At 41.5% G+C, this 57,671-nt stretch carries 49 protein-coding genes (1 of these 49 running past the window's edge); 15 read left to right on the forward strand and 34 right to left on the reverse strand.

The window, feature by feature from the left end; translation table 11 throughout:
* Window positions 1-1,825: AsmA family protein (locus ACJAT7_RS01490; RefSeq protein ID WP_415225021.1), on the forward strand; the 1,825-nt coding region annotated here is incomplete at its 5' end.
* A 55-nt stretch (window positions 1,826-1,880) separates the two neighbouring features.
* On the opposite strand, the gene ACJAT7_RS01495 is transcribed toward ACJAT7_RS01490, so the two are convergent.
* Window positions 1,881-2,855, reverse strand: a complete 975-nt coding sequence (locus ACJAT7_RS01495) for a TDT family transporter (RefSeq protein ID WP_415225022.1) — start codon at window positions 2,853-2,855, stop codon at window positions 1,881-1,883.
* 126 nt (window positions 2,856-2,981) lie between these two features.
* Between ACJAT7_RS01495 and ACJAT7_RS01500 the strand changes: the two genes are divergently transcribed.
* Window positions 2,982-3,884, forward strand: coding sequence for a LysR family transcriptional regulator (locus ACJAT7_RS01500; protein WP_415225023.1), 903 nt, complete (start codon window positions 2,982-2,984; stop codon window positions 3,882-3,884).
* 106 nt (window positions 3,885-3,990) lie between these two features.
* Here ACJAT7_RS01500 and aroC read toward each other — a convergent pair whose 3' ends face one another.
* The gene (gene aroC / locus ACJAT7_RS01505; RefSeq protein ID WP_415225024.1) at window positions 3,991-5,079 is read right to left on the reverse strand and encodes a chorismate synthase; all 1,089 of its coding nucleotides are present in this window, start codon (window positions 5,077-5,079) and stop codon (window positions 3,991-3,993) included.
* Between the two features lie 65 nt (window positions 5,080-5,144).
* The gene (prmB, locus tag ACJAT7_RS01510; RefSeq protein ID WP_415225025.1) at window positions 5,145-6,056 is read right to left on the reverse strand and encodes a 50S ribosomal protein L3 N(5)-glutamine methyltransferase; all 912 of its coding nucleotides are present in this window, start codon (window positions 6,054-6,056) and stop codon (window positions 5,145-5,147) included.
* Window positions 6,057-6,111: 55 nt separating this feature from the next.
* On the opposite strand from prmB, the gene smrB reads away from it, so the two are divergent.
* Both smrB and glgC read left to right on the forward strand, forming a co-directional pair.
* Entirely contained in the window at window positions 6,112-6,657 is a 546-nt protein-coding gene (gene smrB, locus ACJAT7_RS01515; protein WP_415225026.1) for an endonuclease SmrB, read from the forward strand.
* A 488-nt stretch (window positions 6,658-7,145) separates the two neighbouring features.
* Window positions 7,146-8,438, forward strand: a complete 1,293-nt coding sequence (gene glgC / locus ACJAT7_RS01520; protein WP_415225027.1) for a glucose-1-phosphate adenylyltransferase — start codon at window positions 7,146-7,148, stop codon at window positions 8,436-8,438.
* Between the two features lie 170 nt (window positions 8,439-8,608).
* Here the strand turns inward: glgC and ACJAT7_RS01525 are convergent, their stop codons facing one another.
* Together ACJAT7_RS01525 and ACJAT7_RS01530 are read right to left on the reverse strand one after the other, a co-directional pair.
* On the reverse strand, window positions 8,609-9,766 hold the full coding sequence (locus tag ACJAT7_RS01525) for an iron-containing alcohol dehydrogenase (RefSeq protein WP_415225028.1): 1,158 nt from the start codon (window positions 9,764-9,766) through the stop codon (window positions 8,609-8,611).
* 27 nt (window positions 9,767-9,793) lie between these two features.
* Complete coding sequence (locus tag ACJAT7_RS01530; RefSeq protein ID WP_415225029.1) at window positions 9,794-10,483, reverse strand: type 1 glutamine amidotransferase domain-containing protein; 690 nt, start codon at window positions 10,481-10,483, stop codon at window positions 9,794-9,796.
* A gap of 147 nt (window positions 10,484-10,630) precedes the next feature.
* On the opposite strand from ACJAT7_RS01530, the gene ACJAT7_RS01535 reads away from it, so the two are divergent.
* Window positions 10,631-11,539 carry a LysR family transcriptional regulator gene (locus tag ACJAT7_RS01535; protein WP_415225030.1) on the forward strand — a complete coding sequence of 303 codons (909 nt, stop codon included), beginning with the start codon at window positions 10,631-10,633 and terminating at the stop codon, window positions 11,537-11,539.
* Between the two features lie 57 nt (window positions 11,540-11,596).
* On the opposite strand, the gene ACJAT7_RS01540 is transcribed toward ACJAT7_RS01535, so the two are convergent.
* The 17 genes from ACJAT7_RS01540 to mraZ form a co-directional block, all read right to left on the reverse strand.
* Window positions 11,597-14,008 (reverse strand): DNA polymerase II, encoded by a 2,412-nt coding sequence (locus ACJAT7_RS01540; RefSeq protein WP_415225031.1) that lies wholly within the window; start codon window positions 14,006-14,008, stop codon window positions 11,597-11,599.
* 405 nt (window positions 14,009-14,413) lie between these two features.
* Window positions 14,414-15,340 (reverse strand): UDP-3-O-acyl-N-acetylglucosamine deacetylase, encoded by a 927-nt coding sequence (lpxC, locus tag ACJAT7_RS01545; protein ID WP_415225032.1) that lies wholly within the window; start codon window positions 15,338-15,340, stop codon window positions 14,414-14,416.
* Window positions 15,341-15,425: 85 nt separating this feature from the next.
* On the reverse strand, window positions 15,426-16,616 hold the full coding sequence (ftsZ, locus tag ACJAT7_RS01550) for a cell division protein FtsZ (protein ID WP_415225033.1): 1,191 nt from the start codon (window positions 16,614-16,616) through the stop codon (window positions 15,426-15,428).
* A gap of 36 nt (window positions 16,617-16,652) precedes the next feature.
* Window positions 16,653-17,897, reverse strand: a complete 1,245-nt coding sequence (gene ftsA, locus ACJAT7_RS01555) for a cell division protein FtsA (RefSeq protein ID WP_415225034.1) — start codon at window positions 17,895-17,897, stop codon at window positions 16,653-16,655.
* A 52-nt stretch (window positions 17,898-17,949) separates the two neighbouring features.
* On the reverse strand, window positions 17,950-18,690 hold the full coding sequence (locus ACJAT7_RS01560; RefSeq protein ID WP_415225035.1) for a cell division protein FtsQ/DivIB: 741 nt from the start codon (window positions 18,688-18,690) through the stop codon (window positions 17,950-17,952).
* A 4-nt stretch (window positions 18,691-18,694) separates the two neighbouring features.
* Window positions 18,695-19,615 (reverse strand): D-alanine--D-alanine ligase, encoded by a 921-nt coding sequence (locus ACJAT7_RS01565; RefSeq protein WP_415225036.1) that lies wholly within the window; start codon window positions 19,613-19,615, stop codon window positions 18,695-18,697.
* Window positions 19,615-21,075 (reverse strand): UDP-N-acetylmuramate--L-alanine ligase, encoded by a 1,461-nt coding sequence (murC, locus tag ACJAT7_RS01570; protein WP_415225037.1) that lies wholly within the window; start codon window positions 21,073-21,075, stop codon window positions 19,615-19,617. The genes ACJAT7_RS01565 and murC overlap by 1 nt, the downstream gene beginning before the upstream one ends.
* A gap of 29 nt (window positions 21,076-21,104) precedes the next feature.
* Window positions 21,105-22,172 (reverse strand): undecaprenyldiphospho-muramoylpentapeptide beta-N-acetylglucosaminyltransferase, encoded by a 1,068-nt coding sequence (gene murG, locus ACJAT7_RS01575; RefSeq protein ID WP_415225038.1) that lies wholly within the window; start codon window positions 22,170-22,172, stop codon window positions 21,105-21,107.
* A complete protein-coding gene (ftsW, locus tag ACJAT7_RS01580) occupies window positions 22,159-23,367 on the reverse strand; it encodes a putative lipid II flippase FtsW (protein ID WP_415225039.1) in 1,209 nt (402 codons plus the stop codon). The genes murG and ftsW overlap by 14 nt, the downstream gene beginning before the upstream one ends.
* Window positions 23,364-24,704 (reverse strand): UDP-N-acetylmuramoyl-L-alanine--D-glutamate ligase, encoded by a 1,341-nt coding sequence (gene murD, locus ACJAT7_RS01585; protein WP_415225040.1) that lies wholly within the window; start codon window positions 24,702-24,704, stop codon window positions 23,364-23,366. Before murD ends, ftsW begins: the two co-directional genes overlap by 4 nt.
* Window position 24,705: 1 nt before the next feature.
* Window positions 24,706-25,788: a phospho-N-acetylmuramoyl-pentapeptide-transferase gene (mraY, locus tag ACJAT7_RS01590; RefSeq protein ID WP_415225041.1), complete on the reverse strand. Its 1,083-nt coding sequence runs from the start codon at window positions 25,786-25,788 to the stop codon at window positions 24,706-24,708.
* Between the two features lie 25 nt (window positions 25,789-25,813).
* Window positions 25,814-27,238: a UDP-N-acetylmuramoyl-tripeptide--D-alanyl-D-alanine ligase gene (locus ACJAT7_RS01595; RefSeq protein WP_415225042.1), complete on the reverse strand. Its 1,425-nt coding sequence runs from the start codon at window positions 27,236-27,238 to the stop codon at window positions 25,814-25,816.
* On the reverse strand, window positions 27,235-28,755 hold the full coding sequence (gene murE, locus ACJAT7_RS01600; protein WP_415225043.1) for a UDP-N-acetylmuramoyl-L-alanyl-D-glutamate--2,6-diaminopimelate ligase: 1,521 nt from the start codon (window positions 28,753-28,755) through the stop codon (window positions 27,235-27,237). The genes ACJAT7_RS01595 and murE overlap by 4 nt, the downstream gene beginning before the upstream one ends.
* A 2-nt stretch (window positions 28,756-28,757) precedes the next feature.
* A complete protein-coding gene (locus ACJAT7_RS01605; RefSeq protein WP_415225044.1) occupies window positions 28,758-30,590 on the reverse strand; it encodes a peptidoglycan D,D-transpeptidase FtsI family protein in 1,833 nt (610 codons plus the stop codon).
* Window positions 30,587-30,901 carry a cell division protein FtsL gene (gene ftsL / locus ACJAT7_RS01610; RefSeq protein ID WP_415225045.1) on the reverse strand — a complete coding sequence of 105 codons (315 nt, stop codon included), beginning with the start codon at window positions 30,899-30,901 and terminating at the stop codon, window positions 30,587-30,589. Before ftsL ends, ACJAT7_RS01605 begins: the two co-directional genes overlap by 4 nt.
* A 1-nt stretch (window position 30,902) precedes the next feature.
* Window positions 30,903-31,850: a 16S rRNA (cytosine(1402)-N(4))-methyltransferase RsmH gene (gene rsmH / locus ACJAT7_RS01615; protein ID WP_415225046.1), complete on the reverse strand. Its 948-nt coding sequence runs from the start codon at window positions 31,848-31,850 to the stop codon at window positions 30,903-30,905.
* Window positions 31,850-32,308, reverse strand: a complete 459-nt coding sequence (gene mraZ / locus ACJAT7_RS01620) for a division/cell wall cluster transcriptional repressor MraZ (protein WP_415225047.1) — start codon at window positions 32,306-32,308, stop codon at window positions 31,850-31,852. Before mraZ ends, rsmH begins: the two co-directional genes overlap by 1 nt.
* A 305-nt stretch (window positions 32,309-32,613) precedes the next feature.
* Between mraZ and rsfS the strand changes: the two genes are divergently transcribed.
* Genes rsfS through ACJAT7_RS01645 form a run of 5 tightly spaced genes read left to right on the forward strand, consistent with a single transcriptional unit; the run spans window position 32,614 to window position 37,185 of the window.
* The gene (rsfS, locus tag ACJAT7_RS01625; RefSeq protein WP_415225048.1) at window positions 32,614-32,940 is read left to right on the forward strand and encodes a ribosome silencing factor; all 327 of its coding nucleotides are present in this window, start codon (window positions 32,614-32,616) and stop codon (window positions 32,938-32,940) included.
* The gene (rlmH, locus tag ACJAT7_RS01630) at window positions 32,940-33,410 is read left to right on the forward strand and encodes a 23S rRNA (pseudouridine(1915)-N(3))-methyltransferase RlmH (protein ID WP_415225049.1); all 471 of its coding nucleotides are present in this window, start codon (window positions 32,940-32,942) and stop codon (window positions 33,408-33,410) included. Before rsfS ends, rlmH begins: the two co-directional genes overlap by 1 nt.
* 3 nt (window positions 33,411-33,413) lie before the next feature.
* The gene (mrdA, locus tag ACJAT7_RS01635) at window positions 33,414-35,300 is read left to right on the forward strand and encodes a penicillin-binding protein 2 (RefSeq protein WP_415225050.1); all 1,887 of its coding nucleotides are present in this window, start codon (window positions 33,414-33,416) and stop codon (window positions 35,298-35,300) included.
* Window positions 35,301-35,302: 2 nt separating this feature from the next.
* Window positions 35,303-36,403, forward strand: coding sequence for a rod shape-determining protein RodA (gene rodA, locus ACJAT7_RS01640; protein WP_415225051.1), 1,101 nt, complete (start codon window positions 35,303-35,305; stop codon window positions 36,401-36,403).
* Between the two features lie 8 nt (window positions 36,404-36,411).
* Complete coding sequence (locus ACJAT7_RS01645) at window positions 36,412-37,185, forward strand: septal ring lytic transglycosylase RlpA family protein (RefSeq protein ID WP_415225052.1); 774 nt, start codon at window positions 36,412-36,414, stop codon at window positions 37,183-37,185.
* A gap of 234 nt (window positions 37,186-37,419) precedes the next feature.
* On the opposite strand, the gene pmbA is transcribed toward ACJAT7_RS01645, so the two are convergent.
* Window positions 37,420-38,745, reverse strand: coding sequence for a metalloprotease PmbA (gene pmbA / locus ACJAT7_RS01650; RefSeq protein WP_415225053.1), 1,326 nt, complete (start codon window positions 38,743-38,745; stop codon window positions 37,420-37,422).
* Between the two features lie 171 nt (window positions 38,746-38,916).
* Here pmbA and yjgA point away from each other — a divergent pair, with 171 nt between their 5' ends.
* Complete coding sequence (yjgA, locus tag ACJAT7_RS01655; protein WP_415225054.1) at window positions 38,917-39,423, forward strand: ribosome biogenesis factor YjgA; 507 nt, start codon at window positions 38,917-38,919, stop codon at window positions 39,421-39,423.
* Window positions 39,424-39,711: 288 nt separating this feature from the next.
* Here the strand turns inward: yjgA and ACJAT7_RS01660 are convergent, their stop codons facing one another.
* Window positions 39,712-40,404: a YoaK family protein gene (locus ACJAT7_RS01660; protein WP_415225055.1), complete on the reverse strand. Its 693-nt coding sequence runs from the start codon at window positions 40,402-40,404 to the stop codon at window positions 39,712-39,714.
* A gap of 321 nt (window positions 40,405-40,725) precedes the next feature.
* Between ACJAT7_RS01660 and ACJAT7_RS01665 the strand changes: the two genes are divergently transcribed.
* Together ACJAT7_RS01665 and ACJAT7_RS01670 are read left to right on the forward strand one after the other, a co-directional pair.
* The gene (locus tag ACJAT7_RS01665; RefSeq protein WP_415225056.1) at window positions 40,726-41,097 is read left to right on the forward strand and encodes a DUF2750 domain-containing protein; all 372 of its coding nucleotides are present in this window, start codon (window positions 40,726-40,728) and stop codon (window positions 41,095-41,097) included.
* 405 nt (window positions 41,098-41,502) lie between these two features.
* The gene (locus ACJAT7_RS01670; RefSeq protein WP_415225057.1) at window positions 41,503-41,970 is read left to right on the forward strand and encodes a pullulanase-associated domain-containing protein; all 468 of its coding nucleotides are present in this window, start codon (window positions 41,503-41,505) and stop codon (window positions 41,968-41,970) included.
* A gap of 194 nt (window positions 41,971-42,164) precedes the next feature.
* Here ACJAT7_RS01670 and tldD read toward each other — a convergent pair whose 3' ends face one another.
* The 10 genes from tldD to ACJAT7_RS01720 form a co-directional block, all read right to left on the reverse strand.
* A complete protein-coding gene (tldD, locus tag ACJAT7_RS01675) occupies window positions 42,165-43,610 on the reverse strand; it encodes a metalloprotease TldD (RefSeq protein WP_415225058.1) in 1,446 nt (481 codons plus the stop codon).
* Between the two features lie 39 nt (window positions 43,611-43,649).
* Window positions 43,650-44,489, reverse strand: a complete 840-nt coding sequence (locus ACJAT7_RS01680) for a carbon-nitrogen hydrolase family protein (RefSeq protein WP_415225059.1) — start codon at window positions 44,487-44,489, stop codon at window positions 43,650-43,652.
* A complete protein-coding gene (locus ACJAT7_RS01685) occupies window positions 44,479-48,390 on the reverse strand; it encodes a YhdP family protein (protein ID WP_415225060.1) in 3,912 nt (1,303 codons plus the stop codon). Before ACJAT7_RS01685 ends, ACJAT7_RS01680 begins: the two co-directional genes overlap by 11 nt.
* 12 nt (window positions 48,391-48,402) lie before the next feature.
* Window positions 48,403-49,875, reverse strand: a complete 1,473-nt coding sequence (rng, locus tag ACJAT7_RS01690) for a ribonuclease G (protein WP_415225061.1) — start codon at window positions 49,873-49,875, stop codon at window positions 48,403-48,405.
* A gap of 3 nt (window positions 49,876-49,878) precedes the next feature.
* Window positions 49,879-50,439, reverse strand: a complete 561-nt coding sequence (locus ACJAT7_RS01695) for a Maf family protein (RefSeq protein ID WP_415225062.1) — start codon at window positions 50,437-50,439, stop codon at window positions 49,879-49,881.
* A 2-nt stretch (window positions 50,440-50,441) separates the two neighbouring features.
* Window positions 50,442-50,924: a rod shape-determining protein MreD gene (mreD, locus tag ACJAT7_RS01700; RefSeq protein ID WP_415225063.1), complete on the reverse strand. Its 483-nt coding sequence runs from the start codon at window positions 50,922-50,924 to the stop codon at window positions 50,442-50,444.
* Entirely contained in the window at window positions 50,908-51,789 is an 882-nt protein-coding gene (gene mreC, locus ACJAT7_RS01705; protein WP_415225064.1) for a rod shape-determining protein MreC, read from the reverse strand. Before mreC ends, mreD begins: the two co-directional genes overlap by 17 nt.
* A 71-nt stretch (window positions 51,790-51,860) precedes the next feature.
* On the reverse strand, window positions 51,861-52,904 hold the full coding sequence (locus tag ACJAT7_RS01710; RefSeq protein ID WP_415225065.1) for a rod shape-determining protein: 1,044 nt from the start codon (window positions 52,902-52,904) through the stop codon (window positions 51,861-51,863).
* Window positions 52,905-53,260: 356 nt separating this feature from the next.
* A complete protein-coding gene (locus ACJAT7_RS01715; protein WP_415225066.1) occupies window positions 53,261-53,737 on the reverse strand; it encodes a hypothetical protein in 477 nt (158 codons plus the stop codon).
* Between the two features lie 34 nt (window positions 53,738-53,771).
* A complete protein-coding gene (locus ACJAT7_RS01720) occupies window positions 53,772-56,000 on the reverse strand; it encodes an LruC domain-containing protein (protein ID WP_415225067.1) in 2,229 nt (742 codons plus the stop codon).
* Window positions 56,001-56,457: 457 nt separating this feature from the next.
* On the opposite strand from ACJAT7_RS01720, the gene ACJAT7_RS01725 reads away from it, so the two are divergent.
* Together ACJAT7_RS01725 and ACJAT7_RS01730 are read left to right on the forward strand one after the other, a co-directional pair.
* On the forward strand, window positions 56,458-57,468 hold the full coding sequence (locus ACJAT7_RS01725) for a glycosyltransferase (protein WP_415225068.1): 1,011 nt from the start codon (window positions 56,458-56,460) through the stop codon (window positions 57,466-57,468).
* 193 nt (window positions 57,469-57,661) lie between these two features.
* On the forward strand, window positions 57,662-57,671 hold the beginning of the coding sequence (locus tag ACJAT7_RS01730; protein ID WP_415225069.1) for a glycosyltransferase family 4 protein. It continues 1,238 nt past the right edge of the window; only the first 10 of its 1,248 coding nucleotides appear in the window; it begins with the start codon at window positions 57,662-57,664; its stop codon lies beyond the right edge, outside the window.

The following is a 57,671-nucleotide window of genomic DNA, read 5'->3' on the forward strand; positions in this document are numbered from 1 at the left end:
ATCAATTAATCGGGATCTGTTGATTAACGGCGATATTGGATGGACATTATATCCTCAACTTGGTTTTAGCAGCGGTGAAATTGAATTAAATAATCTCGATGGTTTTAACCGCAACCATTTAGCTAAGATAGAAAATGCTTCGATCGCCATAGAGGTGTTGCCACTATTTAAAGGTGAAATTAAGATTGGCGAGCTCACGCTAAATGGATTAGTTTTAAACTTGATAACCAATAAAGACGGCACCTCTAATCTTGATAATATGTTTCCTAAAAAAGCGCCGGTAGAGGCTGAAGTAACTAAGCAAGAAAAGGATATAAACGACGAACTTAAAAACCAAAAAAATGGTTTTTTTGCCATAAATAAAGCACAGCTAGCAGGCGTAAATATTACAAATTCGGTCATTGAAGTACAAGATTTAAGAGCGGGTTCAGCAAACAAGGTAAATATCAATCATATTCATCTTGGCAAATTTGCATTAGACAAAGAAACTGATCTGTCTGTTTCAACAGCGCTATCAGCAGCACAAATGTCTGCTCAGATTGAATTACAAGCAAAATTAATTGTTGCAGCCGATTTTTCATCAATACAGCTTAATAAACTCAACTTGCAAACAATATTAACAGGCACAGATATACCCAATGGTAAGATTGTAAGCTCAGTTCAAAGTAATGTTTTTTATAATCTAAATACGGCTAAAGCCGAACTTAATGCGCTACTTTTAGAAGTTGATAAAATCCAATTAAAAGGCGTTGTTTCTGTACAAACCGCAGCTAAAACCAAAGTTCGCTTTACCTTGCAGGGGAATGAATGGGATCTGAAGCCTTATCTCCCTGAAGATAAAAAGGCCGCTAAAAAAACAGAAACTAGTGCAAAAAGTAGTGAAGTTAAAGCGGTCAGCGAGCAAGATCCTGACTTAAGTTTTTTAAATAGCTTAGATATTCAAGGAACATTAGCCATTGCAGGTCTTAAAGCTTCAGGTTTAACCCTTGGAAAAATCGACACTGTGATTGAGGTAAGCAACGGCAAAGCACGAATCAAACCACTAACCGTACAATTATACCAAGGCTTATTAACCGTAAACGGTTGGGTTGATGATGCCAAAGGTTTAAATAAATACCAGCTTACAAGCACTCTAAAAAATGTACAAATCCGGCCATTACTTACCGATGCAGCCCAGATTGATTTGCTGAGCGGTACAACCGCACTTAACTTTTCAGCAGCAGGTAAAGGGTTGACGGCCAGTAAAATAAAATCGGGGTTAGTGGGCGAGGGTGATTTTGCGTTACTCGATGGTGAATTATACGGCGTTAATATTCCACAAGAGATCCGCGCATTAAAAGCAAAATTGACCGGTAAGCCAACACCGACCGAAGCCAATATTAAGAAAACAGATTTTGCTTCCTTAACAGGTAAATTCATTATAAAAAAAGGCGTGGTCGATAATAACAAATTATTGATGCTATCACCTGTTATGCGTCTCGACGGTGCGGGTCTCGCTGATATTTTGCATGAATCGTTAAATTACAAATTAAGTGTCACACCTTTATCGAAAAGCGATGCTGAAACAGAGCTGTACGACCTCAAAGGCGTAACAATACCGCTTCTGATTAACGGGTCTTTTAGCGATCCTAAATTTGCTTTAGACATGGATGGCGCGTTAAAAGAAGAGCTTAAAATGAAAACCAAGCAACTCCAAGAAAAAGCTAAGAGCGAATTAAAAAAACAGCAGGAAAAACTACAAGATAAATCGCAACAAGAGCTAAAACAAGAAGGTAAAGAGTTGGAAGGCAAAATGAAAAAAGAGCTTGGCAAACTTTTTGGCTGATACCATACCTATTGGCAGCTATATAAAAAGCCCTAATACATTTTTTATTAGGGCTTTACTGTGTAAAAACCTTTGGTGCCGTTAAAAAATAGCGCATATAACGCAGACTCACATAGATAACCATAGCGGTTGCAATCAGTAACTCCAGATAGGCTAATTGTTCGACAATAGAGCTAAGCTGCATATTACCCTCTTTCAATAGAAACTGACTTGTTTTAAACAGCGCTGTAGCGCCAACAACCAAGGGAAAAGTAAAGGCTGAATAAGCAGGCGTAAAAGGCAGCCGTAACAGTTTGCTAAATGAAAAATAGGCAAATAAAGTCATGGTAACTGCAAGTGGTACAAGTATTGCGATCATTAAATAACTTGGTTGCTCGGTGATCTCAAAGTACCCCGCCAATAATAAACTTGCAGGCGTCGCCAATATGACCAAAATTGGCTTTTCATGGTCACAAAGTTTTTCACCAAACAGTAACCGATATAAGACAACTGGCAGCAGCAATGCATAACAGATCAGACCAAATTTTAATATCAGATTAGCCAGCGGATGACTGATGCCGCCAGGGTACATAATCAGAGCGATAACCAGACCGATCGGTGGAATAAACCAACTTGGTAAAATATGTTCAAACCTAAAGTTCTTACTTCGGTAAAAGATAAAGATGACCAAAAAACACAGATGTATGATAATCGCCAGCAAACTGATGATTTTTCCAAGCTGCAATGAATAAATGGCTATATTATTAGCAACGACCATCATAGCCATTGCAAGAGTCGGGGCAACACCACCACCGACATGATCGGCTAAATCTTGTTTTAAAATAGCGGGATTAAATATAAATTTAAACAATAGAGGCAAGAGGATACAACTCGCCACTATCGCAGCAAACATCTGCCCGGAGCCATTCAACTCGGATCTGTTTTCCCAACACAAACCTAAACTGGCGATACCTAATGCAAGACCCGCCAACGCACTGGGAATATTAGATAAACATTTATTAATGGTGTTAAATTTACTGATAACGTTCACAACTTATTCGTATTATTAAAGTGAGCAGTATATAAAAACATTCGCGCTAAAAATAGTTTAAAGTATCTCAGTCACCGCTAAATGAAACTTACCTCTAACTTGCTGAACATTAAGAAGAGACATATTGTGAATATCACCTTAAAACAATTACAGGTTTTTATTTGTATAACCCAAGAGAAAACCCTCACCGCTGCCGCTAAAAAACTATTTATCACAAAACCAGCGGTGAGTATGGGGCTTGCAGAGCTTGAAAAACAGCTTGGCCAAAAACTGTTTGAGCGTAAAAACAACCGCCTGTTAATTAACGATTGGGGTAAGCAATTACTGCCACTCGCAGATGAACAGATTGAAAGGGGTAAAACAATAACACGCTTGTTTGAACAGCAAAGCAGTCTGTCCGGAAAACTCAGAATAGGCGCCAGTAATACAATTGGTAACCATGTTGTTCCATCACTGCTATCTGATTTCAGATCCACCACAAAGCATCTCAAACAATCCCTGCTAATTGACAACAGCACCACCATCTGCGAACAATTAAAAGAGTATGAACTTGATATAGGTTTAGTCGAAGCTTATGTTTTTGATGATCAATTACACTCAACCCGTTGGTTACAAGATGAAATGGTGGTGGTCTGCAATAGCGCCCATTCTCTCGCTAAAAAGAAAGAGTTAAATTTAAGTGATTTAGAAAATCAGCAGTGGATTTTACGAGAAATCGGCTCGGGGACGCGCGATTTTTTTATCAAACATATCGGCGAGAAGCTAACCCTTTACTCTATCTCTTTAGAACTAAAAACTACCGAGGCGATCATTAATTGCACCTCTGTTGGCTTAGGCATTACCTGTATCTCCAGATTGGCGGCGCGTCATGCACTCAATGATAAGCGTTTAGTTGAACTGCATCTTTCTGCCGAGCTTGAACTTGATATGTCACGTGATTATTGGCTGGTTTGCCATAAAGAAAAATATCAAAGTCCGCTATTAAAGCAGTTTATGCAGTTTTCTTCAGATTGGCAGTTACCGTTTTAAAAACATAAAAAAACACGTCTGCTCAATGAAAAACAGACGTGCTTTTTATCAATAACTTAACCCTCTAAAATTCCAGCTTAATAAGGTGCTGCAATAACAGAAAAAGCTATTTTATAAAGGGAGTATTAGTTGTTACATGTAAATTCTGCGCGCGATGACGGAGCAGATGATCAAGCAAAGTAATCGCCATTTGTGCCTCTGCAATGGGCACTGCACGGATACCGACACAGGGATCATGTCGCCCCTTGGTGATCATCTCTGTTGCTTCGCCATCAACGGTAATAGTCCGACCGGGAATAGTTAAACTTGACGTTGGTTTTAATGCGATATGCGCAATAATATCCTGCCCTGTTGAAATGCCGCCTAAAACCCCTCCCGCATGGTTTGATAAAAAACCATCCGGTGTCATCTCATCACGGTGTTCAGTGCCTTTTTGATTAGCAACAGCAAAACCATCACCAATCTCCACCCCTTTCACCGCATTAATACTCATTAATGAGTGCGCAAGCTCCGCATCTAAGCGATCAAATACAGGTTCACCTAAACCAACAGGCACACCAGAGGCGACAACCGATACTTTCGCACCAATTGAGTTGCCCTCTTTAATCAAATCACGCATATAGAGTTCAAGCTGCGCGAGTTTTGACGCATCAGGAAAGAAAAACGGATTGTTTTCCACTTCATCCCAATCAATTGAATCGGGAGTTATATTCCCTAACTGACTTAAATAGCCGCGAATTTCAATGCCGAATTGTTCTTTTAAATATTTTTTAGCAATCGCTCCCGCAGCCACACGCATCGCAGTTTCTCGTGCCGACGAGCGACCACCGCCACGATAATCACGATGCCCATATTTTTGATGATAAGTATAATCGGCATGACCGGGGCGAAACAGATCTTTAATCGCCGAGTAGTCTTTCGACCGCTGGTCCGTATTTTCTATCAGTAAACCAATACTACAACCAGTTGTTTTTCCTTCAAAAACACCTGATAAAATTTTAACTTGGTCGCCCTCTTGGCGCATCGTTGTATAACGAGACTGCCCTGGACGACGCCTGTCTAAATCGTGTTGCAGATCTGCTTCACAAATTTCTAAATTAGGTGGAATACCATCAACAATGCAGCCTAATGCCGCTCCATGACTTTCGCCAAAAGTGGTCACTCTAAAAAGTTGACCGATACTGCTTCCTGCCATAATTTTTCCCGCTTTAACTAATTAACGTTACCAACTAGGGACAGATCGACCTCCCCTATCATTGACTAAATTTCAATATTATCAAGTTGTGCTTTACTTAAAACAAATACGCCATGACCACCATTATCAAATTCTACCCATTCAAATGGAATCTCTGGATACGCTTGTTGCAAATGAATTTGTGAATTGCCCACTTCAACAAATAACAGGCCATTTTCATTGAGCATATCACCGGCCTGATTTAACATTTTCCGCACCAGATCTAAACCGTCAGAACCAGATGCTAACCCCAGCTCCGGTTCATGTTTAAATTCTTCCGGTAAGTTTGCCATATCCTCGGCATCAACATAAGGCGGATTTGAAACAATCAGATCGTATTTTTCATTTTCTACACCTGAAAAGAGATCCGATAACATTGGAGTAACTTGCTGCTCTAACCCGTGTCCTTGAATATTAATTTCCGCCACTTCCAATGCATCATCGGAAATATCAACAGCATCAACTTCAGCGTCAGGAAAAGCATAGGCGCAAGCAATCGCAATACAACCACTACCAGTACATAAATCTAAAATCCGTTGCGGTGATTCTTTTAGCCAAGGTGCAAAGCGTGATTCGATTAATTCAGCAAAGGGGGAGCGTGGCACTAAGGTGCGCTCGTCAATATAAAATTCTAAACCCGCAAACCATGCGGTATTGGTTAGATAAGCCACCGGAATGCGTAAATCAATACGTTTTTCAATCAGATCCGCTAACATTTCACGTTCACGGCGTGTTAAACGCGCACCGGCCATTTCACTACTGCTGTGCAAAGGTAAATGTAATGAGGGCATAACAAGGCGTATTGCATCATCTAAAGCGTTATCTGTGCCATGCCCATAAAATAAGCCAGCTCGGTTAAACTCAGTGGTTGCCCAACGTATCATATCTTGGATGGTTAGCAGTTCATTAACCGCTTCATCACTAAAAATCGTATCCAACTTATTCTCCAATTAAGGTAAACTACGGCTAACAAAATTAATCTTTGGAAAGACCATGACCGTTATAAATAAAAATGATGATTTTTCGCTATTTAGCGAAGAGTTTTCGGGTATCAAAAAGTTGCGACAGGATACCATAAAACTGCCCACTAAAAACATGAAGAAAAAACAGATCATCAAACAAATTATAGTGGAATCTTTTGAAACCAGTCATTTTTCAGATGAATTTGAACCGCATCTAGCTGAAGATGGACCGGTACGCTATCTACGCCAAGATGCACAAAAATATTTGCTGAAACAACTGCGTCGTGGTGATTTTTCCCCTGAAATAATTTTAGATCTGCATGGCCTGACTCAAGAGGAAGCGAAACGCGAATTAGGTGCGCTTATTGCCTGCTGTAAAAGGGAGGGGCTATATTGTTGTAGCGTGATGCACGGTGTCGGTAAGCATATCTTAAAAAAACAGGTGCCACTGTGGTTAGCACAACATCCTGACATTTTGGCTTTTCACCAGGCTCCATTGGAATTTGGCGGTTATGGCGCGCTGTTAGTGTTAGTTGAACTGGAAGATTGGCAACAAAAGCGCGAATATGAAAAGTAATTTGTTGTTAATATATTAAATTTCTATCTGTTAAGTCGGCCATTACTCAGTGATATAGATAACTGCAGCTCTCCAGCCTGAATATGCTTTCCCGCAAAATAAAAAAATCTGATCTCCTGCCTCTATCTGACTATATTTTAGGCAATAAAACAATCTAAAAATATTAGTTAAATAGATAGTGAAATAAAAAGACTTTTTTGTGAACCGCTCCTCAAAAAAACAAACCTAAATCATCTCTCAGGGTGTTGCGTTGCCCCCCTTACTGATCAACAATATATGAAAGCTCTTACAATCTCGAATTACAGGCTGCTACTCTGATACCAACACGGCAGGCTGTAACTCTGATACCAACACTGAGGTAGATAACGCGCCGATAGCAAAGATTGATGTGGTTTTTTGATGATATTTTGACTGCTTTAATTCTAATTCCTTTGTAGGTGTGTTAAATACCATTTCATTTCATATTTAAAACAGATGGGGATTCATTTATGGCGCAAAATAAAGACAGATATATCAGTAATCTAACTAAAGACACTTATGCATTAATTTTAGCCGGTGGTCGCGGCAGTCGATTGTTTGAACTGACTGATTGGCGGGCAAAACCCGCTGTCTATTTTGGAGGTAAATTTCGTATTATCGACTTTCCATTATCTAACTGCATGAACTCCGGCATTCATCGCGTGGGCATTGCCACCCAATACAAATCACACTCGTTAATTCGTCATATTAACCGCGGATGGGGAAGTTTTAAGGCTAATTTATCAGAGTTTGTCGAGATATTACCTGCATCGCAACGTAGTGGTAATGATTGGTATATGGGGACCGCTGATGCCGTATATCAAAACTTAGATATTATTCGCGCTGAGAAACCTAAATATGTGCTGATTTTATCAGGCGATCATGTCTACCGTATGGATTATGGGGTTCTGCTTGCGGAGCATGTAGAAAGCAATGCAGATATGACTGTCTGTTGTCTTGAAGTCCCAACGGAGGAAGCGGCCGGTAGCTTCGGTGTAATGACCGTCAATACCGAAAATAAAGTTATCGGATTTGATGAAAAACCAGCCCAGCCCAATGAAATCCCAGGTAAACCCGGCCAGTGTTTAGCCTCCATGGGAAATTATCTTTTTACCACTGAATTTTTATTTGAACAGTTAGAAAAAGATTGCAACAAAGAAGGCTCTAGTCGTGATTTTGGCAATGATATTATTCCCGCAATTATTAAGGACCACAATGTATTTGCCTTTGCTTTCAAAGATCCAGAAAGTACGCAGCAGCCTTATTGGCGCGATGTAGGTACATTAGATTCGTTTTGGGAAGCGAATATGGAACTGGTTGAACCTGAGCCACAACTTGATTTATATGATAAAGGTTGGCCTATTTGGACCTATCAGGAGCAGCTTCCGCCTGCTAAATTTATTTTTGATAATGAAGAACGTCGCGGTATGGCGGTTGACTCAACCGTTTCCGGTGGTTGTGTCATCTCCGGTTCAACAATTCGCAAGTCATTGTTATACTCGAGTGTCCATACCCATTCTCATAGCATAATCGAAGAATCAGTATTGATGCCGGGTAGTGATATTGGTGAATACTGTAAATTAAAGCGCGTTATTGTCGACAGTAAATGCGAGATACCCTCCGGCTTAACCATTGGTTATGATAAAGCGCAAGATATTGCAAATGGCTTCCGTGTTACTGATAAAGGAGTCACCCTGGTCACCAGTGATATGCTGAAAAAATTAGCTAAAAAACAGTCTGAACTGATAGCTAAAAAAATATAAGCTGTGCCCCATATATATCTGATAATAGCCATCTGTCGTAAGTGACAGACTTATTGGCCAGCGCAGATACAATAAAACCGCTCAAGTGTTATTGAGCGGTTTTTTTTTCTTCTCTAGCGCCATTCATGAACAATCATTTGATCGCCCAAACGCCTATTAAGTAAAGCTAATTACAATGCAGTTGTTAATATCTGGCGGCTCACAGGTAAGGTGACTTGTTGTTTTTCACCAAGCGCAACCATACCGTGCAACTCTAGTTTTTCAAGCAGCACGTCAACATCGGATTCTCCCAACTTAACATCCGATAAGCGGATTGGCATGCCCATACTTTGGAAAAAATTCTCAGTGAGTTGAATTGCTTGCACTATCTGTTGCTCTTCATTACCTTCGCTGATATGCCATACTCTTTGTGCATACTGCAGCAGTTTTTCATGCTTATCTTGTTGGCGCACTTTCATTACTGCGGGTAAAACAATAGAAAGGGTACGCGCATGATCAATGCCGTAAGTGCCGGTTAGTTCATGACCAATCATATGGGTAGACCAATCTTGTGGTACGCCTGCACCGATTAAACCGTTAAGCGCCATTGTTGCTGACCACATAATATTGCCACGAACCTCAAGATCATCTTTACTCTCAGCCAGTAACGCTTTTGGCCCCTCCTCTATTAATGTTTGTAATAACCCTTCCGCAAAGCGATCTTGAACTTTAGCGTTAACACTGTAGGTCAGGTATTGCTCCATAGTATGGATAAATGCATCCACCACACCGTTACTAATTTGACGTTCCGAAAGTGACAAAGTAACAGCCGGATCTAACACAGCAAATTGGGGACGTACAGCAGAACTCATAAAGGGTAATTTATTACCGTCACGGGTAACTACAGCGCCAATATTTGTTTCACTGCCCGTTGCGGGCAAGGTTAAAACCACGCCAATGGGTAATGCCGACTCAACCTTTTGCTGCTTAGCAACTATATCCCACGGATCGTCCCCTGCATACAGAGCCGCTGCTGCAATAAATTTACTACCGTCAACCACAGAGCCGCCGCCGACCGCTAATAGATAATCAATATCATGCTCTTTGATAAGCGCCTGCGCTTTCATTAATGTATCGTACAGAGGGTTTGGCTCGATACCGGAAAACTCAAACCAAGTGTGATCTTTTAATGCGCTGATAACTTGATCGTAAACACCATTGTTTTTTATTGAACCACCACCGTAAACAACTAATACTTTTGCATCACGCGGGATCTCATTAGTGATTGCACTAATCTGTCCTTCGCCAAAATGAATACGCGTCTGATTTTCAAAACTAAAATTTAACATGTTTTTTCCTATTTATTATAAATGCAATTATGCAGTTAGGTGATTAAGCAGTTTCTGTGCAACTAGCTCAGAACTCGCAGGGTTTTGCCCGGAAATGATAAGACCATCCTGTACAGCAAAAGCATTCCAATCAGCCACTTTTTGGTATTCGGCGCCACGCTTAACTAATTCATCTTCCAATAAAAACGGCACAATATCGGTTAACTGTACGGCATCTTCTTCGCTATTACTAAAGCCGGCAATCGCTTTGCCCTTAACAATAAACTCGCCTGATGGATCTTTTACATTTAACAAAGCAGCCGTTGCATGACACACAGTCGCCACCGCTTTATGCGCATTTAAAAATGCATTAATTAAATTAATGGATTCACTATTATCAGTTAAGTCCCATAATGGCCCATGCCCTCCCGCGTAAAAAACCGCATCGTAATCATCTTGATCAATAGCCGCAAGAGGCAGTGTATGCGCCAGTTGTAGATGCGCTTCTATATCTTCGTCAAAACGTCTCGTCGCTTCAGTTTGAAAGTCATCTAATTCGCTTTTAGGATCAATTGGAGGCTGCCCACCGATTGGAGAAGCTAAGGTCACTTGTACACCCGCATCTTTAAAAAGATAATAGGGATTGGCAAACTCTTCTACCCAAAAACCCGTTTTTTCACCACTGTGTCCCAGTTCTTCGTGCGAGGTTAAAATCATTAATATTTTCTTACTGCTCATATCATTATCCTTGTTTAAAGAGAGCTATTAACTCGTGTGATTAATTAAAGATTGAGTATATGCACAGATTTACGATCGGACAATGCAGACATCACTGATATCATTGGTAGAATAATTGATACAATATTTTTAAGGAAACAGATTTTTATGGACATCTCATTTGAACAACTCAAAAGCATGGTGGTTTTTGCGCAAGTAGTCGAACAAGGTAGTTTAACTGCGGCGGCCAAGCATATTGGCTTATCGCGTGCGGTGGTCAGTTACCATATAAAAAAACTTGAATCTCATTTAGCCATAAAGTTACTCAATCGCTCCACTCGCTCAATCGCCCTTACCGAAGCGGGCACTCAATATTACCAGCGCTGCCGAATTATCGCTGAGCAGGCTTCTGCCGCTAACCAGCAGATTGAAAACTTAAAAAGTGAACCTGTCGGATTATTAAAAATAACCTGTCCAGTAAACGTTGGCCTGCAAACACTGGTGCCTGCGCTCAATGAATTCCGTAACCTCTATCCTAAAATAGAACTCGATCTCATGCTCACAGATGAAGTGGTTAATATTATGAAAGAGGGAATAGATCTCGCCATTCGCGGCGCACCATTGCCCGATTCCGGTTTGCAGGCACGCAAACTTTCGACCCTGCCCACCTGCCTATGCGGCTCACCCGCATATTTTAAAAGGCGTGGCTATCCCACAAGCCCCGCTGAGCTATCGGAGCATGATTGGGTGATCTACAAACTCACGTCAGGCGCATTAGAGCTTAAAAAAGGCAGTCGCTCATTCAGCGTTAAAGTGAACGGCACTATCAGTACCAACAATGCAGCGGCTCGCACCGCGTTTATTGAAGGCGGTCATGGACTCGGTCGTATTCCAACCTATGACGCTTGGCCTAAAATAAAAGCGGGTACACTCGAGCCGGTGCTGGGGGACTATAAACTCAATGATATTAATGTTTATGCCGTATTTCCACCGGGCACAGCTGAATCAAAAAAACTGCGTTTATTAATAGATCATCTGCAGGAATTTTTCAAAAAACGCAATATACCGATAGCGTAGAAAACAATAAAACGCTTGCACTTTACTGGGATCTTATCTTTTTTAGCGTCATCAAAATCAGAAGAGAGAGAGTTGATCTGAAATAAGTTGCTCAAAATCTTTACCCAATAATGGCAGAATAGCTTCAGCGATGGGCTTTAGCTGTTTGTCGATGTAATGCTGATAATCGATCGGCGACTCAAGATATTCCAATGCTTCTGGCCCATTTAAAGTGATCAGATAACCGATTCGTCCCTTTGATTGATAGCATAGCGGACGCCCCAATCGCGCATTGTTGAGATCGGCTAAACGGGCTGCGCGCACTTGTGGCGGTATGTTTTTCAGGTACGCGGCTAAGGGACGGCGCAGGCGTTTATAATAGGTAAGCTTTTGATCCAGCAGCCCGGCATTAAGTTGATTGACGGTATCTATAATTAAGTGGTCGATCGGCTCCCCCGCAAATACCTTTGTGTATAAGTGCTGCTGAAATGTTTGCGCCAATTCAGTCCAGTCTGAGCGTACTGTCTCCAGCCCTTTAAACAAAAGCTGTTCACCCGCCTCTGTCTGTTTCAATCCGACATAACGCTTTTTCGATCCCGTTTCCGAGCCGCGCAGCGTAGGCATAAAAAATTTCCTAAAACAGGTTTCAAACTCAATTTCTAAAAAACAATCGAGTTGTAACTCATTTTTAAGCAGCTCTGACCAATAATCATTAATCTGTTTTGCCAGCTTTTTACCGCACGCTTGCGCATCCGTCTCACTTTCACAGTGTTGCAACCAGATAAAAGTGGAGTCAGTATCACCATAAATTACCTTTTCCCCAAATTGCTCGATAAGGACACGCGTCTCCTTCATAATCTGATGACCGCGCAAGGTAATAGAGCTTGCCAAACGCGTATCGTGAAAACGGCATCCCTTAGATCCCAATACGCCATACATACTGTTCATAATAATTTTAATGGCATGTTGAAATGGCTGATTGTTGTCTTTTTTAGCCTGCTCTCTGGCAGCGCTCAATTTATCAAGAATACCGGGAAGATGGTGTTTACTGCGGCTAAATCTGGCGCCTCTAAAACCGCCGATAGAATCTGACTCTGCTTCCCCTAACCCTTCAATTAAGCCCATCGGATCTATCTTAAAAGTACGGATAATTGACGGGTAAAGCGATTTGAAATCAAGTAGCAATACCCAAGAATAGAGCCCTGGGCGAGAGTCCATCACAAAACCACCCGGTGAATCCTGCGCCTCAACATCACCGATATTGGGTGCGATATAACCACTGCGGTGCAGTAATGGCAGATAAAGGTTAGTAAACGCTGCCACTGATGCACCACGCCTGTCCAGTGCTAAACCAGTTAAACGAGCACGTTGCGTGCTGTATTGTGCTAATTGTGCTTTGTCGAAAATCCGCTCAACCAGCAGGCAGTCTTGAAGGTTATAACGAGCCAGTGAGAGCGGATCCTGAGCGTATTGCCGCTCTATTTCCAGTCCTTTATTGTGCGCAGTGCTGATAAGTTTTCCCTGCCTCAACAGAGACTGACTGACAAACTCCAAACTGAAACTCTCAAACTGCCAACTGGCATTTTTAAGCTGCTCAATACCATCCAAGACCACGCGCCCATTTAGGATAACAGTGCCTTGTTGTGGCTCATTATGGTGTGCTATCCAGCGCAGAGCAGAGCCATCACGGCCGATTCGCAGCTCCATATTGTGCGCTTCAGCGCGTTTAGCCAGCAATTGCAGATCAAAATCCCCCACCGCCCAACCGATAATAGCATCGGGATCGTGCTCTCTGAACCAGGCTTGCAGTACTCTCAATAGACTGGGTTCGTCTTTAACCCAGTGAATATTAATATCCTCTGCGTGCTGCGCAGTGCCAATCATCAACACGATTGAATATGGCTCGATTTTTGTCGCCGTTAATTTTTCACCGGCGTTACCATAACTCAACCCAATCGAATAGAGCTCACCCTGAGGGCTGCATTCTATATCAAGAGAAACTACTTTTAGTGTCGGGGACAGATATCCAGCACTTAGTTTAGGTGCTTGGCTTAGCCAATAACGGCCCGTCCACCGTATATCACCACTGACTTTTACACAGCCATAAATAAAACGTTCCATTAGATAACGATCGCTTATCTTTATATCGGCTTCAAAATAGGGGATGTCAGCACTGTCTAGTGCGCTCTGCAGCGCACTAAAATTCTGTTTGGTTAAACTGTAGATAGCCGCAACGGGCTGCTGCTTAAATGTTTTTAAGGAAAGCGGCCGAATCTCCTGCGCAGTTAACTGTCGCGAAGAGCAAACTGCTTGTATTTGCTGGAGATCTTCTTGTCGCACAAGAAACACATAACGCTGATGCGGAATAACCAATTTGCAGGGACCCGAGTCAGTAGCCAGCCACAATATCAGATCGACACCTTTTGGTGTTTCCAACTGTTGCCGTGAAAGAATTAAACCTTCAAGAAAATTGACCTGCTTTTCTGACATAAGGAGAGATTACCGCAATAAGTGAATGCTGAGATACAGCATAATGGTTTATGCTATTTAGCGCACTAGCGGACTGTGCATGTTATAACTAAACAGTGAGATCAGCAGCCATATTAAGTCCTGCTTAATAATACCGCTTCGCAATTAGTATGGAATGAGCACACTTGACATAACTGCGCTAAGAGCACTATATTGCCTAGATTGGATTCACCATAGGGATATAACGTGACCTACGATTGCGTGGCCAAACTTACATTTGTCTAAAACGTTGCACAAGTGACGAGGATTAAAATAGAAAAGTTAACCAGATTGATACAATATATAAGGGAAACAAAAAAGCCCGTTAGGAAACGTTATCGTTAACTAAAGGGCTTTTGGTCTTATTGTATTGTTTAAGTAATTTACTTAAACAGCAAAAACGGGTTCAATATATTGAATTGGCGACTCACTAACCGGCTCTTCAAATGTAACCATTTCCCAAGCATCTTGATCAGCTAACAACGCGCATAAAAGTTGATTGTTCAACGAATGCCCCGTTTTAAATGCTTTTAAGTGACCTAAAATTGTATATCCGGAAAGGTATAAATCACCAATCGCATCCAATACTTTATGTTTTACGAATTCATCTTCATAACGTAACCCTTCAGGATTTAAAACGCGAAATTCATCTAAACCAATGGCATTATCTAAACTTGCACCTAATGCTAAATTATTTGCCTGTAGCTGTTCGACACCTTTCATAAAACCGAAGGTTCTCGCACGGCTAATCTCTTTAACAAATAACTCACCTGAGAAATCCATTTCGATATGCTGATTTTGACCTTCAAAAACGGGATGATCGAAATCAATCTTGAAATCTAAACTAAACCCTGATTTTGACGGTTGTAATTCTGCCCATTTGCCATCTGTTGCATCTTCTACACGCACTGTCTTTTTAACACGAATAAACTTTTTAGGGGCATTAAGTTCTTCGATACCGGCAGATTGTAATAGAAAAATAAACGGGCTTGCACTGCCATCCATAATTGGGATTTCAGGGGCATCAACATCAATAATAATATTATCAATGCCTAAGCCGGCAAGCGCAGCTGAAAGATGCTCAACGGTCGATATTTTCTGCCCTTGTTCATTAACCAAACAAGTACACAAAAGGGTTTCCTGTACCGCTTGGGCATGCGCTTTAAAGCTAACAACAGGATCTAAATCGATACGACGATAAACAATACCTGTGTTAGCAGGCGCAGGATGTAACTCAATCGTGACTTTATTTCCTGAATGCAAGCCAATACCAATTGATCTTACACTGTTTTTTAATGTTCTTTGTTTAATCATCGTCCCCCCCTACCACTCACATTGAGTTTTACAAAGTATACCTGTTTGTGACCTTTATCACAAACTCAACTTTTACAAACAATAATTAATCAGCCTGTTTACGCAAAAATGCAGGGATATCTAAATAACTTCCCTCTGTTTTTGGCGTCGCTTTGATATTATCTTGTACTTCCTGCTCACTGAAATCTGCGAGTACTTCCTCTTTAACCGGTTCCGCTCTACTTGTTTCAACCGTCACAGCGGGATTTTTTACAGCGCTTAAATCTGATTTCCGTTCACCAAGCCCCGTAACAATAACGGTAACATGTAATTCACCCGTATCAATTTTAGGATCAACAGTAACACCAATAATGATTTGCGAATCAGCCGAAGCGAACTCTTTTAGTGCATCACCCACTGTTTCATATTCATCCCATGTAAAGTCCATTCCAGCAACAATATGCACTAGCACACCACGTGCATTAGAAAGATCTACATCTTCAAGTAGTGGGCAAGAGATGGCCTGTTCAACAGCTTCATCGGCACGCTCTTCACCTGACGCAATACCAATGCCCATAACGGCTGTGGTACCCGCTTCTGTCATTACTGTTCTGACGTCTGCAAAGTCAATATTAATGGTACTTTCTTCATTATTAATAATGGCAGAGAAACCAGAAACCGCATCAAATAAAACATTGTTCGCGGCTTCTAATGCGCCTAGGAATGAAACACCTCTAGGCAATGATTTCTGCAATTTATCATTAGGAATAATTAGCAATGAATCAATATGTTCAGATAAACGTTCAATACCTTGATTTGCATAATTGATGCGTTTTTTTCCTTCAAAAAATGAAGGTTTAGAAACAACACCAATTGTCAGAGCGCCCAGTTCATTGGCTATTTCAGCCACAACAGGCGATGCACCGGTTCCAGTTCCGCCGCCCATGCCTGCCGCAATAAAGACAACATCTGCTCCCATCAGTACTTCACGGATCTTATCTTTATCTTCTAACGCTGATTTATAACCAATTTCAGGGTTTGCACCAGCGCCTAGGCCATTAGTGATCGTTGCACCGAGCTGCAGCCGAATATCTGCTCTTGATGAACGCAATGCTTGTGCATCAGTGTTCATAGCAATAAATTCAGCGCCCGTTAAGCCTTTCGCAATCATATAGTTAATGGCATTACCACCACCGCCACCCACGCCAACGACTTTAATAACAGCTTGCTCTGTATGGTCTTCATCAACTATTTCAAACATTTGCTCTTTTTCCACTTTATTTAAATCTTCAGACATTGTATGTCTCCACCTTCATGAGGTATTTCATACCAACTAATATTCTTTTTTTATCCAGCTTTTTAACTTGTGAAAAAAAGCAGATAACCGATTTTCTTGCACTATTTCTTGGTTTTCGGTGAACTCATCATTCTTATAACGTAATAGACCTAATGCCGTTGAATACGCAGGCGTATTCACATCAGAAGCTAAACCGCGCATATTTTGTGGTTTGCCGATGCGAACCTGCATATTATCGAAAACTTTCTCAGCAACTTCAACCAACCCATCGATTTGAGCTGCACCACCTGTTATAACGATGCCCGCCGCAAGTTGCTGCTTTAATCCTTCAGTTGCAAATGCATCATCAAGCTTATACAGCTCTTTTTTAATCATCCCCAGTAATTCACTGTAACGGGGCTCAATCACATCAACTAACATTTTTCTTTGTATCGTGCGCGCAGCTCTGCCTCCCACACTGGGTAATTCTATCATCTCATCAAGGTTGATATTATCGCATTTTAAACAACCATATTTAACTTTGACTTCTTCGGCTGATGTGGGCGGCGCACTAAAGGCGATTGCAATATCATTAGTAACAGAATTTCCCGCATAATCTAACACTGAACTATGACGTAAAGCACCTGCAATATAAACCGCAATATCCATAGTGCCGCTGCCCATATCAACAACACAAACACCGAGTTCTTTCTCATCGTCACTTAGAATTGCACAGCTTGAGGCGACTCCTGAAAAGGTTAATTGGTCAATCGCTAAACCGCATCGTTCAACTGCTTTTTCTAAATTTTTAACTAAATCGTTATGACAGGTGATCAAATGCACATCGGCTTTTAATTTGACACCAGATAACCCCACCGGATTATTAATTCTCCCTTGCGAGTCAATTGAATACTGTTGCGGTATCACATGCAGTAAACGCTGATCATCACGGATTTTAATTGAGCGCGCATTATGCAGCACACTCTCAACATCATAAGCGGTTACTTCTCTATCTTCTATAGCCCAAGTGCCCGATTCATTTAACGATTCAATATGGGAGCCTGAAATAGATAAATTAACTGACGAAACCTTGCAGTCGGCCATATCTTCAGCGCGCCCTAACGCGATGATAATTGACTGTACAACAGAATCCAAATCGGTGACAGAGCCTTTATCAACACCTTTTGTGGCCGCTTCGCCAATACCAACAATATTGATTATGCCATTATCCAATTGATCTCCAATTAAGAGTACAATTTTACTGCTGCCAATATCTAGTCCAACTTTGTAACTACTTTCCATACTCAAGATTCACCGTTTATCTTTAGAAAATAACATCTAAATAGTGCCATTTTTAATTAGCTTCGATTTTTTTCCAACCTATTGCAAATCCAGTGTCATAACGAAGATCTACATAATCGATTGTTTTAACGTCATATTTGTTTTGTATCAACGGAAATACACTTAAAAAACGCTGAATACGATCCAACTTCTGTTCCTGACCTAAGCGTAATGCGATGCCGTTTTTTAGCACGACATCACTGGAATGGCGCTTATCGCTTCTTAATGAAGCAATTTTAAAGTTATTAACTTTTAACAACTGATTAATTTTCATATACGTTGTTAAAATCTCATTCGCAAATTCATCTTCACCATAAAGTGCAACATACTTATTTAAAACAGTCGCCGGTGATGCTGTAATTATTTCCCCGAAACGATTTAACAACGCTCGGTCATTCCATACTGCAACGATTGATTGCTCTACAATATGAATTTTTAACGTATCCGGCCAACGCTTACGAATAGAGGCCGAATAAACCCACGGCATGCTCTCAAGTTGCAACTGAATTTGCCCTATCTCTAAGGTGAAAAAATTTAATCTATCTTTCTGATCATTTAATACTGAACGCACGCTATCTTCTGAGACATGCTCTGTTTTGCCAGTTAAAATTAAAGAGGTTAACGGTAAGGACTGCTCATCTGTTAACCAAGTTTTCAATTTAAAATAACTGTTTTGTAATAGATAAATTAAAGTGATAAAAAAAAGTAAGCTAATCCATTTGCCGATTTTTACCTGTTTTAAATTATTCCACATAGTATTACAGTGTTTGCTTTAATATTTCTAATACAAGTTGGTCAAAATCATAACCAGCTTGCTTAGCAGCTTTAGGTACCAAGCTTGTTTCTGTCATACCCGGCACAGTATTAACTTCAAGCAAAAACCAACTGCCTTGCTCATCTAACATAAAATCAACACGTCCCCAGCCACTGCAGCCAATCGCATTAAAGGCCTTTATCGCTAACTGATTTAACTCAGACAACTTTTCAGGAGCAAGCCCGCAAGGGCAAAAATACTGGGTCTCCGTTGAATGATACTTTGCCTGATAATCATAAAATTGATTTTCAGTGTGCATACGAATAGCCGGAAGCGCTTGACCATTTAAGATAGAGACAGTGTACTCTTTACCCGTTATCCACGATTCAAGTAATACTTTATTATCAAATTTAAATGCGTCATGCAATGCATCAGCCAGTTCAGCGGGGTTGCTTACTTTGGCCATACCGATACTCGAACCTTCATTAACAGGTTTGACCATTACACAACCCGATAAAGAGGTTAGTATATCTTCTGATTGCGCGGGATCAAAGTCATCTTTGATTACGATTTGATAATTAGCAGTAGGTAATTGATAACTTTGCCAAATTTGCTTAGTTTTAGATTTATCCATAGCAATAGCTGAGCTTAAAATATCGCTACCTGTGAACGGGATTTGCAGTGTAGTTAAAAAACCTTGAATACTACCGTCCTCTCCGCCTCGCCCATGCAGTACGATAAAAGCACGATCGAATCCCATTTTTTGTAGCTGGGTAATATCATCATGCTTGGGATCCAAAGCTACAGCGTCGATCCCCTGACGTAATAACGCATTTAAAACAGCGGTTCCTGAGCGCAGTGAAACCTCACGCTCCGCACTATTTCCACCCAATAAAACAGCAACCCTACCAAAGTCTAACGTCATTAACCTGCTCTCACTTGTTTCATTTTTTCTATATCTAATTTTAATTCTGCTAATGTTTTCACCACGGCGCCAATATTACCGGCTCCCTGTGTTAAAACCAGATCACCACCGTCTATTACCTGCGCAAGCATTGCCGGTAATGCTTCCGGCGTTGCTACAAAAATAGGCTCTTTATCACTGCGTTGACGGATAGTCCTACATAAAGATCGGCTGTCAGCACCAGCAATGGGAGTTTCGCCTGCAGGATACACCTCAAGCAGCAACAATTGATCAACTTGAGCTAAAACCTGTGCAAAATCTTCATATAGATCACGCGTACGTGTATAACGGTGCGGTTGATACGCCATCACTAAACGTCTATCAGGCCAGCCTTCTCGCGCGGCATTAATGGTTGCCTGCACTTCTGTCGGGTGGTGACCATAATCATCCACTAATAGCGCGGTGCCACGACCCGTTTCAAATTCGCCATACTGCTCAAAACGGCGACCGATACCTTCAAATTTATTAAGCGCTTCTATAATTGCCTGATCCGCAATATCATCTTCCATCGCCACCGCAATCGCTGCAGCTGCATTTAACGCATTATGTTTACCGGGTAAATTCAAGTTTATTTTAAGATCCGGTTTATTAACCCGATGCACTAAAAATTCACTACGATTAACCGTTTGTTTAAATGCTGAGATTCGTACATCCGCTTGTTCATGAAATCCATAAGTCACACATTGACGAGAAAATTTAGGAATTAATGATTCAACAACCGCATCATCTAAACAGACTACCGCCGTACCGTAAAAAGGAAGATTTTGAATAAACTGCACAAACGTATCTTTTAATATTTCAAAATCACCTTGGTAGGTATCCATATGGTCAGCTTCAATATTGGTAACAACTGACACCATAGGTTGTAGATGTAAAAATGAAGCATCACTTTCATCGGCTTCTGCAATCAGATAACGACTTTGCCCTAATTTAGCATTAGTCCCTGCACTGTTTAACAAACCACCAATAACAAATGTAGGATCAAGATCTGCCTGACCATAAATACTGGCAATCAAACTGGTGGTCGTCGTTTTCCCATGTGTCCCCGAGACGGCAACACCATGGCGGTAACGCATTAGTTCCGCTAACATTTCCGCACGGCGAACAATAGGGATGCGTGCTTGTCGTGCAGCCAATAACTCAGGGTTCTCAGGATTAATCGCTGTTGAGACAACAACCACGGATGCCCCATAAATATTCTCTTGCTGATGGCCGATAAATATTTCAACGCCAATTGAACGAAGGCGTTTTACAACCTGATTTTCAGCAATATCAGATCCCGTTATTTTATACCCTTCATAGGCAAGTACTTCAGCGATACCGCCCATACCGGCGCCACCAATGCCTACAAAATGAATCTGTTTAACGCGGCGCATCTCTGGGATCATGGTACGTATTTGTGCGAGTTTTATTTTTCTCATATAAGCCACTAATTCTTTTTATTGATTGATTAAACAAGTTGATTACAGATAGCGGCGACCCGCTCTGTTGCATCTGTAATTGCTACTTTTCTACTGTTTTTAGACATATCTTCAAGCAATTCTCTATTTTGGCTGAATCTGCGCAAATAATCACTTAATTTATGCTCATTTAATTGCTTTTGCGGTATCAGCACAGCAGCTTCTATTTTAATTAACTGCTCGGCGTTTTTTGTTTGGTGATCATCAACTGCATGTGGCAAAGGTACAAAAATAGCGGGCAAACCAACGGCTGCAATCTCTGATACGGTAAGCGCACCTGCTCGGCAAATTACCAGATCAGCCCAGCTGTATGCATCTCTCATATCGCTGATAAATTCTTGTACATCTACTTCGAGATTCGCTTGTTGATAGGCCTGCTGTAAAGCTTGCAAATGGCCCTTACCACTTTGATGTCTGACTTTAATTTGCGATTTATCAAAATGGCTTAGCACCTTAGGTAGCAGCTCGTTTAAAACCTGCGCGCCTGAACTTCCACCAATAACTAATAGATTAAGCGGTGCATTTTCAGGCGAGATAATTTTTTCAACCAGCGTAAGGAGTTGCTCACGTACCGGATTACCGACCAAAACAGCCTTTTCACTTTGAAATGAGCCTGCAAAGCCCATTAGCACCTTTTTCGCAAAGAAAGATAAGATTCTATTGGTTAATCCTGCGGCGGCATTTTGTTCGTGTAAAATAACTGGAATCCTCAGGGTCCATGCTGCAATCCCCCCCGGGCCGCTAGCAAAACCGCCCATCCCCAGCACCAAATCCACGTTACGTTTTTTGAGTACCGCGCGCGCCTGTATAATTGATTTAACCACCCTAAAAGGGGCCACCAATAAGCGCTTCAATCCATTACCACGCACACCTGCAATATCGATAAAATCAATATCGTAACCGTGCTCAGGCACAAGTTGGGCTTCCATACGATCGGCCGTACCCAACCAACTAATTTTCCACCCCTGTGCTTTTAATTTATCAGCAACAGCCAGCCCCGGGAAAACATGCCCGCCAGTACCACCTGCCATCACTAATAATGTTTTATATTTCTTCATTGAGCTCTTCTTTAACAAGGTTTGCCTTGTTCTTTTTAGGTTTAGTCCGTCGCACTTGAGCCGACCCTTGCCGCGTTTCAAAATCAATACGCAACAATAAAGCGACGGCCAGTGCGATGGTTATTAAACTAGAGCCACCATAACTTACTAAAGGCAGGGTTAACCCTTTAGTTGGCGCTATGCCGGACGCTGCACCGATATTAACTGCGGTTTGGAATGCAAACCAGATGGCGATGCCAATGGCGACATAACCGGAAAAAACCAAGGATTGCTGCAGTGCTTTTTTACCTATTGAAAATGCTTTATATACTAAAATAAACTCTAACACAATGACCACAGTGACACCGATAAATCCGAGTTCTTCAGCCAGAATTGCCATAATAAAATCGGTATGCGCTTCCGGTAAATATTCTAATTTCTGTACTGAATTTCCCAATCCTTGACCAAACCAACCACCTCGGCCAAACGCCATGAGTGATTGTGTTAATTGATAACTGCGACCAAAAGGATCGGCCCAGGGATCTAAAAAACCAAAAACACGCGCCATACGGTAAGGCGACATGACAATAAGGATAACAAGCACCGCGAGTAAGGAGACAGCAATACCGATAAAGGAGATCAATTTTGCATCAGCAATAAACAACATCCCCATCATCACCACTACAATCACCACTGTTGAACCTAGATCAGGCTGTAATAGCAGCAGCAGCGCAAAAACCGATAAAATGATCAGCGGTTTGATAAACCCTTTTATGGTATCGATAACCTCTTCTTGCCGACGCACCAGATAACTGGCTAAAAATAACACGATGGCCAATTTGGCAAACTCAGAGGGCTGCATATTAAATGGCCCTAATCGCAACCAACGATGTGAGCCATTAACTTCTGTACCGACCATTAACACGGCAATTAAAGAGAGAAAAGCGATAATTAATAAAAAGTTTTGCTTATCATACCAACTCTGCATTGGCACATTGACCACTCCGGCAATCAGCCCCATACAGATAACAATATATAAGACATGGCGTTTTATAAAACGAAAGGGATCTGAAGATAACGCAATCCCTTCTGGAATTGAAGCTGAAGCAACAATCACCAGACCGATAGCCATCAAACTCAAAACGACCACTAATAACTGCCGATCATAAGCTTGCTGGTCACACTCGGCGCTGCAAAAACGACTTAATAGCTTCATGGCGTTAGTTCCATTTTTAATGAATTGACCAGTGTTTTAAAATGATCGCCTCGTGCCATAAAGTTAGGGTACATATCTAAACTGGCACATGCCGGGGACAAGATAACTAAATCACCCGCTTTACTGCCGCTGTTGATTAATTTAACCGCTGCATCTAAATTTTCAACCCGTTGCGCGCGCTTGTTACAGCGGGCAATCTTTTCTGCGTCTTTACCAAAACAGACGATTGAACCTTTAACTTCAGCGAGTACCTGTGTTAATTCACTAAAATCTGCACCTTTCCCCTCGCCCCCTAAAATAACGTGCAGATTGCCAGAAATTGTTTCGGACAAACCGCATAAAGCGGCTTGTGTTGCGCCGACATTGGTTGCTTTGGAATCATTTATCCAACGTACCCCATTAACATCGGCAACAAACTCACAACGATGTGCTAAGCCGCTATATTTTTGCAATGTGTGCAGCATTGCGGCGTTATCCAAATTAACGGTTTCACCCAGCGCAAAGGCTGCTAAGGCATTCATCCAGTTATGTTTACCGCTTAGTTTTAGTAATTCAACCGCTAACAAGGGAGTGCCCTCTTTGGCTAAAAATATTTTATTATCAGCATCTGTTATTAACCCATATAAACGATTATCAAAACCGAAACTAATCTGAGGCTGCTTTTCTATATTCGGGTAAGTCAATAAATCATCGCGATTAAACAACGCCTTTTTACTTTGCTGATAAATAAGCTGTTTAGTCTGCGCGTAATCTTGGTAAGAAGCATATCTGTCGAGGTGATCTTCGCTTACATTTAAAATGGTGGCGATATCTGCATCTAATGAGTGTGTGGTTTCAAGCTGAAAACTGGATAATTCAAGTATATACAACTCAATTTCAGGCGCGAGCAGATCCAGTGCAGGAATGCCGATATTACCGCCAACAGCAACCTTCACATTTGCCTCGATTGCCATTTCACCGAGCAGACTCGTTACCGTACTTTTGCCATTGGAGCCGGTGATAGTCACTAATTTTGCGTGGCGGTAGGCGGCTGTTTTTAGCTTTCGAGCAAACAGCTCTATATCACCAATAATTTCACAACCGGCTTGCGCGGCAGACTGCAAAGCGGGTGTGGCGAGTGCAATCCCCGGACTTGCAATAATCAATGCAAAACCGCTTAATAGTGCGCCACTAAGCGGGCCTTTGAAAAGCTTAACCTGTGCATTTAATTTATCCGCCCCGGGCGGATTTTCACGCGTATCAAACACGCTAACTTGGTAACCTTCCTGTTGCAGAAAGTTAACACAAGATAATCCTGTGATACCCAGTCCCAAAACGGCGACTTTTTTCTCTGGCATTTTAACGTACCTTCAATGTCACTAGACCAATTAACACCATTACAATAGTAATGATCCAAAAACGAACAATAACGCGTGGCTCCGGCCAACCTTTTTTCTCGTAGTGATGATGAATCGGTGCCATGCGGAAGATCCGCTGCTTGCGCATTTTATAAGATCCAACCTGTAGAATAACCGATAAGGTTTCGACCACAAAAATACTGCCCATAATGACCAATAAGATCTCCTGGCGTACCAAAACGGCAATAACACCAAGCAATGCGCCTAATGCTAATGAGCCTACATCGCCCATAAAAACTTGTGCGGGGTAAGTGTTAAACCACAAGAAACCCAATCCGGCTCCGACAATCGTCCCGCAAATAATCACCAATTCACTCGCTTTGGGGAGATAAGGGATATACAGGTAAGCCGAATAATTAACATGACTGGTTAAGTACGCGATAAGTGCAAAAGCGCCTGCGACCATCACGGTTGGCATAATCGCCAAACCATCTAATCCGTCAGTTAAATTCACTGCATTGCTGCTGCCTACTACAGTAAAATAAACCAGCGGAATAAAAGCTAATCCTAAATAAGGCATATATTGTTTAAAAAACGGCACCACAAAAGTAAGCTCGGCAGGTGTTGATGCGCTATAAAACAAAACAGTGGCTAGAATAAGGGCGGTAATGGATTGCCAAAAATACTTCCAGCGCGCAATCAATCCATCAGGATGTTTACGCACGACTTTTAAATAATCGTCCATAAATCCAATGGCACCAAAGGCAAGGGTTGTAAAGAGCACAATCCAGACATAATGGTTATCCAAGCGTGCCCAAAGCAGGGTAGAAAGGGTGATTGCAGCGAGAATCATAATCCCCCCCATTGTCGGGGTTCCTGCCTTGCTGAAATGTGATTCCGGGCCGTCACTGCGCACGATCTGGCCAATCTGCATTCTTTGCAAGTAACGGATCAGCTTGGGCCCAATCCATAATGAAAATGCTAATGCGGTTAAAACAGCCATTACCATACGCACTGATAGGTAAGTCAGTACATTAAGAAACGAAAAATGACTTGAAAACAATTCTGCTAACCAAACAATCATGGGTTTTTCCTATTTTATAACCGGTTTAATTTTTTAATAACAGCTGCTTAATATAAGCAACAATTTCTTCCATTTTCGCACTGCGTGATCCTTTCACTAAAATGGTTAATTTTTCACTATTATCCAATAATGCGTTTTGCAGATGTTCTTTTAATGCGCCTTTATCGGTAAAGTGCACCCCCCTGTTTGCTCCATGAACGTTGAATGCCTGCGCAGTCTGCTCTGTTAATTTCCCGACGGTTAATAGCTGCTTAACCCCCTGCCTAGCCGCATATTCACCGATCGCAATATGCTCTTTTTGGCTATATAAACCCAACTCACCCATATCACCTAAAATTAACAGGTGTGCACTCTGATATTGAACAAGAAGATCGATAGCAGCCTTAACTGATGCCGAGTTTGAATTATAGGTATCGTCAATCACGCTCACCATAGGGGTAACTTGACTGCAATTAACGCGTCCCGCCACCTCTTTTACTGACGCTAAGCCGCGACGAATAATATCCAGTCCGCAGCCTAATGCAAGTGCCATACTGGCAGCGGCTAATGCATTACTGACATTGTGTTTCCCCGCTATATTCAGTTGCACTTCAGTTGCCTGTATAACGCCGTCACTGTGCAGATTTAAGGTGAATGTTGCGTTACCTGACAGATCAAATTTCAGATCGGATGCAAATAGATCTGCATTGTTATCTGTTAGTGAAAAGGTAAAAAATTTAGTCTGTTGCTGCTGCAACTGCTGTATATATTGCTGAGCAAAATTGGCATCGAGATTAACGACGGCTGAGCCGTTTTCAGATAAGCTTGTCCAGATTTCACCCTTCGCTTTTGCCACGCCCTCAAGCGAGCCAAATCCTTCCAGATGAGCGGGCATTACATTATTAATTAGCGCCACATCCGGTTTGGCAAGTTGCGCAGTATAAGCGATTTCACCTTGGTGATTGGCCCCTAACTCAAGGACCGCAAAACGACTTTGCTCTGTTAAACGCAGCAATGTTAATGGCAGACCGATATCGTTATTAAAGTTGCCCTTCGTTGCAAGTACAGCGTTTGGCACACTGCAAAACTGCCGTAAAATTTCGCTAAGCAACTCTTTTGTTGTGGTTTTTCCATTACTGCCCGTAATAGCGGCACATTTTAAGCCGCTGATTTTTTGCTTTACATAAGCCCCCAGCAAACCTAATGCAATACGTGTATCTGCAACTAATACACAGGGTAATTTGCTGTCTGTTTTATGATCAACCAATAAAAGCGCAGCCCCGGCTGTTTCAGCCTGATCTAAAAATTGGTGCGCATCAAATAGCTCACCGCGCAAAGCGATAAACAAGCAGCCGACTTCAATGGCTCGCGTATCGGTACAAATCTGATTAATAACAAGCTCATCTGCCCCACTGTTGATTAGCGTGCCGCCTGTGGCTTGTGCTATTTGCGCTGCCGTTAATGAAATCATGATTCCACCGGATTATTATATTGTTTTTGTAATGAAGCCAATAATTCCCGATCACTGTAATCTAAACAGGTATCACCTATAATTTGATAGTTTTCATGCCCTTTACCCGCTAATAAAATAAGATCCCCGGGTAAGCTGTTTTCTAATAGAAATAACACAGCTTGTGTACGATCATGAATTTTTGTAACCGTATCGGCATGATTAAATCCAGATAAAATATCCTGCATAATATCTTGTGCAGGTTCAGTGCGCGGATTGTCATCAACTAAAACAACTTTTTCTGCAAAAGCTTCCGCCACCTTTGCCATTTCCGGCCGTTTCCCTTTATCTCTGTCTCCACCACACCCAAAAACGCAAATTAGTCGTCCGTCAGATTTATGCTTTTGCAGAGCGATTAATGCTTTTTCTAATGCATCCGGTGTATGTGCATAATCCACCACAAAGGTAATCTCTTTTTCTGGAAAAAAGTATTGCTCCATGCGCCCGGGCACAGTGTTCAATTTTGGAAAAATAGTTTCAAGTTGCGCGATTGTTATATTTTCAACCAGCAATTGTGTCAACACAGCGGCTAAATTGGAGACATTAAAATCGCCATAAAATGGGGCTGAAATATGGCCGTCACCCCAAGCAGATTCGAATGAAAAATCAATTCCTTTGGCTTGATAATTAACGTCAGTGACACGTAAATAGGGCTGTTTTTTAGTACCCGGCATTGCATTAAAACCGTAGGCTATGGCATCAGGAAAGTCCTGTAACCAGTCATTGCCGACCTGATCATCACTATTAATAATGCGGTGTTTAACTGAGTGTTTTGCGAATAATGTTTTTTTAGCTTCACCATAGCTCTCCATAGAGCCGTGATAATCAAGGTGATCGCGTGATAAGTTGGTAAAAATCGCACTATGAAAAGGTAACGCAGTGACACGCCCTTGGCTTAAACCATGCGAGGAAACCTCCATTATCGTGTAGTCGACCTGCTTTTGCTGATACTGATGTAACTCAGCCAAAAGCGAAATTGGATCTAATGTGGTATTTACACTACTTTTAAGCTGCCCGAATAAGCCGTTACCAATGGTCCCCATTTGCGCACTTTTTTTTCCTAATAACATAAAAGAATTTGCCAATAGAGTGGCAATGGTCGTTTTACCATTGGTTCCAGTGACCGCAATTACTTTATGCAATGTCTCTTTTGAGAAATAAAAACGATATGCCAGCGCGCTTAAAATTACCGGAAGCTCGTAAATATCAATCACCGGCACACCAGATACGTTGGTAATGACCCCATGTCGATTAAGATCGCGCGTTTGTGACAAAATCACTGATGCGCCCTGCTCTATCGCCGTCTTAATAAAGGTCCGACCATCAAGCTGCGCCCCCTGCAAGGCCACAAACAGGTTGTCTTTGACGACTTTGCGACTATCTAAGGTCAACCCAGTTACCAGCAAACGGTCAAAGTCGACAGCTAACCATGGCCTCAACAGCGTCTTTAAAGAGATAGATTGCAGCGGCTTATTCATTATTAATAAGACTCCAGCAAGGTATAACGTTCATTTTGATCGTCAGGGCGAACATGGCTTAATAAGAGTGCACTTTTCATCACAGCTGAGAAAACTGGCGCGGCAACATCACCTGCATAATAACGATCGCCCTGCGGTTCATTGATCATCACCACAATCGCAAAACGGGGTTTACTGATAGGCGCTAAGCCTGCAAAAACAGAAACATAGTCATCTCCGTATCCACCTGCTTCCGCTTTTCGCGATGTCCCTGTTTTACCTGCTATTCTATAACCTTCAACTTTTGCTTTAGGCGCAGTACCGCCTTTCTGGCTGACCCCTTCCATCATTTCCACAACTTCGAGCGCTATATTACGAGGAATAACCTGATCGCCTGTAACTGGAGATGGATTTTTTAATATGCTTATCGGGTACTCTATACCGCCGCTACCTAATATTGCATAGGCTTTAGCCAGCTGTAAGGTCGTAGTCGTAATACCGTAACCAAAAGACATAGTAGCCAATTCAAAATCAGACCAACGATGTTGGATTGGTAACCTACCTACGGTCTCACCAATCAGGCCGATCCCGGTATCATTGCCAAAGCCGAAATTTGCAAATGTCTGCTGCAATTGCCCCGGCTCTAAGCGTAAAGCTAATTTACTGACCCCTATATTACTGGATTTTTTCAAAATCATGGCCAAATTAATCTTACCTAGATTATGACCATCGCGGACGCGACGACCACCAATATGCATCCAACCCGGTGATGTATCTATCACTTCATCAACATTCGCTTTACCATAAATCAGCGCACTGGATACCACTAAGGGTTTTACTGTTGAACCGGGTTCGAAGGTATCGGTTATAGCGCGATTTCTTAATTTATAAGCTTGATATTGGTCACGATCATTGGGATTAAACGACGGATAATTTGCCATCGCATAAATCTCCCCCGTATTAACATCCAAAACCACAACAGAGCCTGATGTGGCATCATTTATTTTCACCGCCCGTTTTAATTGACTGTAGGCTACGGCTTGAATACGTTGATCGATACTAAGTTGTAAAATACCTGCAGCTTTTTTCTCTTCCAGCACTTCAATATTGTCTATAACATTACCCAGTCTATCCTTGCGCACGCTTTTCTTGCCGTTTTGCCCTTGCAGGTAGGTATTGTAAGTTTTTTCAATCCCCTCAATGCCTTGCGCATCAAGATCGGTCAAACCTAAAATATTGGCATTAATTTCACCCGTTGGGTAAAAACGATGCGATTCTAGCCGTTTAGCAATGCCGGCTAAGTTTAATTTTTTAATATATTCCACAACCGCTTCGTTTACTTGCCTTTTGAGATAGACAAAACGGGTGTTTGGTTTTTGTATAGTATCCGCAAGTGTTCCTATATCAATATCTAACACTTCCGCTAATGCTGGCCATTTTTTTGATTCATAAAAATACTGTTTAGTGTGTTTTTGTTTTCCTGTATGCGTATTTACTTCTACGCTTTCCGACCATTCTTTAGGGGTAAAGGCGTATGCCTCTTTTACCATTTTCGGATCCACCCAAATTGCGTAAGCCGGCACACTAATAGCCAGCTCTTCACCATAACGATCTTCAATATTTCCCCGATGCGCCACAGATTGTGTCACACGCAGACTGCGCTTATCTGCTTCGTTGCTTAAATATTCAGGTTCAATAACCTGAATATAAGCAAGGCGGCTGATTAAAAGTAAAGCAACAGTGGCAACAGCAAACGATACAAACAGATAACGCCACGAAGAAAACGTAGCGTACACTTTTTTCTTTTTGATCTGCTTACTGGCTTTTGATTTCGCTAAATTGCGTTTTATTTTCATGGAAGTTCCACTAATACACTATTTTTTTTTGTTGGTTGTGACATAGATAATTTCTTTCGCGCAATACGCCTGATGCGACTGTGTTCATCAAGCGTGTGTTCTTCAATTAACAGATTACGCATCTCAATCATCAAGTTATCTTTCTGTTGTGATAATTGTTCTTTTCTTGTGACTAACACGCGCGTTTCATGGGTGGTATAGATGTTATAAAACGCGCTTAATAAAATAGCGATTCCCACTAACAGTGCAAAAATATTCTTACGTAAATCAGCAAGAATTAAAAACAATAAATTATCGCGATGGTCACTCAACTTAGTGGCTCTCAGGCTCAGCAATTTTCTCGGCAACACGCAGTACAGAACTGCGGGCTCGTGGATTTTCACTGATCTCTAGCTCGCCGGGTTTTAATGCTTTTGCCACTGACTTAAGCGTGTTGCCTTTTTCCATCTGTGCTTCAGTTAATGGCAATCCGGCAGGGTATTCTCGGCCTTTTTCCTGTTTACGAATAAAACGTTTTACAATTCTGTCTTCAAGCGAATGAAAACTGATAACAGAAAGCCGCCCACCAATTGCCAAAATCTCTAATGCGCCATCTAATACTTTGTGGATCTCTTCCAGTTCACTGTTTACATAAATTCGGATCGCTTGGAAACTGCGCGTTGCCGGGTGTTTTTTCTTCTCTCTTTTGGGGCAAAGGCGTTCGATTAATTGCGCTAATTGCAGCGTACGTAAAAAAGGTGTCTGTTCACGATCAGCCACAATTGCACGGGCGATACGGTAAGCAAATTTCTCTTCGCCAAAGGTTTTTAACACCCAACCGATATCGTCAATATCCGCTTTTGCTAACCAATCAGCCGCGCTGATACCCGATGTAGGATCCATACGCATATCCAGCGGGCCGTCACGCATAAAACTAAATCCTCGTTCCGGATCATCAAGTTGCGGGGATGAAACGCCCAGATCTAACAACACGCCATCAATTTTACCCGCTAAATCCAACTCTTTAATATATTGCGCAAGTTCCGAAAATGGCCCGTGAATAAGGGTGAAACGCGGATCCTCTTTCATTAAAGCCTGCCCGGTTGCAATAGCACGCGGATCTCGGTCAATGGCAATCAAGCGCCCATTTTCACCAAGTTGCTTCAATATATGGCGAGAATGACCACCTCGGCCAAATGTGCCGTCAACATAAATGCCATCTTTTTTTAACGCTAAGCCATTAACCGCTTCATCAAGTAGTACCGTGATATGTTCAGCCATTACAGTGAAAACCCCTTTAATCGTTCGCTCAAATCATTGCCCGTAGGTAAACCTTGTTGTAAATCTTGTTCTACTTGTTGATGCCACATATCTTCATCCCACAGCTCAAATTTATTTAATTGCCCAACCAGCATCACTTTTTTTTGTAGTTTTGCGTGTTGCCTTAACGTTGGTGCTATTAACGTTCGCCCACCTTTATCTAATTCACTCTCTGTTGCATATCCCAAAATCAGTCTCTGCAAACGACGCTCTTGTGGATCGGTACTTGATAACCCGCGTAATTTACTTTCAATTAATAACCATTCATTTAATGGATAAAGCAATAAACAGGGCGACTGAAGATCGATAGTACAGACAAATTGACCGTTGCAAGTATCCGTCAACCAATCACGATATCGTGTTGGAATAGCGACTCTTCCTTTGCTATCAAGATTAATTGCACTTGCGCCACGCAACATAAAAATAAGATCCACGAGTGAGTATTCAGAAATACGGCTTAACTATAGACGAAAAGATCCACTTTTATACACTTTTCCCCACATTAAGCAATAAAGTCTAATAAAGTGTGCAATTATTGCAAGCAAAGTCGCTTTTATTTTTATATAGCCCTTCACAGGTCATTAATTAACCTGTTTAAAATTGTAAAAAGTGCAGCCGAACAGATAGAATGTGAAATTATCATCAATAATGGTCAGGCTCAGTTCGGCCGTGCTATACTATCTCGCTGTTAAATTTTTTAACCTATTTATTAAAGGAACATCCCTTGCAAGAGCAACAATTAAAACAGTTCGTGTTACAACAACTTGAAGATATGAAAGCAAAAGAGATCACCGTTATTGATGTTTCAGAAACATCAGATGTAACGGATACGATGATAATCTGTACTGGTAACTCTAAACGCCATGTTCGCTCCGTTGCAGAACAAACTGCACTTGCAGCCAAAAAAGAAGGTGAAACACCTTTAGGCATTGAAGGTTTAGAAGGCAGTGAGTGGGTACTACTGGACTTGGGCAGCGTTGTTGTGCACGTGATGCAGGATGAAACTCGACAGTTCTATCAGCTTGAGAAACTTTGGGAACAGTGTGCTTAATGAAAATTCAGTTGATCGCAGTGGGCACAAAGATGCCAGACTGGGTTGAAAAAGGATATCAAGAGTATGCCCGACGTTTTCCAAAAGAGATGCAACTTGAGTTGCTAGAAATAAACGCTGGGAAGCGTGGCAAGAATGCAGATATAAAACGCATCTTAAAAAAAGAGGGTGAACTCACTCTTGCTGCCGTCCCCAAAGGCAATAAAATTGTCACCCTAGAAGTAACGGGGAAGGCTTGGACGACAGAACAACTTGCCAGCGAGATGACTCAATGGCAACGTGATGCACGAAATATTAGTTTACTGATCGGCGGCCCAGAGGGGCTGGCGCCAGAGTGTATCGAAAGATCAGAACAACGCTGGTCTCTTTCCGCCTTAACTTTACCACACCCAATTGTCCGTATTATCGTTGCTGAAAGCTTATACCGTGCTTATACATTAACGATTAACCACCCTTACCATAGAGAATAAAAGGTGGTTAAAAAACGCATAAGTATAAGAAATCACTCCGCAGAATCCGCTCTTTTTATGCGCCGCACTTTAGTCGTTTTTATCGCCATCTTGTTTGCCATCGGCATGCTAATCAGCAACCTTTATTATCTGCAAATCAGCTCTTTTCAAAGCTATCAAACGCGCTCAAATGATAATCGCATTAATGTACAAAGCGTGCCGCCTAATCGCGGGCTTATTTATGACAGAAACGGCATAATACTTGCCGAAAACCGCCCAGTCTACGGATTGCAAGTTATTGTTAATAAAACAAAAGATTTAAAAAACAACATCGAGCAGCTACGCGATTTACTGCTGTTGACAGATCAAGAAATTGACAATTTTTACAATGAAAAGCGCCACACTCGCTCTTTCAAACCTATTATTATCCGTGATAATTTAACGCCCAAAGAGGTCGCCCTGTTTACGGTTAATCAACACAGATTCCAAGGTTTTGCTATTCAAGCTAACCTTAAACGTTTCTATCCTTTTGGCGATGCCTTTACCCATGTCCTTGGCTATATTGCCAAAATTAACAGTAAAGATGTACAGCGCATCGAGCAGCAAGGAGAAACTGCACGTTATCGGGGTACCCATTATATTGGCAAATTAGGTATCGAAAAATATTATGAAGAGTTATTACACGGACAACCCGGACAACGCCAAGTTGAGGTCGATAGCTGGGGGAAAGTGATCCGTACCCTTAATTTCACTCCGCCGGTGCCGGGCAAAGATCTCAAATTAAATATTGATATTAAATTACAGCTCAAGGCGCAGCAACTACTGGGTGACCTTCGCGGTACTATCATTGTATTGGACGCTAAAACGGGCGGTATTTTAACCTTAATCTCAAATCCAAGTTATGATCCCAATCTTTTTGTGCAGGGGATCAGTCGTAAACAATATCAGAGGCTTCTCCAATCCAAAGATCGTCCTCTGATTAACCGGGCGACACAAGGTCGCTATCCGCCCGCTTCAACCATCAAACCACAGATGGCATTACTGGCGTTAAACAGTAAAGTGATCACTGAATCAACAATCATCAATGATCCCGGTTGGTGGATAGTGCCTGGTTCAAACCGCCGCTTTAGAGACTGGAAACATTGGGGTCATGGTAAAGTTGATGTCAGGCGTGCCATAGTGGAAAGCTGCGATACCTTTTTTTACGATACCGCCTATCACGTGGGTATTGATAGAATCAGCCCGTTTATGAAAACGTTTGGCTTTGGCAATTATAGCGGTTTAGACATAGGTGAAGAGACGAAAGCAATTATGCCCTCGCGCGAATGGAAAAAACAACGTTTTAGGGCACCTTGGTATGATGGTGATACTATCTCAGTGGGGATCGGCCAAGGTTACTGGACAACCACGCCCATTCAATTAACCAAAGCAACCGCAATTTTAGCGCGTCGCGGAAAGATTATTGAACCCAGGATTCTACAGTCGGTCATTTCAGCCGGCGGATCTTTTTCACCGGTGCATGAATCAAAAGCGCCAATACAGTTAGAAGATGACCATTACTGGGATATCGCACTGGAATCTATGCTTGGCGTTACCAGCAAAAGAAGCGGTACTGCACATAGAGCGTTTGCTAATACCTCTTACACGGTTGCCGGAAAATCAGGTACTGCGCAAGTAGTGAGTATCAAAGAAGATGAAAAATATAATGCCAGTGAAATGAAAGAACGGCATCGTGATAACGCTATGTTTGTCGCATTCGCCCCGTTTAAATCACCCGAAATAGTGGCCACGGTTGTTTTAGAAAATGCAGGAGGAGGCAGCAGCAATGCAGCGCCAATGATTCGCGAAATGTTCGATCTATATTTTGATAAATTATCCCAGACTTCAACTGTTAAACCACTAGGCTTTTAAATATGGTCAGCACACACGCACAAAAAAGTATTTTCTACCGCTTACATATTGACCCGCTATTGTTATTGGGTATCTGTTTATTAATGGGATTGAGTCTCACCGTGCTCTACTCTGTCGCGGGTTATGAGATGGTAATTAAACAGCTTATTCGCCTCGCTATTGCCCTTACTACGATGATAATACTGGCACAAGTTTCCCCAGAAACATACCGTCGCTGGACACCGGCTATCTTTATTATCTGTTTATTACTTTTAGTGGCCGTGTTAATTTTTGGCCATATAGGCAAAGGTGCACAGCGCTGGTTAGATCTAGGTTTTACCCGATTTCAACCCTCAGAAATAATGAAGCTGATTATGCCACTGATGGTTGCCTACTATATCAGCCAATATAACCTACCTCCACGCTTAAAAAACACCTTTATAGCGTTAATCATTGTTATCCTTCCGACCCTCTTAATTGCTAAACAGCCTGATTTAGGGACTGCGATATTAATTGCCTCGTCCGGACTGTTTGTGCTTTTTCTATCCGGAATTTCATGGCGTTATATCGCTTTATCGGTCACTGCCATACTGGCATTTATACCCGTTCTGTGGTTTTATTTAATGCATGATTACCAACGCGGACGGGTGCTAACCTTAATCAATCCTGAAGCGGATCCGCTTGGTACTGGCTACCATATTATTCAGTCAAAAATTGCCATTGGCTCGGGTGGGCTATGGGGTAAAGGTTGGTTAGCGGGCACACAATCACAACTCGAATTTTTACCCGAACGCCATACCGATTTTATCTTTTCCGTTTTTTCCGAAGAGTTTGGTTTTGCTGGTATTTTGCTATTGCTTACTATCTATCTGTTTATTATTGGCCGTGGTTTGTGGATTGCCAATCAGGCACAAGATGCTTTCACCCGTTTGGTTGCAGGTTCGATCACCTTAACTTTCTTTGTTTATGTCTTTGTTAATATCGGTATGGTGAGTGGTTTGTTACCTGTTGTAGGTGTTCCTCTGCCATTAATAAGCTATGGTGGAACGTCAATTGTAACCTTATTAGCAGGTTTCGGGGTGTTAATGTCAATAAATACCCATAAACGTTTTAATATTAAATAAGAAGAGTGATGAATAAATTCAATATAGTAGCGCTACTACTGCTTAGTTTTTTAGTCACTGGCTGCAGTACATCTACTAGTCGTTATAAAATAAAAGATGACCATAGCCCATCAGATATACCGCCATTAGAGAATGTTGAGGATGCCAATCCACGTTATGAACCTTATTCTCGCGGTGGCAATAAAAATTACAGGGTACGGGGCATTGATTATAAGGTGTTCTCAGATATTACTGAATTCACAGAGACAGGCAACGCGTCTTGGTACGGTAATAAATTTCACGGCCACTTAACCTCCAATGGCGAGCGTTACAATATGTTTGCCATGAGCGCCGCCCACAAAAACTTGCCTTTGCCGAGTTACATACAAGTAACCAATTTAGAAAACAATAAGCAGATTATTGTCCGCGTTAATGATCGCGGGCCTTTTCACTCAGGCCGAATCGTCGACCTTTCTTATGCCGCTGCAAAAAAACTGGATATGCTAAAGGCCGGCACGGCAAGAGTAAAAATAAAATTATTACATTTTAAAAACAAAAAGCAGCAAGACGAACACTTTACTGGTATTTACTATATCCAATATTTGGTCACCTCATTACCTGAAAAAGCCAATCAATTAGGTAAAAAACTCAGCGCAACTTATCAAGTAAAAAGCTTACAGGTGCAAGATAACAATCATTACAAGTTGCGCTTAGGCCCTTTTACCAACCAATTGCAGGCAGATAATTTACTCAAAAAAATACAACTCGACTACCCCAATGCTTTTATTATTGAGCAGAAATAACGCCTTTTCAAACAGGTGTCAGGCTAGATATTATAGAGAAGAGAATTAACGTACTGGAATTAAAGAGCCGGGAAAGTAATCTGAGTAATGTATTAGCAGCAAAGGATGATGCGCGTTTTGAAATGCTCTCGGCCTAATGATGTGTTAGGTAGAAAGCTATGTCCGCTAACATAGCTCTCTCTGGATTAAAGCCGCTAGTACGAAAAACAGCCCCAATAATCAAACGAATATCTGTTACTCACCGGCAATTTTCATCTGCTTAATTAAAACAGATCCGGTTTTAAGGCTGCTACGCGGATCAATATCGTTTGCGATAGCCTCGATATTCATAAACATCTCTTTTAAGTTACCCGCAATAGTGATTTCATGTACAGGATAAGCAATCACACCATTTTCAATCCAGAAACCTGCTGCGCCACGGGAATAATCACCTGTAACCAAATTCACCCCTTGCCCCATTAACTCTGTGACAAATAATCCGCTGCCCATCTCTTTAAATAAGCTAGGCAAATCTAAACAGCCGGTCTTCACAAACCAGTTATGAATACCACCGGCATGTCCTGTGCTTTGCATATTTAATTTTCGCGCGGCATAACCGGTTAATAAGTAAGTTTGCAGCACGCCATTTTCAACAATATTACGGGTTATTGTTTTACCGCCTTCTTGATCGAAGGGGGCACTGGCAATTCCTTTGCGCAGATGAGGCTTCTCAGAAATCTCGAACCAATCTGGAAATATTTGCTTATCTAAGCTGTCCAGTAAAAAACTGGATTTTTTATATAAGTTTGTACCACTAATTGCGCCAGCTAAATGACCAAACAAACCACTTGCCACCTCTGCTGAAAAAATAACAGGTGCCTGCTGCGTTTTTATTTTAGTCGCACCTAAACGTTGCACTGTGCGTTTTACCGCATCATCTGCGACCCATTGCGGCGAAAACAGTTCCGCCATATCACGGCCGCTTGTATAGCTGTGATCACGCTGCATCTGCGCACCTTGCTGAGCAATTAAGATACAACTTAAACTGTGGCGACTGCTTGCATAACTGTGTAGAAAACCGTGTGTATTGCCGTAAACTGTCATATTGGAATGGCTATTAACCTGTGCTCCGTCAGAATTAACAATGCGTTTATCGCTCTCGAGCGCAATATTTTCGCACTCTTTTGCAAGTGCCAATAGCGCTTCCGTACTCTGTTTACTTGGATGATACAGATCTAAGTCCAAGGGATTTTTTTCTAAACAACGCTCATCCAATAACCCGGAAAAAATATCTTTACAAGTATATTTGGCAATATCGACAGCAGCTTTAACCGTCGACTCAATCGCCTGTAAACTTAAATCTGCGGTAGAGGCACTCCCCTTACATTGATTAATGTAAACACTGATCCCCATTCCGCCATCGTTATTAAATTCAATATTCTCAACTTCGCCTAACCGTGTATTAACAGAAATACCCGATGTTTTACCTAATGCGACTTCTGCTTGGTCTACGCCCAGCTGTTTTGCAATAGTTAACGCTTCATTAACAGCATATTCGAGTTCTTTTTTCTGTTCAATCATAAGTAACACACCACTGAGATAAAATTTAATTTTGAGTAATAAAGAATAACATGCTTTAAGGTAAGCTTCTTCTGAAGATGTTATGATGTACGCAATTATACTCAAACCACTTGTAAAAATACTTCCAAGTAATTGAGCAACATCCCTTAAAACGTAATTGAAAAGAACCCTATGACCAAAAATGCAGAACCAGTTGCTGAAGATGAAATCAGTAAATCACAAATCAAACGTGAAGCCGAAGTGTTTAAAGTAATCGGCCGCCAATTACTTGAGTTAAATAACAAGCAGTTGACAAAAATACCGGGTAGCGAATTACTTTTCAATGCAATTGCGGTGGCACATAAAATAAGCGGAAAACATGAAGCGCTGCGCCGACAAATCCAATTTATTGGCAAAGTATTGCGTAATGAAGAGATCGAATTAATTACCGCTGCGATTGATAAGCTTAATAATAAGCATCAGCAACTGACTCATGCTTCGCAAAAGTTAGAAGCAGTGCGTGATACTTTAATTGAGCAAGGCGATCCTAAAATTAATGAGCTAATAGAACAATTCCCGCTCATTGAACGTCAAAAGTTACGTCACTTAGTACGCCAAGCAAATAAAGAGAAAAAAGAAGAAAAACCGGCAAAAGCAGCTAAAGAGTTGTTTGCCTATTTAAAAACATTTTGTTTATAAGCTTAGCTCTACAATCTTAAAAAAAAGAGACATTCATTAAGTATGCCTCTTTTTTTCTTTATAGAGTGTGTATACCCAAACTACTTCAAGATGCAGATTCAGAGCTTCACCCGGATGCTAGAACAAGGCATAACATGCTGAGAATGGTTATTCCCTTTTCAAGTGTTATAACGCAGTGCTAGCTTTCGGGTGAAACTCCCTTCGGGCAAGGCGATCAACGATAATCTTCGTTGTTAGCAGGTTTTGATTTAGAATGACTAGATCATCAACCTTCTGCCTAGAATCTCATCATTTATCGACTTGCTGATTCCTGCATCTTGAAGTAGCTTGGGTATATAGATAGACCCAATAAATAATTGCCAAGCAGATTGAAAATAGAGACGGAAGCAGTAACGCTGTAAATTGATAGCTATTATAAGTGAGCGAGCCAATAACGCCGCCAAACATAAAACCAATAATTAATAGCAGATACAAATTTAATCTTTTGATATCTATCGGGAGACCGCGAAAATAGCTGCCTATCATAACGCCTATATCCGTAAAAAGTCCTGACATATGGGTCGTTCTTATTAAGGCCCCGCTATAGGTCGAAATCATCGCATTTTGCAAACCGCATGCCGCAGAAACCCAATAATGGCCAATATGGGAACTGCTATTTAAATAATGCATCGCCAGATAGATAAACACGCCCTCTATAAACAGAGCAAACCCATATCTTTTACCTACTTTAAATGCACTGTTTGCAATTAACAAACCACTCAATATGGCACCAAGTGTAAAACTGATTATAATAAAAAAAAGATGTGACGCCACTGATAACTCATTATTAATAATGGCTAAACTTAATAGCGATACGGTTCCAGTAACATGGGAAACGGCTTGATGACTAAAACCCAATAAGCCAATCGCATTCACGCAACCGGCTAACATAGCTAAAGAGAATCCTCCCAGCTTTACCCATTTGGATAGCTTATTGATCATTATTAAATTTACCTACTGCTCACGCATTTTAATTTTCATTGCACACTGATATTTTATTTTCATAAACGATAAAAATCACACGGCATAAGACGACAACGGAGCCAACTGTACCTTATATTACCCCGTCGCTCTTTGTTGCGGATCATGACAAATAGTGGCGGCATTAAGCTTGCCGTAAGTTTATCTGAAAATAATGTTTTTATTTTTATAAACGCGGATCTTAAGAAGATCCATCAGCAAAACATGTAGCCACTACAAGCTATCAATTCGGATATAACTCAGTATACTGCAAACATAAAATCAACTTAGATGAGAGACATAATGGAAGATAACAATCAAACACTGGTTACATTTTTAGCCGAAGTGAAACCAACGCAACTATTTTGGGCACTGCAAGATAAAAAAAGTGAAGATTGGGTTGTACTCGACTCTCTGAACTATGAAGAAACAGAAGTAATGCCACTCTGGTCTACTGCAGAACTTGCTGAGCAGCATTGCACTGAAGAGTGGAAAGATTACACTCCGAGCGCAATCACACTGGCTGAGTGGCTTGAATTCTGGGTTGACGATCTAATCGAAGATAACATTGTTATCGGCATTAACTGGCTTGGGGAAGATAATGACCTAGAGATTGATCTGCCTGAATTTACTCAGTCTCTTGTTGATATTGAAACTTTAACCAGTAACAATTAATTTGATGCATACAATAAAGCCACTTTGTTAAGTCGCTTTATTGTGATTTAAACGCTGCAGTTGACTGTCAGTTCATTAATACTCAAAAACATTTCCTGCAATAACAAATCTTCGCAGAGTGAATCTCAATATAATCTGCTAACCTGCTCAAAAATAGGCTGTTTCATAATTTTAAATCGTAAAAAACGAACCTTCGATCACTATTTCAAAAAAATTAATGACGCTTGCTTTGTATCAAATGCTACTTTGAATTATCCTAACTCTATCTAAGGAAAAAAATCTATATTTTTACCTTTAGGTAAATTATCGAACTAGTCAGGAACAGACCGCTTACCAGATAAGCTTATGTTCTTCTAAGTTCTTTGCATAACAATAAAACTATAAACAAAACAATAAGGATATTTTATGAAATTTAGACATTTACTGGCAGCTTTTACAGCTATCGCGGTAGTGGGTTGTACTTCAACGCCAGTAGCTGATGAGCCAGCAACAGAAGAAGTTGCTATGGAAGAAACTTCAGCTGCAAACACAATTCCAGGCCTATACACACCAGGTCCAACTGAAGCGGTTATTTACTACAAACGTGCTGATAACGAATATACAGATTGGGGCCTACACCTTTGGTCTGGCGACATCAAAGAAGCAACAAGCTGGTATGATGCATATCCTCTAACAGGTGTTTCAGCAAAATACGGTGCTTATTATGTTGTGCCTTTAAAAGATGCTAACTGGAAAGAGTTCAAATTTATTGTGCATATGGGCAACTCAAAAGATCTAGGTGGTCTTGATCACTCTTACTCACGCGCCAAATTTGGTGTTGATGTATTTACTACCGAAGGCAGTACGGATCTAAAAGCCGATCCTGCAAACTAATATTTTTTAAGTGGGTTCCGCTTTACTGAAATATTTCTATAAAAGTGTCTATCCAGACACTTTTTTTTTTCACCCTTCTATTTTTTGGTCAATCCATTTGCATTGATTTCAGTACTTAATACTCAGCAGGATCGGATTTAGAGGAACTTTAACCTGCTCTGGACAGTGAACAGGCTTTATATGAAAAGGAATACTTATTTAGTCCCGCCAACAGTAAGCTGATCGATTTTCAATGATGGCTGGCCCACACCAACGGGGATACTCTGCCCTTCTTTACCGCACACACCGACACCGGGATCAAGACACATATTATTAGCAACCATAGAAATCTGCTTCATCGCGTCAAAACCATTACCTATTAATGTCGCGCCTTTTATCGGTGCAGTGATTTTACCGTCTTCAATGAGATACGCTTCAGAGGCGGAGAAAACAAATTTACCTGAAGTGATATCAACCTGCCCGCCGCCAAAGTTTGGTGCGTAAATACCTTTTTTAACGCTCGCGATTAATTCATCATGTTCGCTATCGCCGTTGAGCATAAAGGTATTAGTCATGCGAGGCATCGGCAAATGTGCATAAGATTCGCGGCGAGCGTTACCCGTAGAGGCAACCCCCATTAAACGTGCGTTCAATTTATCTTGCATATAACCTTTTAAAACACCGTTTTCAATTAAGACATTACGTTGCCCTTTTGTGCCTTCATCATCAATATTGAGAGAGCCACGGCGATCTTTAATTGTTCCGTCATCAATAATAGTGCAATGCTTTGATGCGACTTTCTGTCCGATGCAACCTGAATACGCTGATGAGCCTTTACGGTTAAAGTCTCCCTCTAAGCCGTGCCCAACTGCCTCATGCAATAAAACGCCCGGCCAGCCGGCCCCCAAAATAACAGGCATTGATCCCGCCGGTGCATCGATAGCATCAATATTAACCGCGGCTTGGCGCACGGCTTCTCGCGCATAAGAAAATGCCTTAGCCTCTCCTTCGCGGGTATCGGTGAAATAATCTAGATCAAAGCGCCCGCCACCACCGGCACTACCGCGTTCCCGTTTGCCATTTTTTTCGATCAGTACTGAGCAGCTAAAACGTACCAGCGGGCGAATATCGGTCGCGAATGTACCGTCACTCGCTGCCACTAAAATCTCTTCATACACTGCATTTAAAGAAACCGTTACTTCACAGACCATAGGATCAAGTGTCCTAGCAAAAATATCTACTTCTTTTAAAAGCGCTATTTTACTATCTTGCGATAAACTGTTGAGCGGATCTGAGTGTCCATAAATTAGCGGTGCAGATTTAGGTAAAAGCAGTTTAATCTCTCTTTCTTGACCACTTTTAACGATACTTCGCGCTGCATTTGCAGCTTCACTAATCGCTTTTGCAGAGATCTGATCAGCATAAGCAAAACCGGTTTTTTCACCCGAGATCGCACGAATGCCCACTCCTTTTTCAATATTGTAACTGCCATCTTTAACGATACCGTCTTCCAATAGCCAAGACTCTTGACGGCTTGATTGAAAATAGAAATCCGCATAATCTATTTGCGGCGTACAGATGTGCCCGAGTTGCGATTCCAGATCGCTAATCTGTAACTGCGCCGGAGCTAAAAATCGTTCACAAACTTGATCGAAAGACATGCATATTTCCTTTAAACTTTTTTAAAAAAACAGACTAACTCACTTAACTAATGAATTGCTAAAACGGTTGTGCGATGTGACAGGCATTTGCAGGCGAATGCGCTCAAGGAACTGTTTATCAAAGGACGCCTGAACAACGCCTTCTCCCAATTCCAGCTGGCTAAGCAGCTCGCCCCACGGAGAAATAATCACCGAATGACCATATGTTTCTCGCCCGCACGGGTGTAAGCCACCCTGGTTAGCGGCAATAATATAACACTGATTTTCAATTGCACGCGCCTGCAATAAGGGAAACCAATGTCCTGCTCCTGTTACTTTAGTAAAAGCGGCAGGCAATAAAATAATATCAGCGCCTTTTGCACGCAACATTTGAAATAGAGCGGGAAAACGTAAATCGTAACAGATAGCCAGACCCACTTTAACAGACTCACTCCCCATCTGATAATCAAACAGTTGAATCTCATCGCCTGCCATAAATGTATCAGATTCTTTATAGCGCCCTTTTTGATCACTCAACAGCGCATCAAACAGGTGGATTTTATGATAGTGGCTGATTAATTTACCCTGCGGTGAAAACACTAAACTTGTGCTGAAAATCTTAGCGCTTTGCCGGATTTTAATCGGGAAACTACCACATACCAGATAACATTGGTGCTGTTTAGCTAAAAGCCCTAACTGCGTCTGATAATAGCCCTCTCCCAAATTTTCAGCTAATGATAAATAACCCGATTTATCTGAAAAACTGAGCGCATTTTCAGGTAGTAAAACCAACTGATTTGCAACCGGTGACAACTTTTCCAGCAACTTTTTTATACAAGATAAATTGATTTCCGGTGAGCTAACACTGACCATCTGAATAGCGGCTAAATTATAAACCATCTGGGCTCCCGTACTCGCTGTTTAACTGTTGACCGTTAATGGTCTCAAGCACTTCACTATTTTGCAGTTTGACCTTACCACTTTGCCTGTTGATTAACTTTATCTCTGGTTCATTAAGGGGACCTTTTACAGAGAAATCGACCCGAATAACCGTCTCAACAACTGGCTCTATTATTTTTGACAACAGTAATACTGCAGCCCCCGTCAGAGGGTTAATTGCAAAGGCGGTCAATACAGGTAAGCTCGAGGTTACCGCCGGGCTGTAACTAAATTTATAATTAGTCTCGTTGTTTGCTAAATCAACCAGACCGTTACCAACAATTTTACCTGCCGAGCCGTTTAAATAAAAATCATCATTTTTAATAACACCGTCGGTTATTTTCGCAGAGAATGTAAGTTCATTAAAATTAAAACCTTTCGCAAAAACATTACCAAACTCAAGATTCAGCGAGCGGCGAATACCATCAAGACTGAAGATACTCAACAAACGTGCCCCATTATCACTGACCTCTGTGATTGAACCATTTTTTAAAAGTGCAGAAAAATCGCCGTTTAAAGAGCCGTAGTTAAACTGCCAGGGTGCGCCTATCCAATTAAAAGCACCGCTAAATTCCGCGTTTTGATGAACAACAGGACTGACGAAACCTAACCTACTCACCAGACTATTATGTTCGTCTGCAAGCGAATCAATAATCATATTAGTACGACGCTGATCCCACCCCCCTGAGATATGCGTAAATTCATTTTCTGTTCCAATCTTAATATAATCAATAGCAAGCCTGCTTTTAGTTGGATAAAGGTGCAGCTCGAGTGGTGAAAAGTCGAAATCACCAAAAATGCATGTGGCACATTCAGCAAAGATTTCAGGATAATCTTCGATCAAATTATCACTTTGCTGTATCTCTTCACTGATAACAGCTGTGCGCTGAGAATTAAGTGTGGAAAGATCCATTGCTTTAAAATTAATTTTTTTGATGTCAAAATCAAGGCGCACCGGCACGCCGAAACGGTATTCAAGAGCGCCCTGCAAATTATCAGAGTCGATAGCTGCAGACCATTTTTGTTTATCGTTAATGGCATTCACTTTTAGCGCGCTCAATGGTTGCTCAAAAAATGTTGCATGCTTGATATCCACAATGATCTGATCCAGTTCAATAGGAAGATAATTAAGATTTTCTGCCGTTCCCTTTTTCAGCGCACGAAATTTATCCCATTGTTCATACCAATCTGTAATATTAAGCTGTTCTAAATTAATATTAATAATATGCTTGCGACTGTCAACAGCGGTAACGCGTCCGGCTCCCACATTCAGAGTAAAATAGGGAATAGTTTGCTTTTTATCTTGGTAATTAAGCTCACCGGTTAAATTTAACTTATCTTTTATATTAACGGTAAACGTACTGCTCTGCTGAGAGCCGGAAACTAAAATATTACTCGGCCATGATTGCAGTAGATTTTTATTAAATGGCGCGGGAAGTTGACTGCTTATTCCCTGTGTCGCTGAGTTTAAAACAAGCTTATATTGATAGCCACCCGCAAAACTATATTCAAAATCAACCTCTCCCGTCCAGTCTAAAATACCCGATAATTGGAGAGGTTTTAATGCAGGTAAAGTACGCTTTAAGGGATCCAGCTTCCAGCGCCCCGTCATATCCACGTTAACCTGATAGCTTTGTTTTTTAGCTGTGCTATCAAAAGAGAATTGTATATTTTGATCAAATAAGCGTGCGTTTATGTTTTTTGCTACTATATCGCCATTTATAAAAGCAAATTCACCGCGCGCTTTTTTTAGGGGTAAGACGATATTGTCCGCTAATTTGATATCGATATTATTGCCCGACAAGGTCACGGCGCCGACTGTCTCTGTTTGCTGGTGCGCGCTATTAAAGGGTATGGTTAACGCTAATTGGCCTGATAATTGATTATGCAGATTAATGACGTTCAGTGCATTACCCACACTTTCTTTAAGTGGGGAGGCCTTTAAATAGTCACTTATTTTTTGTGCATCTTCGCTAATATCCGCATTGATAGTGAGTATCCCATCCGGGTTAAGATGATCTATTTTTGCACTCAGTTTTTGTACTTTCACTTCACCTAGTGATGCGTCAAGTGACTCCATAGTCAGACCGTCATTTTCAAATAACAGATCTAAATCTAACCCGGTTAACCCTTGCCACTGCCCATAAAAATCATACTGCGCACCGCGCAGTGGCACCTTAGCTTGGAAAATACCATCGTGATCATTGTAGGGATAATGGTTAAATGCGCCATACCATAATATTTGCGCGCCTGTTACCTTTCCGGCCTTCAGGGTTGGCTCAAGATAACCAAAAACCTTATCGCCCATCGCCTGAATAGGGAAATAATACTGCGCTTTACCAGCATCATTAAGCGAGGCGTAACTGTAAAGACTTAAAAACGGACTTTGATTTTTAGCCTGCTTATTGGGGAACAACAATGAAAAACGGGTGTTGGTATCAATGTCGCTGGTGCTTAACAGGCTGTGGTCACTAAACAGCTTAAGCCCCTTTGAGGTCTCTAACCAGTTTAGTTCAATATCTCCCGATTCAACCGGCATTGCACGGCTAAATTGCCCATCAAAATAGATTTTCTGCTTGGGCAGTTCTATTTTTATCTCGCCTTGAGTCGCATTGCCACTTAACTCAATATTGGCATTACTGAGCCCCGGAACGGCGCCGTCCGGTCTGTTTTTAAACGCATTTAACAACGCATTAAATTGCAATTTATGATCGTTATTTTTAGTCACTGCAAAGCGTTTTATATCTGCATCCAAATCAAAGGCTTGTAATGAAGTGGTCTGCGTTTGTGTTAATTCACTTGTTAATAGATAAAAGGGCAGTAAATCCTTTAAATTTAGCGCCGTAAAATCAAAAGCCCCCTTATCGCTCGTGCCTGAGCCGGACAGTGCTAACCCTTTTAATTTCTCATGGTTTTTTTCAATATCAAGATAATAACTGTCGAATAACCAGCCCTGCTCACTATTACTAAATTGTAATAATCCACTGTTCAATTGCCAGTTATACAGTTTATTGGACTGCGACCATGCCAGTTTGCTGTCATTTAAAGCAATCTGAACCTGATCTAATTTAGCTAATGAAAATTCGGCCCACACCTGAAAACCTAACACTGCATCGAGTATCTGCGCATTTGGGTTAACATGCGCAGTTAAATAATTAGTGATATTGAGATTGTCAGCCTCTATATAGAGTGCACCCTTAATAGGATCATCTTGGTTTCCCCGCTCCCCTAAGAGCTTGACCACAAACGCTAACGAGTTATCCCGCAAACCATTCACCAGTGATGCACTACCGATACCTTGGTGATAATCATCATTATTTAACCAACGTAATTTTTCTATAAAAATCGTTTTTTTATTGCCTAGGTGGTCATTGAAATGAATGCGGCTCTCTTTAACCGATAATTTATCAAACTGATCTAAAAAAATGCGCTGCAATGCATCGATGGTAAGCAGGGCTTGCTCAGATTTTTTTCTTTGTGGATTCGATTTTTTTACGGTTACATCCACTCCTTGCAAGGAGATACGCGTAAAACTTAGATTTTGCTCTTTGACCGAATTCCAGAAATCAAGATGTAGGAATAGATAATCAAGTTGCAGCTGAAAAGGAAGATCAGCGGAGTCGACCAGCTCAACATCATCCAAGGTTAAGATAAGCCCGGAGAAATCAACACCCGCAGAAATATGTTCAACTGATAAATTGATATTGTATTCACTTGCTAACCAGGTTGTTAAATCTTCTTTGTAGTCTGCAATGCTAACAAAAAGGATACGCAATAAGGTTAAGCAAGTGGCAATAATAAATAGCTTGATTGCAATCAATACAGAAAAGCGTTTCAGCCATTTACACGTAAAATGTTTCAACTATCAGTCCAATTACATCATAATGACATCAAACTGCTCTTGCCCGTACAACGGCTCAGCATGGATTTCAACCTGTTTTGACATAAACAAAATTAGTTCTCCCAAACTATGAGACTCGTCACCCTGCAGCGCCTCAGCAACTGCTGGCGCTGTATAAACAACAAATCGGTCGACATCATAAGCACGTTTGACACGTAACAGTTCACGCAGCACTTCATAACATACAGTTTCCACTGTTTTTACATAACCGCGACCGTTACACTGCTCACAATCAGTGCAGAATATATGTTCCAAACTTTCTTGGGTTCGCTTGCGCGTCATTTCAATCAAGCCTAATGGCGAAAAGTCGTTAATATTTGTTTTAACGCGATCTTTTGCTAAGGCTTGCTCTAAGCTGGTGAACACGCGGCGTTTGTGTTCATTGGATTTCATATCAATAAAATCAAGAATAATAATGCCGCCTAAATTGCGTAAGCGCAACTGACGTGCAATCGCCAGTGTCGCTTCGATATTAGTATTGAAAATGGTTTCTTCGAGATTGCGGTGACCAACAAAAGCGCCGGTATTAATATCAACGGTAGTCATAGCTTCCGTTTGGTCAATAATCAGATAGCCACCGGATTTAAGCTCCACTTTCCGCTCCAGTGCGCGCTGCACTTCATTTTCAACATCGAAGAGATCAAAGATCGGACTCTTACCTGAGTAATACTCAATGTTATCTTCCAGTTCGGGGACAAATTCATGGGTGAACACTTTAAGATCAGCAAATGTTAATTTTGAATCAATACGCACACGATCAATTTCAGTGCCGACAAAATCCCTCAAAATACGAAATGCCAAACCTAAATCTCGATACAGTAATTTCTCTTTTGTTTTAGTACGTTGGCGACGAGTTAATACTTTACGCCAGACACGCTGCAGAAAAGCGGCATCGTGAATTAACTCATTTTCAGGGGCACCTTCGGCAGCCGTGCGAATAATAAAACCGCCTAAATCATCCACACAACTTTGTGTGATGGTTTTTAACCGCTCGCGTTCTTCGGCACTATCGATGCGTTGCGACACGCCAACATGTTCACTACCCGGCATAAAGACTAAATAACGGGAAGGTACGGTAATATCCGTGGTTAATCGCGCGCCTTTAGTACCGAGCGGATCTTTAACCACCTGCACCATAATATCTTGTCCCTGACGGACTAATTCAGAAATATCAGCGACTTTAAACTTTACTTTCTCTGTCTGGGCAACACATTCAGTATGAGGAACAATATCAGAGGCATGTAAAAAAGCCGCTTTTTCCAAACCAATATCAATAAAAGCGGCCTGCATTCCAGGCAATACACGACTCACTTTACCTTTGTAAATATTTCCGACAATACCTTTAGTCGCCTGACGCTCAATATGTAGTTCTTGTAAAATTCCGCCTTCAACCAAAGCAACACGCGTTTCGGTAGGGGTAATATTCATCAATAATTCAACCGACATTTTTTATCTTCCTATAAAATCTTTAATAAGCAGATCAGTTTCATACAGAGGGAGTCCAACAACCGCACTGTAACTGCCACTTATATTTGTAATAAACTTGCCCGCAATGCCTTGAATGCCATAACCGCCAGCTTTATCTAACGGTTCGCCGCTTAACCAGTACTCCGCTATCTCTTGCTCATTTAATACTTTAAAGCTGACATCGGTTTTAACCAGTTGTGTTTTGGAAGATGCACTGTCAAGCAAAGCGATGGCAGTAAAAACTTGATGTGTACGGCCCGATAACAACTGTAACATTTTTTTTGCATGATTTTGATCGCTGGGCTTTTCCAATATTTGCCGATCAATAATCACCACTGTATCTGCGCCTAATACGGGTCTATCTTTGGCGCTGCTTGCAAAACCAGCTGATGCTTTTTCTCGGGCTAAACGCAGCACATAATTTTCAGGCGATTCATCTTCTTTTATCTGTTCTTCAATAGAGGTATTGAGCACAGTAAATTCGATTTCAATTTGCTTAAGGAGTTGTGCACGTCTCGGGGAATTCGAAGCAAGGTAAATCATATTTAAGCAACCTTAAAATGGATGCGGACAAAGCGCATAAACAGAAAAAACCAAGGCCAAATCAGCATCGAGGTGAATATCGACCAAAAATAATCTCTATGTAATACAATATGTTGAATACTCGATGCAATCATATATAAAGATAATTTAGAAATCACAATAAACATCCCTACTAATAAGGTTGTTTGCACAAGCGTAAAACGACGAATGCGTTGGTAATTTATACTCACCGCATAAGCTACAATAGAAAAAACCAATGCATGCATACCCAATGTTGAGCCTAATAATAGATCCTGTAATAGACCTAATATAAAAGCGTGCACAATACTGACCCGATGCGGCAAAGCTAATACCCAATAGAAGATAACAAGAATCATCCAATCAGGCCGAAATGCATTAAGTATGATAGGAAGCGGGAAAATAGCACACATTAACCCGATAAAAAAAGTACTGTAAATAACGCGGTAATTACGGATTAGTGACATCGTCGGACTCCGATGAATCAAGCGATAAATCAGATTCCTTAAATCGGTGATCGTTCCACAATAATAATAGATAACGGCTTCTATCCAACAGCGCAACGGGTGTTGCCGTCACCTGTGCATAAAGCGCCCCTTCCTGATAATTAAAACGGGTCACCGTTGCCACCGGATAACCCGCTGGAAAACGCCCGCCTAATCCGGAGGTTACTAATAAATCGCCCTCTTTTAAATCAGCATTGCTTTGTACAAACGGTACGCTCAACTTATTCCAAGCGCCACTACCATGAACTATTGCGATAACATCATTACGCTGCACGCGAACCGGAATACCGTGGCTTGCATCAACAATTAATAACACCCGGCTGGTCGTACTACCTACCTGAGAAACCTGCCCGACAACACCTTGCTCATTGATCACAGGTTGCCCTAAGTAAACTCCATCCAATGCCCCTTTATCAATCAGCAATTGGTGAGTAAAAGGGTCTGAGCGTAAACGCATCACTTCTGCGACCATGCGTTTATTGGTAAATACACGTTGCGAATTTAACAGATCGCGTAACTGTTTATTTTCATTCTGCAATTGTGTCAGTAATAAGCGATCTGCTTTGAGGTGTAAATTGTCTTTTTCTAATTGTTGATTACGCTCTTTTAAAGCTTGCCGTGTCATTAAATTTTCCGACAATGCACTGAACAATTTATGTGGTGCGTCTGCAGCATATTGGACAGGACTAACCAAAGAGTTAAGGTAAATCCTCACCGAGGAAAATAGATTAAATTGACTGTCGCCTAAAAGTAAAATAAGCGAAAAGGCTATCACTATGGATAGCCTTAATAAAAAAGAGGGGCCGCGCGTAAAAATAGGTTTCATTGTTACCGGTTAAATAAGGGAAGTGTTTATTGCAAGCTGCTTCATAAAGTAACCTGCAACTAGGCGCTAAATTACTCGTCGTTAAACAGATCGCCACCGTAAGTATCAATCATCTCCAACGCCATGCCGCCCCCACGAGCAACACAGGTGAGCGGATCATCCGCGACGATAACGGGAATACCTGACTCTTCTGAGAGCAGTCTATCCAGCTCGCATAATAGCGCACCGCCACCCGTTAACACCATGCCTCGCTCAGCAATATCGGCAGCGAGTTCCGGTGGGGTTTTCTCTAATGCCAGCATTACAGCTGAAACAATCCCACTTAATGGCTCTTGTAACGCTTCTAGAATTTCATTGCTATTAAGTGTAAAGCTGCGTGGAACACCCTCAGCAACATTCACTCCGCGTACTTCAATCTCTTTAACTTCATTGATTGGGTGAGCAATGGCAATACTCTTTTTAATACGTTCAGCGGTAACTTCACCAATAGTACAGCCATAATTGCGGCGCACATAGTTGATGATTGCCTCATCGAATTTATCACCACCAATGCGTACGGAAGCCGAATAAACAATACCATTGAGAGAAATAACAGCAACTTCTGTTGTCCCGCCACCAATATCAACCACCATCGAACCTGTCGCTTCAGAAACCGGCATACCGGCGCCGATAGCAGCAGCCATAGGTTCATCGATTAAAAACACATCACGTGCTCCAGCCCCTTGAGCTGATTCACGTATTGCACGGCGCTCCACTTGTGTTGATCCGCATGGTACACAGACTAAAACTCGTGGGCTAGGCCGTAAAAAACTATTGTTATGGACTTGTTTAATAAAATGTTGAAGCATTTTCTCGGTAATATAAAAATCTGCAATCACGCCATCTTTCATGGGTCTGATAGCTTGAATATTACCGGGTGTTTTACCTAGCATCAGTTTTGCATCATGCCCGACTGCAGCGACACTCTTACCCGCTCCATTTTTATCTAAACGAATAGCGACAACAGAAGGCTCATCTAATACGATGCCCTGTCCTTTTACATAAATAAGTGTGTTTGCGGTTCCTAAATCGATCGACAGATCGTTAGAGAACATACCTCGAAACATTTTAAACATGAAAATTTTCCAAAATAGCTAAAAAATAAAGTAGGAAACGTACTTTAGCAACCCGCCTCTCTTTCAGCAAGAAAATAAAGTGAATAGCATCGGGAATCGTCACTAATATTGCATTCCTTAGTACAGAGCGAATAGAAAATAGGCAAGGCACTCCTTTTCTTTACAAATAGTAAACTATCTGGTCAGTGAAATTGATAAAATAAGCAGATCGAGATGGGCTATAAATCTCCGAGCGGAGTCCTTATAAAACACTTTGAGGTATCAAGAAAAAGGGGGGAATGTAATTGCAGAATGAGTGACTCTTACTCAATCTGCAAACAATAAAGATACTTATCTGCAGGAAGGTCCTGAAGCCATCACCAAGTTAAGTCGCTGTTATTGAGAAACAGCTCTTTTTGCAGCGGGTCACTGCCATCATAGAGCCAGACTTCAGCAAGATAGTGCTGCTGATTATTGAGTCCGATAAACGCTTGTCTAAATTCCCCCTGCAATAGTCCCCCGTCAATCACCTTGCTTGCAGAATCCGGGTAGTAACGCCCCGAATCCAAGCGTTGATAGATACTGTAAATTGACACGTATGCACGTTGATCTTGATAATCATTTAAGACAATTTCCACTTCAATTTCAGTTTTTGTGGTGAAACTAAAATCTCGCGTGGCAACCAATTCATGGATCGCTAGCGGAGCCTCTTCAGTAGATATGGACTCAACGGCTGAATCTATAACTGAATCAACAACGACGGGGCTTTGTGTCTCGCCACCAGAGCCGCCGCAAGCGCTAAGCAGCAGTGTATAAAATAGTAAACTCAATCGTTTCTTTAGTATATTTAACATAGCCCACCTCAATAATAGATTTAATATAAAATGATTAGAATAAGTACTGGGTAACAGCCTGATTAAACTCAAACCAATTACTTTTTTCTGCCCCTTGAGATTCCACAAATTTTTGAAAATGTGGGTACGCCTGCAACAAAGGTTTTCTTTCACTGGGCCATTGCCACGCGGCGTTGATCTCTAATGCCCAAGGTAAATTATTGGCATTACGGAAATAGCGGTTATCAGCAGGAACGCTGCTGTCATCGCCCAGCTGAAAATAGCTACGGTTGAATTTTTCAGTTGGCGCATGATCCGCCAGATGAATTTCTAATCCACGGCCAGGCGCTTCACTGAAAATTTCACCGTGGTACAAGCCTTCTGTTGCGAAAATAAAGGGATCATAAGGCGGCGTAGGAACATCTGTTAACGGCATTGGATTAATTAACGGCACGCTAACTTCAAAGTCAAAGACTTGCGCCTGCGGACACCCCTTTTCACTGCGGTAATAGTGACAAACACTAAGCGCATGTTTCCATAAATCCTGGCTTATCATGATCACTGCATTACTATTACCACTTTCTAGAATATCGTAAGTGGTTGCACCGTTTTGACCGCTATATTGCTGCTTAATATTGTTATGCAATAAACGCAGGGTCTGTTTATTGACATTTTCTAACGCGATATTCTCTAACTGCAGTGCAAAACCATTATGATAATCACCGCCTAAAGCCAATAATTCCCCATATATATCAATGCGAACCAGTTTTTGATCGCGTATCACTTCAACGCTGCGGTAGTGCATCACCACATCGTTCATATCGTAATCATCACTGATCGGCCATTGATCTTCATAAGCCAAGGTCAACCAACCGTTTTTGCTCGGATAATAGCGATAAGAGAGTCCTGATTCAGAAATACTAATGGCATGATCTTCGACTTCACCACTGCTGCTGCCACCGCTGTAATTTAATCCACCTTGCTGACTATAACGGAAGCGGCTCCAACTGTTACCTGCCTGCGCATTATCAGGAACACGTAGCACTATATTATTAAAACCCGCCGTCAAGGTCAGATCGACAATATTTTGCTCGCCTGCATCACTAAAATCACCATCACCATTCCAATCAAACCACGCATTTAAAATACCGCCATTTGACGCATAGACACTGACCACAGAATCTAGACCAACCTCTAATGCACTTACAAAGTTAATACCGTCTTCATCATCATAACTTTGCGGGTTGACCTTGCTGCTATCATCAGAATCCGCACCGATATAGCCGTCATAGTCACCATCAGGTGGGGTTAAACCTAAATAGGTCTGCCCATCGAGTAAATGACGCGGGCCATTATCAGCTAAAATGGTCGCATAGCTTTTCGGGGCATCGCCAAAATCAATGTTTGATAGCGTATCTTCATCGATTAATGGCGCACTGGCACAGCGTGCACCATCATTTTGGCTGGAGCTCGGTCCGTCAGCAAATTTAAGGGCACGCACATCAAGCCCACTTAACTGTTCAGCATTACTTGCACCGTCTAAAGCAGAGAGATCGATACGATAAATTTGTCCATCTTGGTTGCGTGATAGATAGAAATAGCCATTTACATCAAAATACATAGCACCAAATGTGCCCGTTTCGCCACTATCGCCAAGCGCTAAGATGGCGCCACTATCGGGATCAATTTGATACAAAATACCGCTGCCGTTATCGACACCGTAGAGCATATTATTGTTCGGATGAAAGGCAAAATCGGTTAAATTTACCGAACTATTGCTGCTAACTAACTGAGCATTAAGCGTTGCATTTATATTCTCATCAAGTGGGCGTAGATCCACTTTATATAGCCCCACGCCTTTACGATATAGATAATAATAATGGTTCGCGACATCGCCTACATAGAAGGAGATGTTTGCTGGTAAGCCACTTAAATTGAGTGATTCAACCTGAAAATCATTGCCCATGCGTACCATTTGCAGAGCCGTTGTATTAAAACCATATAAATACCTGTCTTGTTGATCGAAGCCCAAGCCATTTACATTCGCCTCAATCCCCGGATTATCTTGGATCAATTCATAATTTCCGGTAACCAAATTGACTCCATAACTCGATACCGGATTTCCTTGAAATAGAAAGGCTTTACTGGGACAGGTTGAAAATGGGGCGGCATCAACGGCAGCTGACAGCGGCATTAGCAATAAGATCAAAGAGACAAATGCAGTGCACCTGTTTCCCCTCATCTTTTTATGATTAAACTTCTTTAACGCATTTAGCCCATACATATTATGACTCCCTGTGATTGAATAAAGATGACGCTTCCTTGATTGGCACGCTATTTTTTATTGCTCAATTACTTTTTCAAGTTCTATTTCAAGTTCTATTTCAATTCCTATGCCAGCTAATTTAAAAAATGGGCTATGTCATCATAACGCCTTGTACAGTGGGCTTATCCGCTTACCAAAATAATTATCCGAATATATAAAATTTATTAAATGTGCCCATTTGCAGTCGTCTATTTGCAATCTGCAATGCGCAGTGCATTGCAAAAATCACACTAACTATCACCACGTTACCCACTCCCTTACGCAGAGGATCTCTGTATAGCCTGCTTCGCCGTGAATCTCAGCGTTCGCTGATTTAGTAAATAAAACAGGCACTAAAATTGCAGTTTCATAGAAAACGCACACAGGCAGCAGACTCGCTGTAAATAATCACAGACAGAATAAAAACGAGGTCGTTATGGGCAAACACAAAATTTGGTTACTCTTAGATAGCAGTAAAGCGGGTGGAATAGAATCACACGTATTGCAGCTAGCGGATGGGTTACAAGAACACGGAGAAGCCCCGTTAGTTGTTTTTCTCAGCGATCATGGTCACCACCCGCTGCGCGATCAATTACAGCAAGCGGGTATTGCCCACACAACATTAGATGGCGGGCTGCTCACTCTCTTCCATAAGCTGCGCAAGGAACGCCCCGCTCTTTTGCACACCCATGGTTATAAGGCGGGTATCTATGGACGACTGTCCGCTTGGATAAATAATGTTCCTGTATTTAGCACCTATCATGCAGGAGAGATTGGCCGCGGAAAAATGGCATTCTATGATCGCTTAGATAGATTAACCGCTGTTTTTGCCGATCATCTGTTTGCCGTTAGCCCGCAGATTAGTAAACGCCTCCCCGGCACAGTTAACGTGTTCGATAATTTTGTAAACAACAACCATTTAAACGACTCTACAGGGCAGCAAATTGCTTTTGTCGGGCGGGTCAGCTGCGAAAAAGGCCCCGATTATTTTGCTTATTTAGCAGAGCGTATTAGCGACACGCCTTTCCATCTTTATGGCGATGGCCCGCAATTAAATGCGTTAAAAGAATATTGCCCAGATAATCTGCATCTTCATGGGCAACAAAGAAATATGGATGCGGTTTGGCCGCAGATAGGTTTGCTGGTGATCACTTCCCGCTATGAAGGTCTGCCGATGGCAGCACTCGAAGCGATGGCCAGAGGCATTCCTGTTTTAGCCTTTCGCGTAGGTGCACTCGACAAGTTAATTCAACATAATTACAACGGTTGGTTAATCGAGCAGGGAGATATCGAGCAACTGGCATTACAGATAGTTCATTGGCAAAAAATATCTGTGACAGACAAACAAAGCTTTCAAGCTGCGGCAAAAAAGGTAATAGACAAAAAATTTTCCAGCAAGGTCGCAATCCCTAAACTTATCGCCCACTACAGAAAATTTGCCAACTAATTTCCCCACAACAGCTAAATCAAATCCTGTCATTGCATTATGCAATGCAGGTTAGTAAAAACAGCTATAAAAAAACATCACCCGCCTCCAAATTAATCTACATTTCATTTAAAAACAAGTAGTTAAAATAATGGAACGGCGCTTGCAATTGCAATGGTTGACTTACGTTCCATTAATAAGGAGATAAATAGTGATGACAGAGC

The sequence above is a fragment of the Psychromonas sp. genome (genome assembly GCF_047632995.1).
In the GTDB taxonomy this organism is placed as follows: Bacteria; Pseudomonadota; Gammaproteobacteria; order Enterobacterales; family Psychromonadaceae; genus Psychromonas.

What these genes read in the sequence shown, in the direction of transcription:
- aroC (WP_415225024.1), bottom strand. Translation starts at nt 5,079, where the DNA reads ATGGCAGGAAGCAGTATCGGTCAACTTTTTAGAGTGACCACTTTTGGC.
- smrB (WP_415225026.1), top strand. Translation starts at nt 6,112, where the DNA reads ATGACCGTTATAAATAAAAATGATGATTTTTCGCTATTTAGCGAAGAG.
- glgC (WP_415225027.1), top strand. Translation starts at nt 7,146, where the DNA reads ATGGCGCAAAATAAAGACAGATATATCAGTAATCTAACTAAAGACACT.
- ACJAT7_RS01525 (WP_415225028.1), bottom strand. Translation starts at nt 9,766, where the DNA reads ATGTTAAATTTTAGTTTTGAAAATCAGACGCGTATTCATTTTGGCGAA.
- ACJAT7_RS01530 (WP_415225029.1), bottom strand. Translation starts at nt 10,483, where the DNA reads ATGAGCAGTAAGAAAATATTAATGATTTTAACCTCGCACGAAGAACTG.
- ACJAT7_RS01535 (WP_415225030.1), top strand. Translation starts at nt 10,631, where the DNA reads ATGGACATCTCATTTGAACAACTCAAAAGCATGGTGGTTTTTGCGCAA.
- ACJAT7_RS01540 (WP_415225031.1), bottom strand. Translation starts at nt 14,008, where the DNA reads ATGTCAGAAAAGCAGGTCAATTTTCTTGAAGGTTTAATTCTTTCACGG.
- lpxC (WP_415225032.1), bottom strand. Translation starts at nt 15,340, where the DNA reads ATGATTAAACAAAGAACATTAAAAAACAGTGTAAGATCAATTGGTATT.
- ftsZ (WP_415225033.1), bottom strand. Translation starts at nt 16,616, where the DNA reads ATGTCTGAAGATTTAAATAAAGTGGAAAAAGAGCAAATGTTTGAAATA.
- ftsA (WP_415225034.1), bottom strand. Translation starts at nt 17,897, where the DNA reads ATGGAAAGTAGTTACAAAGTTGGACTAGATATTGGCAGCAGTAAAATT.
- ACJAT7_RS01560 (WP_415225035.1), bottom strand. Translation starts at nt 18,690, where the DNA reads ATGTGGAATAATTTAAAACAGGTAAAAATCGGCAAATGGATTAGCTTA.
- ACJAT7_RS01565 (WP_415225036.1), bottom strand. Translation starts at nt 19,615, where the DNA reads ATGACGTTAGACTTTGGTAGGGTTGCTGTTTTATTGGGTGGAAATAGT.
- murC (WP_415225037.1), bottom strand. Translation starts at nt 21,075, where the DNA reads ATGAGAAAAATAAAACTCGCACAAATACGTACCATGATCCCAGAGATG.
- murG (WP_415225038.1), bottom strand. Translation starts at nt 22,172, where the DNA reads ATGAAGAAATATAAAACATTATTAGTGATGGCAGGTGGTACTGGCGGG.
- ftsW (WP_415225039.1), bottom strand. Translation starts at nt 23,367, where the DNA reads ATGAAGCTATTAAGTCGTTTTTGCAGCGCCGAGTGTGACCAGCAAGCT.
- murD (WP_415225040.1), bottom strand. Translation starts at nt 24,704, where the DNA reads ATGCCAGAGAAAAAAGTCGCCGTTTTGGGACTGGGTATCACAGGATTA.
- mraY (WP_415225041.1), bottom strand. Translation starts at nt 25,788, where the DNA reads ATGATTGTTTGGTTAGCAGAATTGTTTTCAAGTCATTTTTCGTTTCTT.
- ACJAT7_RS01595 (WP_415225042.1), bottom strand. Translation starts at nt 27,238, where the DNA reads ATGATTTCATTAACGGCAGCGCAAATAGCACAAGCCACAGGCGGCACG.
- murE (WP_415225043.1), bottom strand. Translation starts at nt 28,755, where the DNA reads ATGAATAAGCCGCTGCAATCTATCTCTTTAAAGACGCTGTTGAGGCCA.
- ACJAT7_RS01605 (WP_415225044.1), bottom strand. Translation starts at nt 30,590, where the DNA reads ATGAAAATAAAACGCAATTTAGCGAAATCAAAAGCCAGTAAGCAGATC.
- rsmH (WP_415225046.1), bottom strand. Translation starts at nt 31,850, where the DNA reads ATGGCTGAACATATCACGGTACTACTTGATGAAGCGGTTAATGGCTTA.
- mraZ (WP_415225047.1), bottom strand. Translation starts at nt 32,308, where the DNA reads ATGTTGCGTGGCGCAAGTGCAATTAATCTTGATAGCAAAGGAAGAGTC.
- rlmH (WP_415225049.1), top strand. Translation starts at nt 32,940, where the DNA reads ATGAAAATTCAGTTGATCGCAGTGGGCACAAAGATGCCAGACTGGGTT.
- rodA (WP_415225051.1), top strand. Translation starts at nt 35,303, where the DNA reads ATGGTCAGCACACACGCACAAAAAAGTATTTTCTACCGCTTACATATT.
- ACJAT7_RS01645 (WP_415225052.1), top strand. Translation starts at nt 36,412, where the DNA reads ATGAATAAATTCAATATAGTAGCGCTACTACTGCTTAGTTTTTTAGTC.
- pmbA (WP_415225053.1), bottom strand. Translation starts at nt 38,745, where the DNA reads ATGATTGAACAGAAAAAAGAACTCGAATATGCTGTTAATGAAGCGTTA.
- yjgA (WP_415225054.1), top strand. Translation starts at nt 38,917, where the DNA reads ATGACCAAAAATGCAGAACCAGTTGCTGAAGATGAAATCAGTAAATCA.
- ACJAT7_RS01660 (WP_415225055.1), bottom strand. Translation starts at nt 40,404, where the DNA reads ATGATCAATAAGCTATCCAAATGGGTAAAGCTGGGAGGATTCTCTTTA.
- ACJAT7_RS01665 (WP_415225056.1), top strand. Translation starts at nt 40,726, where the DNA reads ATGGAAGATAACAATCAAACACTGGTTACATTTTTAGCCGAAGTGAAA.
- ACJAT7_RS01670 (WP_415225057.1), top strand. Translation starts at nt 41,503, where the DNA reads ATGAAATTTAGACATTTACTGGCAGCTTTTACAGCTATCGCGGTAGTG.
- tldD (WP_415225058.1), bottom strand. Translation starts at nt 43,610, where the DNA reads ATGTCTTTCGATCAAGTTTGTGAACGATTTTTAGCTCCGGCGCAGTTA.
- ACJAT7_RS01680 (WP_415225059.1), bottom strand. Translation starts at nt 44,489, where the DNA reads ATGGTTTATAATTTAGCCGCTATTCAGATGGTCAGTGTTAGCTCACCG.
- rng (WP_415225061.1), bottom strand. Translation starts at nt 49,875, where the DNA reads ATGTCGGTTGAATTATTGATGAATATTACCCCTACCGAAACGCGTGTT.
- ACJAT7_RS01695 (WP_415225062.1), bottom strand. Translation starts at nt 50,439, where the DNA reads ATGATTTACCTTGCTTCGAATTCCCCGAGACGTGCACAACTCCTTAAG.
- mreD (WP_415225063.1), bottom strand. Translation starts at nt 50,924, where the DNA reads ATGTCACTAATCCGTAATTACCGCGTTATTTACAGTACTTTTTTTATC.
- mreC (WP_415225064.1), bottom strand. Translation starts at nt 51,789, where the DNA reads ATGAAACCTATTTTTACGCGCGGCCCCTCTTTTTTATTAAGGCTATCC.
- ACJAT7_RS01710 (WP_415225065.1), bottom strand. Translation starts at nt 52,904, where the DNA reads ATGTTTAAAATGTTTCGAGGTATGTTCTCTAACGATCTGTCGATCGAT.
- ACJAT7_RS01715 (WP_415225066.1), bottom strand. Translation starts at nt 53,737, where the DNA reads ATGTTAAATATACTAAAGAAACGATTGAGTTTACTATTTTATACACTG.
- ACJAT7_RS01720 (WP_415225067.1), bottom strand. Translation starts at nt 56,000, where the DNA reads ATGTATGGGCTAAATGCGTTAAAGAAGTTTAATCATAAAAAGATGAGG.
- ACJAT7_RS01725 (WP_415225068.1), top strand. Translation starts at nt 56,458, where the DNA reads ATGGGCAAACACAAAATTTGGTTACTCTTAGATAGCAGTAAAGCGGGT.